The 57,671-nt window shown below is 44.9% G+C and carries 53 protein-coding genes (1 of these 53 running past the window's edge); 23 read left to right on the top strand and 30 right to left on the bottom strand.

What is annotated here, in order from left to right:
- Positions 1–28 precede the first annotated feature (28 nt).
- Both guaA and guaB read right to left on the bottom strand, forming a co-directional pair.
- Positions 29–1,606, bottom strand: a complete 1,578-nt coding sequence (gene guaA / locus C1X04_RS02395; protein ID WP_110575080.1) for a glutamine-hydrolyzing GMP synthase — start codon at positions 1,604–1,606, stop codon at positions 29–31.
- A gap of 128 nt (positions 1,607–1,734) precedes the next feature.
- Positions 1,735–3,201 carry an IMP dehydrogenase gene (gene guaB / locus C1X04_RS02390; protein WP_110575078.1) on the bottom strand — a complete coding sequence of 489 codons (1,467 nt, stop codon included), beginning with the start codon at positions 3,199–3,201 and terminating at the stop codon, positions 1,735–1,737.
- 93 nt (positions 3,202–3,294) lie between these two features.
- Between guaB and xseA the strand changes: the two genes are divergently transcribed.
- Entirely contained in the window at positions 3,295–4,635 is a 1,341-nt protein-coding gene (xseA, locus tag C1X04_RS02385) for an exodeoxyribonuclease VII large subunit (protein ID WP_137169089.1), read from the top strand.
- Between the two features lie 271 nt (positions 4,636–4,906).
- Entirely contained in the window at positions 4,907–6,205 is a 1,299-nt protein-coding gene (locus C1X04_RS02380; RefSeq protein WP_137169088.1) for an MFS transporter, read from the top strand.
- Positions 6,206–6,347: 142 nt separating this feature from the next.
- On the opposite strand, the gene C1X04_RS02375 is transcribed toward C1X04_RS02380, so the two are convergent.
- The gene (locus C1X04_RS02375) at positions 6,348–7,751 is read right to left on the bottom strand and encodes a M20 family metallopeptidase (RefSeq protein WP_137169087.1); all 1,404 of its coding nucleotides are present in this window, start codon (positions 7,749–7,751) and stop codon (positions 6,348–6,350) included.
- Positions 7,752–7,857: 106 nt separating this feature from the next.
- On the opposite strand from C1X04_RS02375, the gene C1X04_RS02370 reads away from it, so the two are divergent.
- Positions 7,858–8,769, top strand: coding sequence for a LysR family transcriptional regulator (locus C1X04_RS02370; RefSeq protein WP_110575070.1), 912 nt, complete (start codon positions 7,858–7,860; stop codon positions 8,767–8,769).
- A 48-nt stretch (positions 8,770–8,817) separates the two neighbouring features.
- On the opposite strand, the gene C1X04_RS02365 is transcribed toward C1X04_RS02370, so the two are convergent.
- The 3 genes from C1X04_RS02365 to C1X04_RS02355 form a co-directional block, all read right to left on the bottom strand.
- Entirely contained in the window at positions 8,818–10,746 is a 1,929-nt protein-coding gene (locus C1X04_RS02365; protein ID WP_110575068.1) for a methyl-accepting chemotaxis protein, read from the bottom strand.
- Positions 10,747–10,918: 172 nt separating this feature from the next.
- Positions 10,919–12,283: a sigma-54 dependent transcriptional regulator gene (locus C1X04_RS02360; RefSeq protein WP_110575066.1), complete on the bottom strand. Its 1,365-nt coding sequence runs from the start codon at positions 12,281–12,283 to the stop codon at positions 10,919–10,921.
- Positions 12,270–14,186, bottom strand: coding sequence for a sensor histidine kinase (locus C1X04_RS02355; protein WP_254682318.1), 1,917 nt, complete (start codon positions 14,184–14,186; stop codon positions 12,270–12,272). Before C1X04_RS02355 ends, C1X04_RS02360 begins: the two co-directional genes overlap by 14 nt.
- Positions 14,187–14,536: 350 nt before the next feature.
- On the opposite strand from C1X04_RS02355, the gene C1X04_RS02350 reads away from it, so the two are divergent.
- From C1X04_RS02350 to C1X04_RS18395, 3 genes are read left to right on the top strand one after another with little or no spacing between them, the layout of a single operon-like run.
- Positions 14,537–15,961, top strand: coding sequence for a cytochrome ubiquinol oxidase subunit I (locus C1X04_RS02350; protein WP_137169086.1), 1,425 nt, complete (start codon positions 14,537–14,539; stop codon positions 15,959–15,961).
- Positions 15,961–16,971, top strand: a complete 1,011-nt coding sequence (gene cydB, locus C1X04_RS02345; RefSeq protein ID WP_137169085.1) for a cytochrome d ubiquinol oxidase subunit II — start codon at positions 15,961–15,963, stop codon at positions 16,969–16,971. The genes C1X04_RS02350 and cydB overlap by 1 nt, the downstream gene beginning before the upstream one ends.
- On the top strand, positions 16,971–17,108 hold the full coding sequence (locus tag C1X04_RS18395) for a hypothetical protein (protein WP_175404881.1): 138 nt from the start codon (positions 16,971–16,973) through the stop codon (positions 17,106–17,108). The genes cydB and C1X04_RS18395 overlap by 1 nt, the downstream gene beginning before the upstream one ends.
- Before the next feature lie 92 nt (positions 17,109–17,200).
- On the opposite strand, the gene C1X04_RS02340 is transcribed toward C1X04_RS18395, so the two are convergent.
- The 5 genes from C1X04_RS02340 to C1X04_RS02320 all read right to left on the bottom strand — a co-directional run bounded on the left by C1X04_RS02340 (position 17,201) and on the right by C1X04_RS02320 (position 23,398).
- Positions 17,201–19,156: a TRAP transporter fused permease subunit gene (locus C1X04_RS02340; RefSeq protein ID WP_137169084.1), complete on the bottom strand. Its 1,956-nt coding sequence runs from the start codon at positions 19,154–19,156 to the stop codon at positions 17,201–17,203.
- A 10-nt stretch (positions 19,157–19,166) separates the two neighbouring features.
- Positions 19,167–20,105, bottom strand: coding sequence for a TAXI family TRAP transporter solute-binding subunit (locus C1X04_RS02335; RefSeq protein WP_110575055.1), 939 nt, complete (start codon positions 20,103–20,105; stop codon positions 19,167–19,169).
- A 105-nt stretch (positions 20,106–20,210) separates the two neighbouring features.
- A complete protein-coding gene (locus C1X04_RS02330) occupies positions 20,211–21,314 on the bottom strand; it encodes an ABC transporter substrate-binding protein (protein WP_110575053.1) in 1,104 nt (367 codons plus the stop codon).
- Positions 21,304–22,734 (bottom strand): sensor histidine kinase, encoded by a 1,431-nt coding sequence (locus C1X04_RS02325; RefSeq protein WP_110575050.1) that lies wholly within the window; start codon positions 22,732–22,734, stop codon positions 21,304–21,306. The genes C1X04_RS02330 and C1X04_RS02325 overlap by 11 nt, the downstream gene beginning before the upstream one ends.
- Complete coding sequence (locus C1X04_RS02320; RefSeq protein ID WP_110575048.1) at positions 22,727–23,398, bottom strand: response regulator transcription factor; 672 nt, start codon at positions 23,396–23,398, stop codon at positions 22,727–22,729. The genes C1X04_RS02325 and C1X04_RS02320 overlap by 8 nt, the downstream gene beginning before the upstream one ends.
- Before the next feature lie 291 nt (positions 23,399–23,689).
- On the opposite strand from C1X04_RS02320, the gene C1X04_RS02315 reads away from it, so the two are divergent.
- Positions 23,690–24,586 carry an EamA family transporter gene (locus C1X04_RS02315; protein WP_137169083.1) on the top strand — a complete coding sequence of 299 codons (897 nt, stop codon included), beginning with the start codon at positions 23,690–23,692 and terminating at the stop codon, positions 24,584–24,586.
- Positions 24,587–24,597: 11 nt separating this feature from the next.
- On the opposite strand, the gene C1X04_RS02310 is transcribed toward C1X04_RS02315, so the two are convergent.
- From C1X04_RS02310 to C1X04_RS02265, 10 genes are all read right to left on the bottom strand, one after another.
- Positions 24,598–25,428 (bottom strand): ion transporter, encoded by an 831-nt coding sequence (locus C1X04_RS02310; protein ID WP_137169082.1) that lies wholly within the window; start codon positions 25,426–25,428, stop codon positions 24,598–24,600.
- 117 nt (positions 25,429–25,545) lie between these two features.
- Positions 25,546–25,821: a hypothetical protein gene (locus tag C1X04_RS02305; protein WP_110575042.1), complete on the bottom strand. Its 276-nt coding sequence runs from the start codon at positions 25,819–25,821 to the stop codon at positions 25,546–25,548.
- An 87-nt stretch (positions 25,822–25,908) separates the two neighbouring features.
- Entirely contained in the window at positions 25,909–26,475 is a 567-nt protein-coding gene (locus C1X04_RS02300) for a mechanosensitive ion channel domain-containing protein (protein WP_137169081.1), read from the bottom strand.
- A gap of 21 nt (positions 26,476–26,496) precedes the next feature.
- On the bottom strand, positions 26,497–27,384 hold the full coding sequence (locus C1X04_RS02295) for an AEC family transporter (protein WP_110575037.1): 888 nt from the start codon (positions 27,382–27,384) through the stop codon (positions 26,497–26,499).
- 78 nt (positions 27,385–27,462) lie between these two features.
- Positions 27,463–28,440 (bottom strand): substrate-binding domain-containing protein, encoded by a 978-nt coding sequence (locus C1X04_RS02290; RefSeq protein ID WP_254682317.1) that lies wholly within the window; start codon positions 28,438–28,440, stop codon positions 27,463–27,465.
- A 67-nt stretch (positions 28,441–28,507) separates the two neighbouring features.
- Positions 28,508–29,305, bottom strand: a complete 798-nt coding sequence (locus C1X04_RS02285; protein WP_110575035.1) for an ATP-binding cassette domain-containing protein — start codon at positions 29,303–29,305, stop codon at positions 28,508–28,510.
- A complete protein-coding gene (locus C1X04_RS02280) occupies positions 29,305–30,387 on the bottom strand; it encodes an ABC transporter permease (protein WP_110575033.1) in 1,083 nt (360 codons plus the stop codon). Before C1X04_RS02280 ends, C1X04_RS02285 begins: the two co-directional genes overlap by 1 nt.
- A gap of 111 nt (positions 30,388–30,498) precedes the next feature.
- Entirely contained in the window at positions 30,499–31,521 is a 1,023-nt protein-coding gene (locus C1X04_RS02275) for a sugar ABC transporter substrate-binding protein (protein WP_110575030.1), read from the bottom strand.
- A 155-nt stretch (positions 31,522–31,676) separates the two neighbouring features.
- Positions 31,677–34,205, bottom strand: coding sequence for a PAS-domain containing protein (locus C1X04_RS02270; protein WP_137169080.1), 2,529 nt, complete (start codon positions 34,203–34,205; stop codon positions 31,677–31,679).
- Positions 34,206–34,940, bottom strand: coding sequence for a response regulator (locus tag C1X04_RS02265; protein WP_137169079.1), 735 nt, complete (start codon positions 34,938–34,940; stop codon positions 34,206–34,208).
- A 122-nt stretch (positions 34,941–35,062) separates the two neighbouring features.
- Here C1X04_RS02265 and C1X04_RS02260 point away from each other — a divergent pair, with 122 nt between their 5' ends.
- Together C1X04_RS02260 and hrpB are read left to right on the top strand one after the other, a co-directional pair.
- Entirely contained in the window at positions 35,063–35,377 is a 315-nt protein-coding gene (locus C1X04_RS02260; protein ID WP_254682316.1) for a 2Fe-2S iron-sulfur cluster-binding protein, read from the top strand.
- A gap of 47 nt (positions 35,378–35,424) precedes the next feature.
- The gene (hrpB, locus tag C1X04_RS02255; RefSeq protein WP_137169078.1) at positions 35,425–37,953 is read left to right on the top strand and encodes an ATP-dependent helicase HrpB; all 2,529 of its coding nucleotides are present in this window, start codon (positions 35,425–35,427) and stop codon (positions 37,951–37,953) included.
- Here hrpB and C1X04_RS02250 read toward each other — a convergent pair.
- Positions 37,945–38,946: an ecdysteroid 22-kinase family protein gene (locus tag C1X04_RS02250; RefSeq protein ID WP_254682315.1), complete on the bottom strand. Its 1,002-nt coding sequence runs from the start codon at positions 38,944–38,946 to the stop codon at positions 37,945–37,947. The genes hrpB and C1X04_RS02250 overlap by 9 nt on opposite strands.
- A gap of 134 nt (positions 38,947–39,080) precedes the next feature.
- Between C1X04_RS02250 and C1X04_RS02245 the strand changes: the two genes are divergently transcribed.
- Complete coding sequence (locus C1X04_RS02245; protein WP_254682314.1) at positions 39,081–39,773, top strand: ElyC/SanA/YdcF family protein; 693 nt, start codon at positions 39,081–39,083, stop codon at positions 39,771–39,773.
- A gap of 3 nt (positions 39,774–39,776) precedes the next feature.
- Positions 39,777–39,971: a hypothetical protein gene (locus C1X04_RS02240; protein WP_137169076.1), complete on the top strand. Its 195-nt coding sequence runs from the start codon at positions 39,777–39,779 to the stop codon at positions 39,969–39,971.
- A gap of 10 nt (positions 39,972–39,981) precedes the next feature.
- Here C1X04_RS02240 and C1X04_RS02235 read toward each other — a convergent pair whose 3' ends face one another.
- From C1X04_RS02235 to C1X04_RS02220, 4 genes are all read right to left on the bottom strand, one after another.
- Positions 39,982–40,284, bottom strand: a complete 303-nt coding sequence (locus C1X04_RS02235) for a helix-turn-helix domain-containing protein (RefSeq protein ID WP_137169075.1) — start codon at positions 40,282–40,284, stop codon at positions 39,982–39,984.
- 135 nt (positions 40,285–40,419) lie between these two features.
- Positions 40,420–41,082 (bottom strand): aminodeoxychorismate/anthranilate synthase component II, encoded by a 663-nt coding sequence (locus tag C1X04_RS02230; RefSeq protein ID WP_137169074.1) that lies wholly within the window; start codon positions 41,080–41,082, stop codon positions 40,420–40,422.
- Positions 41,083–41,089: 7 nt separating this feature from the next.
- The gene (locus C1X04_RS02225; RefSeq protein ID WP_137169073.1) at positions 41,090–42,508 is read right to left on the bottom strand and encodes an anthranilate synthase component I family protein; all 1,419 of its coding nucleotides are present in this window, start codon (positions 42,506–42,508) and stop codon (positions 41,090–41,092) included.
- Positions 42,505–42,735: a Trp family transcriptional regulator gene (locus C1X04_RS02220; protein WP_110574998.1), complete on the bottom strand. Its 231-nt coding sequence runs from the start codon at positions 42,733–42,735 to the stop codon at positions 42,505–42,507. The genes C1X04_RS02225 and C1X04_RS02220 overlap by 4 nt, the downstream gene beginning before the upstream one ends.
- Positions 42,736–43,036: 301 nt before the next feature.
- On the opposite strand from C1X04_RS02220, the gene C1X04_RS02215 reads away from it, so the two are divergent.
- From C1X04_RS02215 to C1X04_RS02205, 3 genes are all read left to right on the top strand, one after another.
- Positions 43,037–43,324, top strand: coding sequence for an antibiotic biosynthesis monooxygenase (locus C1X04_RS02215; protein ID WP_110574997.1), 288 nt, complete (start codon positions 43,037–43,039; stop codon positions 43,322–43,324).
- 141 nt (positions 43,325–43,465) lie between these two features.
- Entirely contained in the window at positions 43,466–43,648 is a 183-nt protein-coding gene (locus C1X04_RS02210; RefSeq protein ID WP_110574996.1) for a YhfG family protein, read from the top strand.
- Positions 43,649–43,652: 4 nt separating this feature from the next.
- Entirely contained in the window at positions 43,653–44,249 is a 597-nt protein-coding gene (locus C1X04_RS02205; RefSeq protein ID WP_110574995.1) for a putative adenosine monophosphate-protein transferase Fic, read from the top strand.
- 368 nt (positions 44,250–44,617) lie between these two features.
- Here the strand turns inward: C1X04_RS02205 and C1X04_RS02195 are convergent, their stop codons facing one another.
- Genes C1X04_RS02195 through dctP form a run of 3 tightly spaced genes read right to left on the bottom strand, consistent with a single transcriptional unit; the run spans position 44,618 to position 47,425 of the window.
- Positions 44,618–45,895: a TRAP transporter large permease gene (locus C1X04_RS02195; protein ID WP_137169072.1), complete on the bottom strand. Its 1,278-nt coding sequence runs from the start codon at positions 45,893–45,895 to the stop codon at positions 44,618–44,620.
- Positions 45,895–46,404: a TRAP transporter small permease subunit gene (locus C1X04_RS02190; RefSeq protein WP_175404880.1), complete on the bottom strand. Its 510-nt coding sequence runs from the start codon at positions 46,402–46,404 to the stop codon at positions 45,895–45,897. Before C1X04_RS02190 ends, C1X04_RS02195 begins: the two co-directional genes overlap by 1 nt.
- A gap of 28 nt (positions 46,405–46,432) precedes the next feature.
- Positions 46,433–47,425, bottom strand: a complete 993-nt coding sequence (dctP, locus tag C1X04_RS02185; RefSeq protein ID WP_110574992.1) for a TRAP transporter substrate-binding protein DctP — start codon at positions 47,423–47,425, stop codon at positions 46,433–46,435.
- A 618-nt stretch (positions 47,426–48,043) separates the two neighbouring features.
- On the opposite strand from dctP, the gene cysP reads away from it, so the two are divergent.
- The 8 genes from cysP to C1X04_RS02145 all read left to right on the top strand — a co-directional run bounded on the left by cysP (position 48,044) and on the right by C1X04_RS02145 (position 56,181).
- On the top strand, positions 48,044–49,057 hold the full coding sequence (gene cysP, locus C1X04_RS02180; protein WP_110574990.1) for a thiosulfate ABC transporter substrate-binding protein CysP: 1,014 nt from the start codon (positions 48,044–48,046) through the stop codon (positions 49,055–49,057).
- A gap of 112 nt (positions 49,058–49,169) precedes the next feature.
- Complete coding sequence (gene cysT, locus C1X04_RS02175; RefSeq protein ID WP_110574988.1) at positions 49,170–50,030, top strand: sulfate/thiosulfate ABC transporter permease CysT; 861 nt, start codon at positions 49,170–49,172, stop codon at positions 50,028–50,030.
- Positions 50,031–50,042: 12 nt separating this feature from the next.
- Positions 50,043–50,930, top strand: coding sequence for a sulfate ABC transporter permease subunit CysW (cysW, locus tag C1X04_RS02170; RefSeq protein WP_110574986.1), 888 nt, complete (start codon positions 50,043–50,045; stop codon positions 50,928–50,930).
- Positions 50,927–52,021 carry a sulfate/molybdate ABC transporter ATP-binding protein gene (locus tag C1X04_RS02165; RefSeq protein ID WP_137169071.1) on the top strand — a complete coding sequence of 365 codons (1,095 nt, stop codon included), beginning with the start codon at positions 50,927–50,929 and terminating at the stop codon, positions 52,019–52,021. Before cysW ends, C1X04_RS02165 begins: the two co-directional genes overlap by 4 nt.
- Positions 52,022–52,169: 148 nt before the next feature.
- Positions 52,170–53,231, top strand: coding sequence for a GlxA family transcriptional regulator (locus C1X04_RS02160; RefSeq protein ID WP_137169070.1), 1,062 nt, complete (start codon positions 52,170–52,172; stop codon positions 53,229–53,231).
- A 157-nt stretch (positions 53,232–53,388) separates the two neighbouring features.
- A complete protein-coding gene (locus C1X04_RS02155; RefSeq protein ID WP_110574980.1) occupies positions 53,389–54,366 on the top strand; it encodes a TRAP transporter substrate-binding protein in 978 nt (325 codons plus the stop codon).
- A complete protein-coding gene (locus C1X04_RS02150) occupies positions 54,363–54,875 on the top strand; it encodes a TRAP transporter small permease subunit (RefSeq protein WP_137169069.1) in 513 nt (170 codons plus the stop codon). Before C1X04_RS02155 ends, C1X04_RS02150 begins: the two co-directional genes overlap by 4 nt.
- Position 54,876: 1 nt before the next feature.
- Positions 54,877–56,181, top strand: a complete 1,305-nt coding sequence (locus tag C1X04_RS02145) for a TRAP transporter large permease (RefSeq protein WP_110574975.1) — start codon at positions 54,877–54,879, stop codon at positions 56,179–56,181.
- Positions 56,182–56,232: 51 nt separating this feature from the next.
- On the opposite strand, the gene C1X04_RS02140 is transcribed toward C1X04_RS02145, so the two are convergent.
- A complete protein-coding gene (locus C1X04_RS02140; RefSeq protein ID WP_137169068.1) occupies positions 56,233–57,156 on the bottom strand; it encodes a histone deacetylase family protein in 924 nt (307 codons plus the stop codon).
- 202 nt (positions 57,157–57,358) lie between these two features.
- Here C1X04_RS02140 and C1X04_RS02135 point away from each other — a divergent pair, with 202 nt between their 5' ends.
- A protein-coding gene (locus C1X04_RS02135; protein ID WP_137169067.1) for a GNAT family N-acetyltransferase crosses the window boundary here: on the top strand, positions 57,359–57,671 show its 5' portion. It continues 2,081 nt past the right edge of the window; only the first 313 of its 2,394 coding nucleotides appear in the window; it begins with the start codon at positions 57,359–57,361; the stop codon falls past the right edge of the window.

Genomic DNA, 57,671 nt, shown 5'->3' with positions numbered 1-57,671 from the left:
TGATTCAGTCAGATGTTACTTAACTAAATTATTCCCACTCGATGGTAGCCGGTGGTTTAGATGATACGTCGTAAGTCACGCGGGAGATGTGTTCGATCTCGTTGATAATGCGACCAGACACTTTTTCTAGCAGTTCGTACGGTAGGTGTGCCCAACGCGCTGTCATGAAGTCGATGGTTTCTACGGCACGTAGCGCAACCACGTATTCGTAACGGCGGCCATCGCCTACTACGCCAACAGATTTAACTGGTAGGAATACAGCGAAAGCCTGGCTTGTTTTTTCGTACCAGCCCGCGTTGCGTAGCTCTTCGATGAAAATAGCGTCTGCACGACGTAGGATGTCGGCATACTCTTTCTTCACTTCGCCAAGGATACGAACACCTAGACCTGGTCCTGGGAATGGGTGACGGTAAACCATGTCGTAAGGAAGACCTAGCTCTAGACCCAGTTTACGCACTTCGTCTTTGAACAGTTCGCGAAGTGGTTCAACCAGCTGCATCTTCATGTCTTCTGGAAGACCGCCCACGTTGTGGTGAGATTTGATAACGTGCGCTTTACCTGTCTTAGAGGCAGCAGATTCGATAACGTCTGGGTAGATCGTACCTTGTGCAAGGAATTCAACTTCTGTCAGTGTCGCCGCTTCTTGGTCGAACACTTCGATGAAGGTGTTACCGATGATCTTACGTTTCTTTTCTGGGTCCGATTCACCGTGTAGCTTACCTAGGAATAGGTCTTCAGCATCAACACGGATGACATTAACGCCCATGTTGTCAGCGAACATTTTCATCACTTGGTCGCCTTCGTTCAGACGAAGCAAGCCGTTGTCTACGAATACGCAAGTCAGTTGGTCGCCGATGGCTTTGTGAAGCAATGCCGCCACAACAGAGGAATCTACACCACCGGAAAGAGCAAGAAGGACTTTCTTGTTGCCCACTTGTTCTTGCATACGCTCAATAGCGTCTTGCGCGATGTTGGCAGGAGTCCACAAGGTATCACAACCACAAATATCAACAATAAAGCGAGACAGAATACGGCCACCTTGTAACGTATGCGTTACTTCTGGGTGAAATTGTACACCGTAAAATTTCTTCGCTTCGTTCGCCATCGCCGCAATTGGGCAGCTGTCAGTTGACGCCATCAAGGTAAAATCTTCTGGCATTTCAATAACTTTGTCGCCGTGACTCATCCAAACGTCAAGCAAAGCAACGCCATTGTTTGCAATGTGATCTTGAATCTCATCGAACAAGGCTGGGCCTTCATGCTTACGAATTTGAGCATAACCAAACTCACGAATTTCAGAACCTTGAACTTTACCGCCCAACTGCTCTGCCATGGTTTGCATACCGTAACAAATACCAAATACCGGCACGCCCAATGTAAATACAGCTTCTGGCGCACGAGGAGATCCAGGCTCTGGAACGGATTCAGGACCACCAGCAAGGATGATGCCTTTTGGATCGAAGTCGATAACTTCTTGATCTTCCATATCGAAAGCACGAACTTCACAGTAAACACCGATTTCACGAACGCGACGTGCAATCAGCTGAGTGTACTGAGAACCGAAATCAAGAATAAGAATTTTATGAGCGTGGATATCTTGCGACATTATTAGCCATTCCTTTCACTCTACTCAAAGAACCAGGCTTATCGTAGAAGTAATCAATAAAATAGTAAGAGCAGTAAATAAAGATGGGGCGTCTTAAACGCCCCATCTCGGTTTCAACTTATCCCGCCTTAACCGACGTGATAATTTGGTGCCTCTTGAGTGATAGTCACATCATGGACGTGGCTTTCACGCATACCTGCACCGGTAATTTTAGAAAACTGCGTTTTGGTACGCATGGTTTCAATATCAGCCGAGCCTGTGTAACCCATGGAAGAGCGAACCCCACCCATAAGTTGATGAACCACTGCCACCATTGGGCCTTTAGAAGGTACACGGCCTTCAATGCCTTCTGGAACCAATTTCTCAACACTGCTTGAGTCTTGGAAGTAACGGTCACTAGAGCCTTGCGCTTGGGACATTGCACCCAATGAACCCATGCCTCGGTAGGCTTTATAAGCACGACCTTGAAACAAGACAACTTCACCTGGTGCTTCATCAGTACCAGCAAGCAAACCACCAACCATGATAACGCTCGCGCCAGCTGCAATCGCTTTACTGATATCACCAGAAAAACGTACGCCGCCATCAGCGATAACAGGAATACCACGTGGATTCATTACTTCAGCAACATTCGCCACCGCACTGATTTGAGGAACACCCACACCAGAAACGATACGCGTTGTACAGATAGAACCAGGGCCAATACCCACTTTCACACCATCCGCACCGGCATCAGCTAGCGCAATTGCCGCTTCAGCTGTTGCGATATTACCGCCAATAACTTGGATGTGAGGGAAGTTTTCTTTTACCCAACGAACGCGATCAATAACGCCTTTGGAATGGCCATGCGCCGTATCAACAACAATGATATCAACGCCAGCATCAGACAAAGCTTTCACTCGATCGCCTGTATCTGCACCAGTACCAACAGCCGCACCAACACGCAAACGACCATGCTCATCTTTACATGCATTTGGGAACGTCGTGGCTTTATTAAAGTCAGTCACTGTGACCATACCGCGCAATTCAAACTGCTCATTAACAATCAGCACTTTCTCAATGCGATTTTCATGTAGCAATTTGCGGATAGAACCAGATGAAGCACCTTCAAGCGCCGTCACAAGACGATCTTTTGGTGTCATAATGTCAGAGACTTTTTTATCGAAGTCTTTTACAAAGCGCACATCACGGCTTGTTACAATACCAACCAAGTCAGTACCTTCAACAACAGGCACACTTGAGATGCTATTCGCCGCAGTCAAATCCATAAGGTCTTGAACGCTAGCGTCAGGGTTAATAGTAACAAGATCACGAACGATGCCACTTTCGAACTTTTTCACACGGCGCACTTCACGTGCTTGCTCTTCAATGGTCAAGTTTTTGTGCACAATGCCAATGCCACCTTCTTGAGCCAAAGCAATCGCCATGCGATGTTCGGTAACCGTATCCATCGCTGAAGACGTAAGCGGAATATTTAGCTCAATGTCTTTAGTGATTTTCGTTTTGAGGCTAACATCCTTAGGAAGAACTTCGGAATAGCCGGGGACAAGCAGTACGTCGTCAAACGTTAAAGCTTCTTGAATAATTCGTAACATAATGGGGAGTTTCCAATGCCAACAAGGGTGTTAAGATGGCAAGTAATTCTACTCCTTTAGTTGCATTGGGTAAATCAAAACCACGAGAGATTGATGAAAAATTTTACAACTTCTGCGTCACAAGAAACTGCTTTTACCGTATCGCAGCTAAATAGACAGATACAACAACTACTTGAAGCCAGCTTGCCGTGGATTTTAGTCGAAGGCGAAATCTCTAATTTGGCCAAACCTGGCTCGGGTCATTGGTACTTTTCTCTCAAAGACGACAGAGCCCAAATTCGCTGCGCCATGTTTAAAGGTAAGAATGCGGCGGTTCGCTTCAAACCCAAAGATGGCGACATGGTTCGTCTGCGTGCCCGCGTCACTTTTTATGGCCCAAGGGGCGATTGTCAGCTTAGTGTCGAAAGCATGGAATCAGCAGGCGAAGGTGCGCTGCAACAAGCATTTGAGCGACTAAAAAACAATTTACAAGCTCAAGGCCTGTTTGCTGCAGAACACAAAAAACCACTACCGACCAAACCAGAACGTGTTGCGATCATCACCTCACCGGTCGGTGCCGCGGTTCGCGATATGATCATCGCCTTTCGCAGGCGTTTCCCGTTAACCGAACTCACCATTCTGCCCTCTCTAGTGCAAGGTCAAGACGCGTCTAAAAACATTTTAAGACAACTACAGCGGGCCGATGGAAGCGGGCACTTTGATGCCATTATTCTAGGTCGCGGTGGTGGTTCACTGGAAGATTTATGGAGCTTCAATGACGAAGCCTTGGCACACGCTATTTTTGCCGCCCAAACGCCGATTGTGTCAGCGGTGGGCCATGAGACAGATTTCACCATTGCGGACTTTGTCGCTGATGTTCGCGCCGCCACACCAACGGCGGCCGCGGAGCTTTTGAGCCCTGATCGCAATCAGCTGATTCGTCAAATCGAGCAGCAAGAAAAGCAACTGGTTCGACGCATGTCGCGCATTCTCGAGCAAAGCCAGCAACAGCTCGACTTTATGATCAAGCGCATTCGTCACCCAAAAGAACGCATTGAGCAACAACAAAACCAGCTTGATCAACTAAAACGCCGTTTGCAACACAGCATGCAACGCAAAGTATTAGAGCAACAAACCCAAACTGCGAATTTGGCGCATCGACTGGAACGAAACAGCCCCATTCGTCGCATTGATCAAGACAGACAAAAGCTCAAAGACATAGACGCTCGACTTGCTCGCGCATTAAGCAACACCCTCACCAACAAACAAACCGCCTTTGCTCGTATTATCGACAAGCTCAACCTCGTTAGCCCGCTCAACACCTTAGCCAGAGGCTACGCCATTGCTTCTAAAGACGAACAAGTAATTCGTTCCGTTAAGGATGTTAAAAAAGGAGACGCTATTTCCGTCAGGGTTCAAGACGGCACCATTGCCTGCGATGTAACAGAGCATTAGAGCCGCACTATTAAGCGAGCGTACGTTTTCTAGTGCGCTCGCTTATCGTACCGCTGCTATCTTTGGCAAAATACACAATGAAAATAAACATCCGAAATAGGCAGATAAAGACGCTTACCGCCTTTTCTAATGCCCCAAAATGGACACTCTAGGTTTCTAATAAAAGCAAAGAAGTTTTAATAAATGAATAATTGTGCAAACACTTTTCATTCCCTAGTATCGATTGAAGACTAACTAGCAATATATAAAATATTATAATGGAGTGACATAAATGTCGGACACTTACCACGTCGGGAGCGGACAGGCCTCAACCACCCACAAGCCAACAGACAAAAAATTATTAAAACTCATTGTTGCCTCTTCCGTTGGCAACGCATTGGAATGGTTCGATCTAATCGTCTACGCATTTTTTGCTCGTACTATTTCAAAGCTATTCTTTCCTACTGACAACGAAACCTTGTCACTCATGCTGGCGCTTTTCACTTTCGCCATGTCTTACCTTATTCGCCCAATTGGCGCGATCGTTATTGGTAGCTACGCGGACAAGATAGGTCGTAAAGCAGCCATGTTACTAACAATCTGGCTAATGATGGCCGGAACCTTTTTAATTGCAGTAATGCCAACCTATGAAACTATTGGACTACTTGCACCATTAGGCATTTTGTTTGCTCGACTTCTACAAGGCTTCTCGGCGGGGGGAGAGTTTGGTAGTGCAACAGCCATGCTGGTCGAACATTACCCTGAACGCAAAGGCTTTATATCCAGCTTTATGTTTGCCAGCCAAGGGCTTAGCGGCTTATTAGGTGCAGGATTTGGTCTACTACTAACGACTACGTTAACCACTGATCAACTGGAAAGCTGGGGCTGGCGCATTCCCTTCTTCTTTGGCCTACTAATCGGCCCGGTTGGTTTATACATTCGTCGACATATTGAAGAAGCGGGTGAATTCACCACATCAAAAGAAGAGAAAGTGCCATTAATAGAATTGTTTGCGAATAACAAATTGGGCATTCTATTTAATATCGGTGCCATGATACTGTCGACCTCAGTCACTTACTCCATTATTTTCATGCCGACTTATGCCACAAAATACCTTGGCTTAAGCAACTCCATCGGTTACGGCGGCACCCTTATTAGCTACACCGTGCTTATGTTCCTCACACCTTTCGTTGGCATTTTATCCGATCGTATTGGACGCACTCGCCTTATGATTGCGGCAGGCATACTCTTCTTCATAACAGTTTGGCCAGCATTTTTCATACTGTCTAATCACCCAACATTAATCATGCTTGCCTGCGTTCTTTTTTGGCTAAGTGTGCTGAAATCCATGTATTTTGGTGGCCTACCAGCCTTGATGTCGGAAATGTTCCCTACACGAGTCAGAGCAACAGGCATGGCGTTGAGCTACAACATCAGTACGACTCTTTTTGGCAGCTTCACGCCTTTCTTACTTGTCTGGTCTATCAGCGCAACAGGTGACCAACTGGCACCAAGCTATTACTTATTATTAACCAGTTTCGTCAGCCTACTTGCTCTGTATGGCATACGTAAACACTTCAAGATCAACTAGAGATCTGACGCACATTGCTTTTTAACGCCACGTTAACGTGGCGTTTTTTTTGCCTTACATTTGGATTTTGCGACAAATAAAAACGGTGGCCCATTTGGGCCACCGTTTTAAATACACATTATCTAAATACACACCGAGACGTTTACTCTGGCCACTGTTCACCCAGATCCCAGAACAAACCTGCCGCAGCGGCTAAACCTTGCTCAACAACACTTTCCAACAAATGCTCATCGGGCGCGTGCTGCTTACAAGACGGATAAGAGTGCGGCATCCATACCGTCGGCAAGGCCAACACATCTGCAAAACAATGATTGGGAATCGTACCGCCTAAATTAGGTAAAACCGTTACTTTCTGTTCCAGAGACGCTTCCATCGAGCTCTTAACAAACCCAACCCAAGGGTGAGCTGGATCTAAGCGAGTTGCGTTATAGCCACCTTCGTAAACGACTTTCACGTCTCCCAAGCCTTGCTCCTCTAAGAAAGAAGACAAATTAGCGACTAGGTTTTGCCAATCTGTACCCGGCACGATACGCAAATGACACACCGCTTCCGCCACATCGGGAATGGCACCAATGGGCTTTTTGATATCGCCAGCGCCAATAGCAATCACCTCTAACGTGTTGCAACCAAACAATCGCTCACCGACAGTCAGTTCTTTCTCCCCCCATTGATCATTCAATGTTGGGTCGCCAGCATAACCACCAACGGGTAACGCTTGCATCATCTCGGCAGTGACGCCACTTGGTAACGGGGCTCTGAGGCACTCAGCGGTGACTCGTCCATCCGCTGTCGTTAAACTAGCTAGCGCGTGCTGCAAACGTGTCACAGGATTGGTAATAACGCCGCCCCAGTTGCCAGAGTGGCGCGCCCCATTCCCTGTTTCACAACGTAATCGAAACTGACAAACACCGCGTGAGCCCAAGAAAATAGTCGGTGTTTGAGCATTTAATCTTGGTCCATCAGACGCCAAAAACAAATCCGCTTTTAGCGATTCTTTTTGCTCGCCACAAAAACGCTCTAACCCTTTAGAGCCAACCTCTTCACTCATCTCAAAAAGTATTTTAACGTTGTAACCCAGCTTCCCTTTACGAGCATCTAATACTGATTCGAGCGCAAGTAGGTTAATCGTATGCTGCCCTTTGTTATCGGCTGTACCACGCCCAAAGATCTTTTCTCCGATTTGTGATAATTCCCAAGGATGAGTGCCCGTCTGCCATAATTCGGCCTGCCCATTAGTTACATCGCCATGGCCATACGTTAACAATGTCGGCAACGATTCATCTTCAATACGCTTAGCAATTAATAACGGCGGACAAGATTCGATAGGATTTGGAAAAATTTCACACTCAAAGCCTAATTTCGCAAGAGTCGGCTGAATTTCATCCGTTAAATATTTCATGAGTTCAGCACTGGCGTCCGGATTTTGGCTTTCTGAAGCAAACGCCACACGACGCGTTAACGTTTCAATAAACCGACCATTTTTAAGGGTCGAAGTAGCCTGTTGTAAGGCGGTTTGACGGCCATTTTGACTCATTGCTTGAGGCATAATTTCTCCAAATACACAGATTTATTATGGCATTTAGCTTAAGATGTAATAAGCTTTACAACAATTATCAATTACACAACAAAACCTTCTATAAAATAGAAAGCTTATGAATGACATCTCGTTAAAATACTTTCATGCTGTTGCGAAAACAGGCTCCTTATCCGCAGCGTCTGAAGAACTCCATGTCGCAGTTTCGGCTATCAGTAGACAAATCACCCAACTAGAAGAAAAGCTTCAGTTGTCTTTGTTCGAACGTAAAGCCAGAGGTATGTCTTTAACGCCTGCTGGCGATATTCTGTACACTTACTCATTGCGAAATACGTTGGAATTTAAAAACGTGATGTCGGAAATGAGGGGCATAAGTAATATCCAACAACAATCTATTGCGCTGGCTTGCCCAGAAGGTATGGCTTGGGACTTTATCCCTCACATCATGGCGGAATTTCGCTTGAAATACCCAAGTGCACGCTTTTCCTTACAAGTTGTGGATTCGGGCAGAGCAACACAACTAGTAAGAGAAGGCAGCGTCGACGCGGCTTTTACTTTTAATTTGCAACCAGAGCAAGGCGTTGAGGTTTCATTGCAAGTGCCTTCTCCAATCGTCGCGTTGTTATCCAAAGATCATCCTCTTGCCAGTCAGCAAGACATCAGTATTCGGGAATTAACCGAATACCCTATTGCCATATCCGGATCAGGGACAACGCTCAGTTACTTATTCGATATCGCTTGTCATATTGAAGGTGTGCAAATCATCCCAGCACTGTCTAGCGACTCAGCAGGTTCCATTTACACTTTTGCGAGCGAAAGCCAAGATGCCATTGCGCTCTGTGGGGAGTTAACGGTTGCAAGACGGGCAAAGCGAGATGGCATGGTTATACGACCAATGCGAGAAGCCGCGTTAGCTCAGCGCAGTTTACAAGTACAAATTATGTCGAGAAGAAAGCTGCCTGTTATCGTGAGGTATTTCCTTACTCACCTCACTGAGTCACTTAAAAAGCAAAACGAGCACCAAGCATAAGCAATCTTGAACCAAGCCAATTAACTTGGCTTGGTTCAACTGATTGCATTACGTCACTTTGAACCGCTCAACTTTATCTTTCAGGTGTCTCATTTCATCGCCAATAGCATTGGTTGCCGCTCGGCTTTGATGGAAGAGTTCTACTGTCTGCTCACTTTGTGCCGCCAACATTGACAGGTGCTGGTTGATATCCTCAACGGAAGCATTCTGGATTCCTGCACGCTCTGCCACTTGCTCGTTCATATCAAACAATTGCTGTAAAAACGTATCAAGCGCCATCACTTTTTCAGAAACCAGTTTTTGGCTATCCAAAGTCTGAATGCTTTTCTCACACGCTACGTCCATTTGTGAAGTCACTTGTGTGGATGCAGATCGCAGCTGGGTAATAATGCTTTGAATTTCATTGGTTGATTCACTGGTACGCTGGGACAACATACGCACCTCATCAGACACCACTGCGAAGCCTCGGCCATGCTCGCCTGCACGGGCGGCTTCAATTGCTGCATTTAACGCTAATAAGTTCGTTTGCTCGGAAATAGAGCTAATAACATTCAGCACAGAAACTATTTTTTCAATGTTGTCATTCAATTCCGTTAAGCTGGTTTTACTTTGCAGCATATCGACTTCTAAAGCTTCCAAGAAAACCAAACTGCTTTGCACTTCTTTGCTCGCTTGCTGAAGTTCAGCGTTGCTCTGATCAGACAACTCACCTGCTTTTGTTGCCAAATCCTTCACCTGAGCACTTTGTTCAGTGATGTCTTGAGTGGAAATGAAAATCTGTTCTACCGATTGCTTCTCCGCTTCCGAAGCCTGCGAAAGCTCATCGACCTGATGGTGCAATCCTTCGATTGCACCGTCTGTCGTCTTAACGGCATCATTCACCGTAAGCAATGATCCTTTTAGCGTCAGCAACAGAGAGTTTACCGTCTCCGCTAAGGCACCGATTTCAGCCTTATCAGAGCTCTTAATTTGATAACTCAGATCTAAATTATCGGACACATAGCGCACTTCCTTGCCGATAGCGACAATTGGACGTGTTAAAGAGCCAATCACAAAATGAAGAATGAGCAGAGAAATTAAAATAAAAACGATAGAGTAGAGAAACGCATTCTGTAACTGAGAATAAATCGGCGCCATAATTTGCTGTTTCGGCACAGCAAGCATGATAAATCTATCTAACAGAGGCACCCACAGAGAGCCAAGGTAATAAACCTGCCCATCAATGGTCACATCATTAATGACCATGTCATTTTTATTGTTTAACAGGCTAGAAATTTGGCTTTTATCGACTATTTCCATAAAGGCTGAATCGCCCTTAGCTTGGATAACCCCATCACTTGTCACCAACATAGCACGCCCTTGCAGGCCTACGTTTAGCTTCTTAACCATATCAATCAGCTTATCAGCTTTAATCCCTAAACCTGCGACAGAATAAGGCTTATTCGTGTTCGGGTCCGTGGTATCGCTTCGATAGTTAATAAACAGCATTTCGTTTTCATACTGTAAGTTCAGTTCATAATCATGGCCTGTGGCCAAAAAATTTGGGTAGAACTCTTTGTAAGGATAGTCTTCTAACGGTGTTTTAAAAAACGCTTTGTCATAACCATAATAATCCAACCCGTTTGGACCCTTTACAACATAGAAGGTGGAATCACTGCCCAAGATGTCTTTTACAGACTTCAGCTTATGCTCAATAAAAGGAAGCTTATCGGGGCTCGCTCCGTTACGTACCCAATCTTCAACAAAATTATCGTTTGTCATTAGATGGGAAGCGGTAATTAACGGGGTAATTTCGGTACTGATTTGCGAGGCGAGGTTACTAAGGTGTGTCGGTAACACTTCTTTTTTTAACTGTTCTAACTCTATGTCTAGTGTTGAAATGGCTTGAGTACTGACCGAAACGACAGAACTCACAACAAGCAATACAGCAAGAACAGAGAACATACGACTTCTGATGGATAAACTTTGCCACTTCATAATAACGTCCTTATTATTTACCCTTATTGTAAAGTTATCGTCAAATACTACACCGCAAATCATGACAAAAACAAAACAATTTTCTTATCGCAAATAACAAAGTTATTAATAATCGATAACATTGACTCCTATCAATAAAAAAACAGACCCTTCTGCCCCATCGATAAAATCATCACACCCCATATCGCTCAATTTTTTTAATCAGCCCTTGTCGTGAAATGCCCAATTGCTTAGCGGCTTGGGTGCGGTTGCCTTGGTTTTTTTCTAAGGCTTGGTTAATCAATCGAATTTCAAGGTCCCGAACTTGTTCGTCTAATGAGGCGTCGTTCGTTGGTGTGCTTATTGGAGTTTGACGAATAGCCTCACCACTGGGATACAGCAGCTGAATGTCTTCCATGGTAATTTGCCCTTGTGGGCAAATAGACGCGACGCTTTCTAAGGCGTTTTTCAATTCCCGAACATTTCCAGGCCAAGTTTGATCGCGGAACCATTGCACAGCTTCAGGACTGAGCTGTAGCTGCTTATTTTGCTGGTTTTGCAAACGCTGTAAAAATGATTGCAGCAATACTGGGACATCTTCTAGCCGTTCAGCAAGCGCTTGAGTCTCGATGTTTACGCCTTTTATTCGGTAATACAGATCCTCTCGAAAGCTGCCTTCTTGCACCTTGCTCAGTAAGTCGGCGTTGGTCGCGGAGACCACTCGAATATCGATGTGTTTTTGCTCTCGTCCGCCTACAGGGAAAAAGGTACCTTCTTGCAACACGCGCAGCAGTTTCACCTGCATCGCCAACGGCATTTCACCAATTTCATCTAAGAATAAGGTGCCACCATCGGCCAAACTCAATAAACCGACTTTGTCTTTTTCCGCTCCGGTAAAGGCGCCTTTCACATAACCGAACAGCTCACTTTCTAATAAATCCGCTGGAATAGCACCGCAATGTACCGAGATAAATGGTTTGGCTGCACGATGACTTAAATCATGTAAAGTACGCGAGATAACCTCCTTTCCTGTACCTGATGGCCCTGTCACCAAGACGCGCACATCCGTCGGGGCGATTCGCTCTACGAGCGCTCTGACCTTTTGCGAACTGATTGAATGACCGATATACGCTGACGCACCCTTTGCAGAATTACCCGTTTGCTTTAGCTGAGTTAACTCTCGCTCTAAGGTGGTTTTAGTGATTGCTCGACGCACCACAACCGCCAACATATCTGGATCAATCGGCTTGGCAATAAAATCCCATGCGCCAAGCTCAATGGCTTTAAGTGCCAAATCCCGATCCGCATGGCCTGTAATAATGATCACCGGACGACCATCAAATTCGCCTATCGCATCCAAGGTGACTTGTGGATCAAAACTTGGCGGCATGGAAAGATCCAAGAGCACCAGATCCGCATCAAACGATGCCAACGCACCACGGGCTTCATCTAAGCTGCCTGCCGTTTTCACATGATAATCTTGCTTTGCCAACCAGCGACTGGCTAATTCACGAAATGCGGGCTCGTCGTCGACCAGTAATATTTTATTTTGAGTCATGGAATTCTCTATTTGAAATGTCAGTACCAGAAAAGTGGCGAGGTAAAATAAGCTCGAAGGTTACAGGCCATATCGAATCAGAACGATGCTGAATCTTCCCGCCATGAGCATCGACAATACGACGCACAATGGCTAAACCAAGACCACTGCCGCCAGCTCGCTTGGTCACAAAGGGCTGAAATAAGTTATCGCCTTGTAAACTTGGATCAATCTCAGGTCCATTGTTATTTACTTGGATAACGATCTGTTGATCTCGTTCTTCCGCTTCAATGGATAACTTGCCATCTGGCATATTGCGCAAAAAAGACACGGCGTTATCGATCAGGTTAATGAACACCTGCTGAAGCCGTTGCGGGTCAGCATCCAACTCAATCGTTTCATCAATATCCAGCTCAAACGTGACACCTTCTAGCTGAGCTTGCGCCAAAATACTCGCCACTAAAGATCGCAACGGCGTGGCAACTATTTGTAATGACAAGCCACCTGAATACACCAACATATCACTCACCAAACGATCGGCGCGTTTAAGCTGAGTCTGAATATGCTGACGCGTCTCGGCGGGTGCGTCATAAGCCGCCATAGAAATTATATTCAAAGGATTACGCAGTTCATGTGCCATTGCCGCAGACAAACTCCCCAACTCGACAAGATGCTGTTCGTCCATGCGTTTTCGCTCGGCCACGGCCAAGGCCAAAGAGCGCTCAAGCAAGCCGCAACTGGTTGAAAACAAGGATGCAAACACTTCCGCCGTCAAACGCATACCAGGGCTAGCGTCTTCCCAGCCTATTAAAGTGAAGTGCCAATCAGTACCTAACCGAGAGACTCGTATCGCTAAGACGTCATTTTTTTCTTGAACAAGATAAGCGGAGCTTTGTAACTGAATCGCCACATTGCGTCTTATCTGCAAAGAAAGTAAACGCTCACCAATGGCAATTAATTGTGGCCAATCTTGCGCCTCTTTTAATTGCGTTGACCAGGTGTCCAACACAGCTTCATTTAATAACGCGCCGGGGTAAATCAGCCGAGAAACCAAACGGCTTAAAGGCTGATAAATCACCGCCGCAACCACCAAAATCAGCAAGGAATACAACCAGAGTTGCCAACTGGGTACATTGGCCAGCGCCTGCAAACCTATACGACCAGACACCACACTGATCACGGCAATCACACAGAGAATCACCAACATCATGGCAACCCAAAGCAAGGCCCGATTGGCAAAGGCATTGACCGACAAAATTTGATAGCGAACTACCGCATAAACCAACAATAGCAAATAGGTTGGCAGTAAGAGCATGGGATAGGGAAACCAGCTAATGCCAAAGGAAGGAAACACAAAACTGGTCGCTAACAACAAGCCCCAAGCGCCAACGCCAAACATGGCGAGAATGGAGCGTTTCTTATTACCAGAATGTCGATACCAACCAAACAACAACACCCCATGAGCCAAGATACCGATCAACACCGTATAGGCAAGATTCCATGTCCCCGCCTCGGTAAAGATAAAAAAGGAACGCGTGTCTAGCGTACTGATCGCATCTCCAGCGCCAATCCACCAGCTTTGTAATACCACAGCAAAACTGGTCAGATAAAACCAAGGCACTACTTGATATAAGCGTTCCAGCATAGGCTCTTTAACCGAGCCAGAGTTCACAAAACGAATCGCAAAATGTAAGAAGAAGGTCGGCATCAACGGGTTGGCCAGAATGATATGAATACCAATTTGCTCGTAGCCTTGGAACAAGACCACATGCCCAAAGCACCAAATCGCCATCATAATGGCAAAACCTGCCAGAGCTTGTAGATCACTTTGTTTTCTAGCTCGCCACAATAACCAGACCGCGACCAATACGCCGCACACACTGGTCACCAACATGGCCACTTCAAACATCAGGGAAAGTGTCAAAATCGTAAACCTCGTTTACACCTAAAAGTGAGAAAATCGTAAACCTTTTTTACACTTCACGCAAAGACGAAAATTTTTCCTTTAAAATCAACAGTATAAATTTAACTAATAGTTGGCCTGTCCCTTGCTATAGGTAAAGCAACCTTGATCTAAATCAAACAATTTTCAAATGACAGGACAAACATCATGAATGCTGGCTTTTTAATGACCGAAATCATCGCGCTTTTTAGCATTGTGGGCTTAGCCCTATTGCCTCTAGCGTTGCAACAAATGCGTACGCTAAGAATTAAGAGAAATGCCTAGTTTTAACTTCAATCTCTTAACGCTTACTGACACCCAAGGGAGCCATTATGGACCTCGACGTCGCCATTTTATCTCGTATACAGTTCGCCTTTACGGTGAGTTTTCACATTATTTTTCCCAGTATCACCATTGGTTTGGCAACGCTGATTGCCATTTGGGAAGGGCTGTGGCTTAAAACACACAACCCTTACTATTTGCAGCTTGCCAAATTTTGGATCAAGCCGTTTGCCATTACCTTTGGTATGGGCGTGGTATCTGGCATTGTTTTGTCCTACGAATTTGGTACGAACTTTTCCAAGTTCTCCGAAATCACCGGTGCCATTCTTGGTCCTTTGATGGCGTACGAAGTGCTGACTGCCTTTTTTATGGAAGCAGGCTTTCTTGGCGTCATGCTATTTGGTTGGCAGCGCGTTGGCCGCAAGTTGCATTTCTTTGCAACCGTCACCGTAATGATAGGTACTTGGATTTCTGCATTTTGGATCATTGTGGCGAACTCATGGATGCAAACACCAACAGGCTACAAGATCGTCAATGGTAAATTCGAAGTCTCGAGTTGGATGGAAGTCATCTTCAATCCGTCTATGCCCTACCGCCTTACTCACATGCTGGTTGCGTCATTGATTACCGCGACTTTTGTCGTGGCGGGCATCAGTGCTTACTACTTGCTGAAAAAGCAAAACATTCCCTTTGCGAAAAAAGGACTGTCCATGTGCATGTGGTTTGCCTTGGTACTAACGCCACTGCAAGCATGGATTGGCGATATGCACGGCTTGAACGTCAAAGAACATCAGCCAACTAAACTCGCTGCAATGGAAGGTATTTGGCCTGCGGAAGAAGAAAACGTGCCGCTGTTACTGTTCGCTATGCCAAACATGAAAACGGAATCAAACGATTATCAAGTCGGCATTCCAAATCTCGGCAGTTTGATACTCACTCATTCTTGGGATGGTGCAGTACAAGGTCTAAAAGCCGTACCGCCAGAAGACAGACCCAATGTGCCGTTAGTGTTTTGGTCTTTCCGTGTCATGGTGGGTATTGGTTTTGGCATGATGGGCATCGCGGCGCTAGCACTTTTATTACGTCGTAAAGGCCGCTTGTATGAAAACAAAGCCTTCTTGTCTATCGTGACATTTTTTACGCCTATGGGTGTCATTGCAGTACTAGCAGGTTGGTATGTGGTGGAAATCGGCCGCCAACCTTGGATTGTCTACAACCTCGTTAGAACATCGGAGATCGTATCACCACTTCCTCCAGAGCGCGTGCTGTTTACCTTAACCATGTTTGTGATCATTTACAGTTTGCTGATTGGTGTTTACCTCTACTTCATGCGCAAACTGATCAAGAAGGGGCCGCCGTCAATGAAAGCTCTCGAACAACAATTGATTGGTATGAAAGCACCAGGCTACGCATTGGCTTGGGTAAAATCCCTAAACACTGAAAACCAAAGTTTAAAAGCACAAGGAGATAAATAATGGATTTAGCACTTTTCTACTTCCTTGTCTTAGGCTTTGCCATCTTCATGTACGTGTTACTCGATGGCTTCGATCTAGGGATTGGCATTCTCTACCCTTGGTTTAACCAAGAAGGCGAGCGAGATCATTTAATGCGTTCTATTTCACACGTCTGGGATGGTAACGAAACTTGGTTAGTATTTGGTGGTGTGGTGTTGTTTGCAGCGTTTCCCGCTGCTTATGCAGGCATTACCTCGACCTTTTATTTGCCCATTATGCTGATGTTATTTGCACTGATTTTTCGCGGGGTGGCGTTCGAGTATCGGTTTAAATCCGATACATCTCGACCTTATTGGGACCTTGCATTTAGCGCGGGGTCAGCCATAGCAGCATTTTGCCAAGGCATGTTGCTCGGCTCCATCGTTCAAGGCGTGCCAGTCGGTGTCGACAGTTTGTCTAGCTTACATTGGCTAACACCTTTTTCTATATTAACTGGCTTTGCCGTAATGGCAGGCTATGCGCTGTTGGCTGCTTGTTATTTGTTTATGAAAAGTCGTGGGCGTATCCAAGATCACGCAGCCAAATTAGGCAAGCGACTCTTGCTGATCACTATTTTAGCCATGGTTATTGTCAGCGTGTGGACAGTAGTGAGCCAAGTAGACATTCGTCAACGCTGGTTCTCCGGCTTAAATTTTTTATGGCTATCGCCCTTGCCTATTATTACCTTAGTCGTTGCGGCATTGGCTTGGAAAGATTTAAACAGTCACTCCGCTGGTATCACTCATCATGAAGGTCGACCATTCTGGTATGCTGCAACCCTCTTCTTATTAGGCTTCGCTGGTCTTGTTGTTGGTTTGTTTCCATATCTGATACCAAGACAACTAACCTTTATGGAAGCCGCTTCGCCAGACAGCAGCTTGCTTTTCTTGCTGCCTGGTATCTGCATCTTTGTGCCCTTGATTTGTGCTTACACCTTATGGGGTTATCGCGTCTTTGCCGGTAAGGTGGAAGATTATCAGGAGGGTTACTAATGTCGCTCAAAAGCCTGAAAGAAAAAGCCGCCAAACTCAAATCGTGGCAATGGTTTTTACTGCTCTACGGCATTGGCTTTATTGCCATATTCACCGCATCTTATGGTATTAAACTGCTGATGACAGGATTGCCTTAAGCAATGCTATTCGCATAAAAAAGCCCCACACTTTACAACTTTAAGTGTGGGGTTTTTTAGCATTATTCAGTAAAAGATTATGACAATGATGGTTACACTTTAGCCGCTTTAAGCATATCAACCAGTTTCGCGCCCATGCTGGCTTTCACTAGCAAAACGGCAAACACTATCACACCCAATACTCGCGCACAGACTACAAATAAGGAAGTGTCCGTAGCAGCCGCAGGCCAAGCAATAAGTATCGCGGCAACAACATATAGTATACGAGTCACCCAAGATAAATTCTCACGTAACCAGCCAGAAAAGCCGATGCTCATCGATGCGGTTGCCAAGGTAGCGAACGAGATTGCCGCGATCACACTCGTCGTTGTCCCAATCAATAAAATACCCGGCATGGTCACGAATAAGAACGGAACCAACAGCTTAACAAAACCTAACCGCATGGATTCAACGGCCGTTTCATTCGGTTCGGCACCAGAAATTGTCGCCGCCGCGTAAGCTGCTAATGCAACAGGTGGAGTAATGGCAGACACTAAACCAAAGTAGAAAATGAACATGTGCGCCGACAGGGTTTCCATACCAAGTTGTGTCATCGCAGGCGCAACCAATACTGCGAGCAACAAATACGCCGCTGATGTTGGTAATCCCATACCCAAAACAAAAGACGCCAATGCAGTGAGTAATAAAACGGCCCATAAATTGCCATCACCCAGTTCAATGATCAAACCAGACAACATCAAGCCCATACCAGTCAAATTCAGAATACCGATAATCACGCCAGCGGCTGCAACAGCCGCCACTATCGGTAGCGTCGAAGACAAGGTTTCCTTACAAGCCGCTATCAAATCGACCACATTTATACGAGTGGCTTTTTTCCAAGGACAAACAAGCAAACCAGCCAAAATCCCCATAACGGCCGCTTGGGTTGGTGATTTACCTGAAATCATCAGACCGATTAAAACCACCAGCGGAAGCAAAAGATAGCTCTTTGTTCTCAGTGTATTTAATAACAATTGTAAGCCAGCTTCGGTATCCCTTTCTAAACTAAGGCGTCCAGCTTCTAGCCGCACTGAAATCATCAGCGCTAAAATATACAAAAGTGCAGGAACCAAAGCGGCCATTGCAACTTCCGCATAAGGAATCCCAATCATTTCTGCCATCAAGAAAGCAGCAGCCCCCATGACCGGTGGCATAATTTGCCCCGCCGAAGATGCAGCGGCTTCGATCGCTCCAGCCAGTTTTGCACTGTAGCCTACGCGTTTCATCAACGGAATAGTAAAAGTGCCTGTAGTCACTACGTTGGCCACAGCGCTGCCGTTAAGGGAGCCAAGCAATGCGCTAGACAAAGCCGCAGATAAGCCAGGGCCACCTTGCACACGTCCAGTCAAACCACGGGCCAAATCAACAAAAACTTCACCCGTACCAATTTTAGTTAAAATGGCACCAAACAAACCGAAGAGGAAAATATACTCAACGGCGACCCCCATTGGTACACCATAAACCCCTTCAGTCGATAACATCAGAGTTGAGGTGAAACGGCTAATGTCATAGCCACCATGACCATATTTACCAGGGATCAAATAGCCAAAATACGCATAAAGAAAAGCAAGGGCCATCAAAATAATCAATGCCCTACCTACAGCAATACGAACAAAGACAAACACCACCGCAATCAGAGCAATAAAGATCAACCTATCTTGCTCAACCGACATAGCGCCGCGCATGACAATATCAATGTAGTAATGCCACAAGTAAGGCCCCGGAATTAAAGCCAATAGGGCCAATAGATAAAACACGCCACGGCCCATGATATTCTTGTACCTTAGCGCGTAAAACAGCATGGCAGCAGCCGCAACTAGGGAGAAAAACGAAGACCTCAATAGCAACGCGGTAATGCCGCCATAATACGCACCATACAGCACAAGACTGGCGATTCCAGCGGCGATCACACTAAACAATAAAGAGACTGCTAGACGTTCCTTGCCACCAGCGAATTTTGATTCAAGGAGCAAACTTTGAAAGCCATTGCTGGAATCTGATTTCAACATAATAGCTCTCCTAGTTTTCGCTTACTTCGTCATAATATTTTTTCGCACCTGGGTGCAATGTAACAGGAGTGCGTTTTGCGGTTTCTAACGAAATTGCTTTTGCTTGTGGGTGAATTTGACCAAGCTCATCTAAATGAGAAAAAATTGCTTTGGTGATATTATAAATTTTGCTCTGATCTTCTTTACCGCTGGTGAACAAAATAGCAGGATCATTAATCATCAAAATCTGTTTGGTTTGATCTGGGTAGGTTTCAGCAGGCAGAGAGTAAGCTTGATAGAAAGGGTATTTTTGGATCAAACTATCGAGTTTATCAATATCAGCTGACAACAATTTCATGTCAGTTTGTGAGTCGAGATCAATCAAAGAGGAAGTCGGTGCACCTGCCAAAACCACTGTCGCATCAACTTGGCCGTTTACCAAGGCTTTTACCCCTTCGTTATAAGAAAGAAAACGTGGTGTGATATCGTCAAAGACACCATATTCCTGTAACAAACGAGTTGCTAAAACCGCGGCATTACTTCCTGGAGGCCCCATGCTAACACGCTTGCCTTTTAAGCCTTCAAAGGAGTCGACTCCTTTTCCGGAAATCGTTGCGACCTGCAACACTGCTGGATATAAATAGGCAATACCAGCCACGTCCAAAGGTCCGCTAACTTTAAATGGGCCTTGGCCATTTTTTGCTTCAAACAAAGTTGAAGAAGAAGATAATCCCATTGTCATTTGGCCTGCTGCAACGCGGTGATTGTTTTCCACAGACGCACCAGTTACTTCGGCCCGTGCCGTCGTATTGTCCATGTGTTTGTTGAGAGTTTCAGAAATCCCTGCACCAATTACATAAAACAAGCCGCCCGTTCCGCCAGTTCCAATGGATACACGTTCTGCCGCTTGAACAGGACTATTGACTAAAGTCGTACACAAGGCACTCGCTATAAGCAGTTTTTTAAACATAATATTCTCCAACTTATTTTTGTTTTGTTATTGCTTAGAACACTCTAGCGAAGAAACCTTTCATGAACCTTTCATGGATCTTGAATACATCATAAAAAATAAAAGCTATTGAGAAAGATTGTTAGGCTCAGCAAACATAGCATTATCCCATTCATGATAAATAAGTTGTTTTTTGGCATCGTCTGTTTGAATAAGCAGTTCTAAGCCAAGAGGAATTGGACGAAAAATCCCATGTGGCAATTTACTCAATTCATCTCGACTATATGGGCCTTTAACCTTTGTGCTTATTGGCGTAATACCTGATTGATTTGCAAGTACATGCTGCCCTTCTGAAGACAATAAGAGATCAATAAAACGCTTCGCCAATATCGGCTGCTTAGCATCACGAGGAATAAATGCGGTGCGCATTATGATCGTCGTATAATCTGTCGGCATGATGGTTTTGATCCATTCATACTGTTGCGACCATTTATAGGAATAGGCACCAACAAGATTATAAGCGATGAATATCTGGCCTTTTAAAAGCGCATTTAGCATAGAGGATGTATCCGTATAAAGCCGAGCTTGATGCCTCCCAAACGCTTCCAATAACCGACCATAACTACGGGATTGCTGACCGTCATAGGCCCATGTTAAGTAACCCAATCCAGATTGCTCAATATTAAACAAGCCCATTTTATCGTCTAAGAGATGATTTTTATTCCGGATCAAATTCAATAGCTGCTCACGGCTTTGCGGCAACTCGTCCCCCGTCAGAATATCGCTGTTTATCGCCGTTACGATGGGTTCGTAGGTAAAACCAAACAACTCATTTCGCCAATGTGACCCCTTGGGAACATTAACAAGCTCTGGCGAGTTATAAGCTAATGCGTAACCATCATTTGCCAACTTAAATTGAAGATCCATCGCCGGGCTAAGCATCACGTCCGGTCTAATATTAGGCTGAGAGATAAATTGCTCGTATAAATGACGAGTATTCGACTCTGTGTAGTGAATGGCTACATTCGGGTACTTTTCTTGATATGCCCTAAACAATGGTTCAATGGCCTGATGATTTACGGCACCATAAATAGCGAGTACATCCCCCTGATACTTGGGTTGTTTATTCAAACTTGGAAAAGCGATATAAGAATCTTGTGGTACGGCATCAGCAAACACCATACGACTGACCAAAAATAAACCAAGCCCTAAAAGACAACTAACCTTCATACGACAGTCCTTTTCGTTGAGGGAAAATGACTTCTACAATTAATCCGGTTGGCTGATTATCTTTTAAGTGAAATCTAGCATCATGGTGTTCTGCTACGTCTTTAGCAATCGATAAACCGATTCCGGAACCTGATGCAAAATTGTCAGGACTACGATAAAAGTACTCGAAAATATGTTCCTTATCCTGATCCGATACACCTACTCCTTGGTCTCGAATTTGTAGCACAATTAAGGGTACGGATTGCTCAAAAACAATCATTAACTCAACTTCAACCACACCGCTTTTTGGGCTGTATTTAATGGCATTTTCGATGATATTTTGCAGCATTTGTTTGAGAGCAAACTCATCTCCGTTAATTGTTGCCTTTATATCTCCAACGTATTCAATCTCCACTTCCCGCTCTAAAGCCCAAACCACTAGATCACGACAAGTCTCTTTGATCACATAGTCCAAAGACACAGGGCTAAAAGGATGACTCTGATAACGATGTGTCAACGTAGCGCGGCTAAGAAGCTGATTGACCGTATTGGTCAATAGGTTACTACTTTCTAAAATATGCTGTAGCTGCTTTTGTCGTAACATTTCATCGGTTTCATCTATTGCGTTTTGCGCCTGTGAATTTAGGCCAGCCAAAGGCGTACGGATCTGATGAGCCGCTTCTGCTGTAAAACGTTTTAGTCGATTTAACGTACTATCCAGCTGAGCCATAAAATAATTAATACTTTTTAGTAAAGGTGCTATCTCACTGGGAACATTTGCATCTAAAGGAGACAGCTCTTGAGACGAGCGCTCTGTAATGGCTTGCTTGATCGTTTGCAATGGTTGCAATACTCGCCAAATAACGAAAAGCAATAAAAGTAACGTGATAAAGAAAAACAAAGTAACAAATTGCAGTGCCATTTGGCTGATTTCCGTCGCCGCTGCGCGCCGAGCATCTAATGTTTGGCCAACAATAATAAAAACATCGTTAACACTATCTCCCTCTAACAGGCGTTTCCCTAACGCAACAAAACGAACCATCTCATCGCGATACATAGCTTCATAATAAATAGGAATAAATTTTTCTTTCTCGCTGGATTGCTGAAGCAACTGGGTAAACGGGATATTAGGAAGATCTTTGTAACCTGTCAGCACTTGATATTGTCCATTCATAATGGAATAAAAAGCACGATCTGAGGCAGATAAGGCTAAAGTTTCAAATGCAGAAACGGGCAAATCGATAAAGTATTGCGAATCCAATATGTTGATATTTTCGGCCATCTGTAAAGCAGAGCCATAAAGAAGCCGATCATAAGACTCTTTTGCCGCTCTATTTGCATAAATATGCACACTCCAAAGAGCCACTGCATTAATCACAATCAACACGGTCGCCACCATTAGAATCAATTGCCGACGAATCGAGGTAGTTGCCTTAGCCATGATGTTTTTCCAGCAAATAGCCAAGACCTCGAATAGTTCTAATGTTGATGTCACTGCTTTGCAAAGATTTCCTCAAACGTGCTACGTAAATCTCAATGACACTAGGGTTCGGGTTTTCATTGAAATTATAAATATGCTCTATTAAAACTTCCTTGCTTAGAACTCTTCCGGTATGACTGATAAACACTTCTAATAAACGAAACTCTCGTTGCTTTAGCTCGATTAGGTGATCGCTAATAGTCACAGTGCATGCTTGCAAGTCTAAACTGACATTTCCGTATTCTATTGTATTTTGCGCTTGCCCTTGGCTGCGACGGAGCAAAGCACGACAACGAGCTTCAAGCTCACCAAAGTCCACCGGTTTGGTCATATAATCGTCTGCGCCCAGATCCAAAAGCTCTATACGATCTTTTACTTCATCACGGGCAGTTAGAACAATCACCGGCGTATTAGAGTGTTTTTTTCGAAGCGTTTGTAATATTTGAGTACCCGTCATATCTGGCAAATTTAGATCCAGCAACATGAGATCGTATTCTTGCAATGCCAACATTTGATTTGCCTGTAAACCAGTCTGCGCAAGATCAAGGCCATGCCCCATTCGACTGATTCTTTGGCTAATGGCTTCGCCTAAAATACGATCATCTTCTACTACTAAAATACGCATGATACTGATGCTCTTGTGACTTCTTTGTTGTTATAAGGCAGATTAAATGTGTGATAATCAGTTTTTACTCGGGAATTTGTCAATTTAGCCTATATTCCAATATGAATGAATGGGCTATCACTTCTATTAATGGATTTGCTGAAAAATGAATACCGTGTATTCCTCAACAATAAAGGATTCTCTTGATCTGCGTCCTCAATTCTTCCTTTATCTGTCCATGTGCAAACTCAGCGAAACAACGTAAAGTAGTTAGCTTATTTTGCCTCACGATTACCAAGTTAAGGACTCAACATGATTCGCAAAGATATGTTTTTGGCGCTCTTTATTATTGTCGCGTGGGGCTTTAACTTTATTGTGATGCGCTGGGGCTTAGATGAGCTTACGCCGATGATGTTAGGCGGGTTGCGTTTCCTCGTTATCGGCATGATTGGCTGCTTCTTTTTCTCTCGACCTAATACGCCATTACTTTGGTGTATTGGTTATGCCTTATCATTGAACTTCGGGCAATTTGCGTTTTTATTCAGCGCCATGTCATTTGGCATGCCAGCAGGCCTTGCTTCGTTAGTACTGCAATCTCAGGCGATTTTCACTTTGTTGTTCGCTATTTTGTTATTAAAAGAAGCCGTTCGACCTTATCAAGTACTCGCCATTGGCATTGCCATTGGTGGCTTAGCAGTCATCGGCTTAGATAATGAAGATACCACCATGACAGCGCTTGGATTTGGCTTAACTTTGGCGGCGGGTTCTAGCTGGGCGTTGGGAAATATTTTCACAAAAATCATCAGCCGCAAAGGTTACGATGCCAACCTAAACCTAATCGTTTGGTCGAGCTGGATTCCACCTATTCCTTTCTTCCTTTGCGCATACCTCATTGACGGTGGTGATGTCATGTGGAGCAACATCACTGAAATAAGCTTTAAGTCGATTGCTTCACTTGCTTACCTGTCACTCTTTGCTACCTTGGCTGGCTATGGTTTGTGGAGCTATTTGCTATCACGCTATCCAGCGGCGACCGTGGCACCACTTACATTAGGCGTTCCAGTTGTGGGCTTAACGTCAGCGGAAATCTTCCTCTCTGAAACAGTAAGCGCTATGCAATGGGTGGGGATTTTTATCGTGTTACTTGGTTTGATGCTGAATACATTCGGTGGCCGCTGGCTAAAGAAAGTTAGCCAGCAGGCCGTTTGAACCACTAAGGGTTAGTCTTTTTTATCTTGTTGCGCGTCGATTTTATCCACAAGGCGTGCGACTTGAGCTTGTAACTCAGAAATTTGTGTTACTAAGGCTTGGTGATTACTTTCTTGATTCTCGTGTTCTTCTTGCGCGGTTTCGCGGGTCATCACGTCCAACACCACACCGACCATCATGTTCAAAAACACAAATGCCGTTAGGAATATAAAGATGAGGTAAAAAATCCAACTGAACGGATAAACATCCATGGTTTCATACATGACATCTGTCCAATCTTCGAACGTTGCAATGCGAAATAGCGTCAGCATAGAAATGGCAATATCGCCCCAAAGTTCCTCATTGACGTGATGGAAAAAAATGGAACCAACCGCAGCGAAAATGTAAAAAATGATAAACATCAACAAAGCGATGTAACCCATTTGGGGAATAGCTTTTAGCAAAGCATTAATCAAAAAACGCAGCTCAGGAATAATTGAGACCAGACGCAAGACACGGAACACGCGCAGCAAGCGTGCCACAAGAATCATTTCTGTTTCTGAAATAGGTATTAAACTGCCGACAACAATAATCGTATCGAATAGGTTCCAAGGGTCTTTAAAGAAATGACGTTTATCATCACAGGCAAGAAAGCGCAGGCTAAGCTCGACCAAGAAGAAAACGGTGATGAAATTGTCTAAGTAGTTTATGCCTCTCTCAATACCATAAGGTAAAGCATAAGTTTTAGCGCCCACGGTAAGTGCCGCGACCACAATGATACTAATGATAAAGCCCTGAAACCACGCACTGCGCTCGATGCGCTTCATTATGGCAAACAAACTTCCGGAATGATCTATTTCCATTTTTACCTACACCTAATATGCAATCTTTATAGCCCGAATAAAAGACAGGCCACGCCATATTAAGTTCATATCCGGCAGAAGAAAAGCAGAAGTAGATTTAGAGGCCAGACTTGCAAGTTATGTACGTTTTACTCGCACAACTTTCATAATCTCAACAGGAATACCCGCCACCATTTCTTGCGTTGGGTAATAAGTCAGGTTCACACGAGCGCCGCGCAAGGTGCGATATTTGCCTTGGCGTTTGAAACGAAACGGCACATCGTAACCTTCAATCATTAAGGTATGCAGCACCCAATCTTCTTGCGGTCGTTGGGCGTGGGATTTGACTTTCAGCGCATCCGAATGAATGAGCTCATCATTGTTTTTTAATAAGGACTCAGGATCAGATTTCACTAGAGGCTTCTCTTCTTATCGATGAAAGCCTCTTAGTATGACACAAATATCTCAAATCTTAAAAAAACTGATTATTTTTGTTCAACACTAAGGAGAAGGGCTTTCGCCTTCCACTTTATCGACTGATGTTTTAGAGGGTTGAAATTGACTCATTGCCAGTGCGGCCTCTCGATTATCAAAACGTACAACGGCTTTTTGTAGAATCAAACTATTAGGATACGTCACGACATCATTAGACAAGCGCTGAATAATCACATGGAAGGTCGATATCTCTAAAATTTGCCCCAAAATCTCGTCGTCTTTATCAACAACCTTGACCCAATCTCCTACTCGATAGGGAAAGCTAAAGAAGATAATAAGGCTTGCTGTGATATTGCTTAAAATCGACCATTGGGCAAATAGCGCCACACCAACAACCGCAAAAACAGAGGAGAAAAAGATAGCTAACTGACCATAGCCAATACCAAGAACCAAACAAATCAATAAAACAAAAATAGCAGTGAAGCCAAGGTGTAGCGTTTTAGAGACATAGGTTATTCGTACTTCATTCGCGTATTTTTTCTGTCCTAACAAAGTGATGCTCGACTTTAAAATCCGCGAGACAATGACATACGCCACCACTAATAGAGCGATTAAGCCAACCTGCACCATCATGCTTTTTCTCCTAATACGGATTTATAAAACATAGAACAACACACCAGGAATGATGCCTATGCTCATCAAATTACTAATCAATACAATCGACGCTACTTTATGGGGCTCCTGTTGGTACAACTCGGCGACCATGTAATTCAACACCGCAGGCGGTAGACAAGCAAAGATCAGTAAGTAGGCAAAGTTTTCTGGTGACATACCAACAGCATAGTACCAAATAACAGCAATAATCAGACCACTTAATGGACACAAAAGGCCGCTAATCACACCAAGCTTCCATTCACTAAAGTCGACATTCGTCATACGCACACCAAGCGCAAATAGCATCAGAGGAATGGCAATTTGTCCCAGCATATCCACAGACACCTTCACAGCGGGCATAACCGTCCAACCTTGTAGACTCCAAATTAACCCCAAGATGGTTGCGATGATCATTGGCATTTTTAGAACATTAAGAAGGTTGGTTTTTGGGTTAAGCAAATACATGCCAACGGTAAAATGCAGTAAGTTTTCGGTAAGAAATAACACCACAGCAATAGGCAAAGCTGACTCGCCAAATGCCAGCACAATCAAGGGAATCCCCAAGTTGCCGCTGTTGTTAAACATCATTGGGGGAACCAAGGTTTTAGGTGAGATTTTTAACCACTTACACAGTGGCCAAACCAGTAAGCCAGAACCCAACACAACCACAGTAGCAGCAATAATCAAATCGACATATAAAGCGATATGAAACTCTTTCGAGGCCATGACAGAAAAGATAAGTGCGGGGCAAAAAACACTGATGTTTAAACGATTCGCCACCGTCATATCAGTCGGTCGCACTCGCGCATAAAAAAATGCGACGAGCACAATACTTGCTAGGGGGAAAACCGTATTAAATATTTGTGTGAATAACGTAGAAGTGTCCATTAATAGCCTCTATAACGAAGGCCGTTAGCTTAACGTCCTAGCCAAAAAAGACCAAGAGCAATTACATACCAAATGGGCTTAGGGTTTCTCAACCAATACGGATGGAATCAAGATAAATCGCTGAGCCACCTCTTTGCCTTTCAGCAAATCCATACCAATTTCTATGGCTTTTTCCGCCATCGGCACAGGTCTCTGAACTGCCGTTGCTATCCAAAGATTGTCTTTTTGCTTGATAATATCTTTTGCAAACGGAGCACCATCAACTGAGGCCATTAAAAACTCACTCCGGCCTGCTTGTTGTGCGGCACGCAATGCTCCAAATGCGGTTGGGTCATTAATGGTAAAAATGGCATCGATATGATCGTACTCTTCCATTAAATACGTCATGGCTTCCATACCGCCCTCAACACTGCCCGTGCCATTCATTCGGTCACTTAACAAGGTGATGTTTGGGTATTTATTCAACGCAGACTTACAACCAGCGACTCGCTCTATAACCGACGACACCAATACGCCATTAATAATGACGAAATTGCCTTTATAATCGGTTTTCTCTGCCAGTTTTTCACAAGCAATAGCACCAGCTTGAACATTATCTGTCGTAATAGTGGCATCCGCACCTTGTGCATTGACATCCACAGCAATGACTTTAATGCCCGCTCGCTGAGCCTTTGCCACCACCGCTGCGACCTTGTATTCATCGGCCGCAGTTAGCACAATCAAATCAACCTTTTGTTCGATAAAATCATTGATTTGACCAATTTGTCGCTGCCAATCATACGCATCTGAACGGATCAGCATTTTTACTGGCTCACCAGCTAGCTCATTTGCTTTTGTCGTTGCCGATTCAACCAACTGCACAAAATAAGGATTGCCTAAATCAGCAACACTGATACCAATGGATTTGAGGGGTTGAGGTTCTGAGGATTGCGAGGCCAATGGCGACAGCGAAACAGCGACAATCGAAACGGCCAATAAACTTGGCATTAAGCGATAAGCCTTCCAAAGCTGTCGGGCTTGTTTCGAACTCGACATTAACTGTTTCATTAAACTCATTCTACTTCCCTCGGTGCAATGCCGCTATTTTGCCCTACTTAATGACAGATAAAAATAGCGGCCTAGCTTAGGCCGCTTCTCCCTCTGACTCACCAACCTCCATTGCCCCCGTCATGATGGCAACGGCGTCAGACATAGTATGAGACTGAGGCGTAACAATCGCCGCGCGCTTACCCAAACGATGGATATGGATACGATCCGCCACTTCGAACACATGCGGCATGTTGTGACTAATCAAAATAATAGGCAATCCGCGATCACGCACCTCTTTGATCAAGTTCAACACACGGCGGGATTCTTTAACGCCAAGCGCCGCAGTTGGCTCATCCATAATGACCACTTTACTACCAAACAAAGCCGAGCGCGCAACCGCCACACCTTGACGCTGACCACCGGAAAGAGACTCAACCGCTTGGCTGATATTTTGAATTGTCATTAATCCCAGCTCGGTCATTTTATCCTTCGCGCGACGCTCCATCTCTTTTTTGTCGAGCATGCGGAAAACTTTCCCCAAGATACCAGGCTTCAATAACTCTCGTCCTAAGTATAAGTTGTCAGCGATATTTAACGCTGGAGACACAGCTAAGTTCTGATAAACCGTTTCAATGCCTAATGCTCGCGCTTCCATTGGAGAAGAGAAATGCACAGGTTTGCCGTCCAATAATATTTCCCCCTCATCCGGAATAAGTGCACCAGACAAGGCTTTAATCAATGAGGATTTACCTGCACCGTTATCACCAATCACCGCTAATATTTCACCGGGATACAGTTCAAAGTCGGCGTGGTCAATCGCGGTCACACTGCCATAACGTTTTACCAAATTCTTTGTTTGTAACACGGGTGTTTTATCGTATTGTGCCGTCATTATGCTGTTCCTCTTCGAATCCACTGATCAATGGCCACAGCCGAAATAATCAAAATACCGACGGTAAACTCTTGCCATAACACATCAACACCAGCAAGCGCTAAACCATTTCGGAAGACCCCAACAACCAAGGCGCCAATTAGCGTCCCGTAAATAGAACCTCGCCCACCAAACAAGCTACAGCCACCAATCACCACCGCCGTAATACTGTCGAGGTTAGTCATAGTGCCTGCTTGTGGGCTTACTGAGCCGATACGACCGATCAGTACCCAAGCGCCAATAGCACACACCACGCCAGCCAATACATACACAGACATCAAAATGCGTGTGGTTCGAATACCAGCCAATTTCGCGGCTTCCGGATCATCACCTGTTGCGTACACATGACGGCCCCAGGCAGTCCAATTTAAGGCGTACCAAATTAGAAAGAATATCCCCAGCATCAACAAGGAACCGTAGGTCAGCCTTGCACCAAAAAAATCAATTGTTTGACCTGTCCATTGCAACAATGGCGCAATATTGCTGATGTCTTGCGAGCGAATGGTTTCGCTCTTTGAGTACCAAAGGTTCAACGCAAAGAACACATTCCAAGAACCTAAAGTTGCAATAAAAGGCGGGATTTTTAAGCGTGTTATCAACAAGCCATTGATGAACCCCGCTAACGCACCAACACCGATACCGATCAAAATAGACAAACTTGGATCGATACCATGATTCACCGCCATCCGCCCCATCACAACGGAAGTCAAAACCATAATGGCACCAACCGACAGATCAATGCCTGCGGTTAAAATAATCAATGTCTGCGCCACACCAATTACACCGATAATCGTTACTTGCTGTAACACCAATGACAAATTGAATGGGTGCAAAAAACGGTCACCGACAATGACGCTAAAACTCACAATCGCTAACAGCAACACAATCAAAGGCGCAGCAATTGGATAATGATGAAGAAACTTTTTGAAACGCTGCAAAGGGGTTTCTTTACGCTCGAACTTGGCGACATAGGTACTAGCTTGATCCGCTACTTTGTCGTGATCAAGAACCGCTGTAGACGGTTTTGTGTTGTTAGAACTCATAGGCTACTCCAGAGAAGAAACAGTGCGCTGGATAGAAAAAGTGCCGCTAGCCAAAAGCTCGACTAACGGCAATTAAAGGCGCCTTCACACCCATCTATCACAAAAGATTAATTAGCCCCAACACATGCTCAAGCCAGTTTTAGACGAAACAGATTGAACGCCTTTTACGGGTTCATCAGTAATTAACTGAACGCCTGTATCGAAGAAATCTAGACCATTCGATGCTGAAGGACGTGAGCCAGATTTGGCAAACTCAACAATCGCAGTGACCCCTTCAGAGGCCATTTTAAGAGGGAATTGCATAGAGGTAGCGCCAATCACGCCATCTTTAATATTTCGAACACCTGGACAGCCGCCATCAACAGAAACGATCAATACGTCTTTTTCAAGTCCAAAGGATTTCAATGCTTCATACGCACCCGCAGCAGCAGGTTCGTTAATGGTGTACACCAAGTTAATTTCTGGGTCTTTTTGCAGTAGGTTTTCCATCGCGCGACGGCCACCTTCTTCAGAGCCTTGCGTCACATCATTACCAACAATGCGAGGATCTGTTTCATCACCCATACGTTTTGGGTCTTTAAGATCAATGCCAAAGCCTTTTAAGAAACCTTGATCACGCGCTACGTCTACCGTGATTTGGCTTGTGCTCAAATCCAGTAAACCAATTTTCGCGTCTTTTGCTTTGTCGCCCATTTTGGCTTTTGCCCACATGCCAATCATTTCACCGGCTTTGAAGTTGTCTGTTGCAAAAGTCATGTCTGCGGCACTAGCAGGGCTTAGAGGTGTGTCTAACGCGATGACAAGCAAGCCAGCATCACGTGCTTTTTGAATCGTCGGAACAATACCTGCGGTGTCACTTGGCGTAATAAGAATGCCTTTCGCACCCGCGGCAATTAAGTTTTCTACTGCTTGAACTTGAGTTTCATTATCGCCATCGTAACGACCAGCGAAAGTGCGCAACTCAACACCAAGCTCTTCCGCTTTTTGCTGAGCGCCTTCTTTCATTTTTACGAAGAATGGATTGGTGTTGGTTTTGGTGATTAGACCAATAATTGGGGTTTCAGCCATAGCCACGGTAGACAATGTGCCAGCAGCAACAAGACAAGCCAGTTTCTTATAAGGGATGAATTTCATTGTTTTATAACTCCGATTTTTTGTTTTTATTATTGGCAGCGATGCCATGTAAAAACAGATCCTGTCCCGACTCTGTTTCTAACAAAACACTATGGAGATCAAAAACTAATGAATAATTTCATACTTAAATCTTTTTTTGTAATATTTGTAATATTTCATTTTTCAAGCTGAAATATCTGACTTAACTCCTTGATAGTAAAAGGTTTCGAGATAAATAAATCGTCGTCCTTTAATTGGTATTTTTGTTTTAATTCATCTTTTGGTAAGCCTGACATCAACAATATTGGCCCTGAAAAACCAGATCCATCAGACTGCAAATTGTGAGCTAACTCCACACCACTCATGGTGCCTGATAGGTTTACATCCGACACAATAGCATCGGGTTCAATCGCTTTGTTTAAGGCGCGCATAACCGCTTCGGCACAGTCAAAGGTTTGCACCATAAAGCCCATTTTTTCCAATTGCTCGCGCATAACCCGACACACTTCATCATCGTCTTCCACAAGCCACACCAAGCTGGACTCTGGCAAAAGAATCACACCTTGCTTGCCAGCTTGTTCTTCTGATGCAGGTTTTTTCTCAGCTAAAAGGCCATGCGCTGTCACTTGTTGAGGCAAAAACAAGCAAACACGTGTCCACTTGCCTTTTTCAGAGGTTACTTTGATTTCGCCACCGCTTTGTTTTACAAAGCCATAAATCATACTCAGGCCCAAACCACTGCCCTTACCGACAGGCTTAGTCGTGAAAAATGGCTCAAATATGCGGCCAATGACGTCCTCATCAATGCCTTCACCCGAGTCTTCCACTCGAATGCGAATGGCGGGAACGTCGCTGTCTGGTAAGGTACAAACCTTAGTTGAAAAGGCCAAACGTCCGCCATCCGGCATGGCACTGGCGCTGTTCAAGGACAAATTCAACAAGGCATTTTCTAGTTGCGAGGGATCAATCAGGCTCACCACATCTGGGCATTGCAGATCGCTTTCAACCACAATATGCGAACCAACACTGTATTCGACCAAATCCAACATGCCTTCGATTAAATCGTCTATCGCAATAGGCACAGGGAAAAGTTGCTGACGACGACTAAAGGCCAATAAGCGCTGCACCAAATTACTGCTTTTTTCTGAAACCACCAGCGCGCGCTCTATGTATCGAGCTTGATCTTCTGTCTGAGGATAAGAGTCAGACAGCATTTGCAGGTTGCCCATTATCGCCGCCAAAAGATTATTGAAGTCGTGGGCTACACCACCTGTCAGTTGCCCTAACATCTCCATTTTTTGCGCCTGACGAAGCTGGCTTTCGACGCTTTTACGCTCAGTTAAATCCGTATACAAGGTAACAAAACCACCTTCAGGCATTGGCTTAGAGCGAAACTCGATAATTTTTCCAGAATCAAAGTGACGCTCAAAACTCTGCACTCTCAAATGGCGCGAAACATTCACTTCTTCCATGTGAACTTGCTGATTTTCCAAGTTGAGATTTTTATGTTGCCCTTGGTTAATTAAGTTCTGAACGTCATCAATCGCCATACCGATATGCAAGTCGTCGTCAGACAAATCAAACAATTTCTGGTAGCCAGAGTTCCAAGCAAGTAAGGTTCCTTTAGAGGAAAACACACTTAAACCATCGTTCATGTTGTCGAAAATGGTTTCCAGCAAACGCTTTTGTTCCGATAGCTCTGCTGTCACTTCCAAGCGCCTTAACGCATCACGACGAAAAACCTCAAAAGTATCCGCCAAGGTACCGATTTCATCGTTACGACGTATTCCCGTATGTTTTGAATCCACACGACCTAAAGAAAGCTGTTCCATATCGTTGGTCACAACGCCCAAGTCTTTCGTCATGCGCTGGCTATACCAATACAAACGCGTCAGCCCCAACAGAAGAAACACAGAAATGCCGATAATCCAGTTCTGACCACGGGCCACAAAAGTCGACACTTCCTGACGCTGTCGGCTCACTTTCTTCTGCAGTCCGCCTACAAAGTCACTCACTTGTTTACTCAACTGTTCCGACTTAGCTCGAATAGCAATCAGCAAATAGTTTTTGCGTTCTTGAATTTGATTCAAACGACGATGTGCCATCAATAGGTCTTCAGCAATGCTTGCCACTTGCTCGTTTTGTTGAGAAAACTTCAAGTTCTCCAAGAGACTCTCGGGCACCAAGCTTGGCGATTCTAACAATTGCAGCAACCACACCAAGCCTTGCTGATTCGTCACACTGGCGGCGCCATCATCCGAGGGTAACTGTCGAATTCGAAACTGTTGGGCCAAGCTGTCTTCACGTAGATACAACTCTTCTCGCACCAAGGCGACAAGCTCCTCAAGCGTGGTTTGTAGATCGTCTAATCGCTCGTCGATATCACGTTGGAAAACAGAATCTGCCAAACTGTCCGCCACACCACGAAGCTCGAGAATTCGTCGATGAATGCGTTCTGATTCGGTTTGTAACTGGAAAGGTCGCCCAGATCCTGCGGTATAAGGCGCAATGGCAGCCAGTTGCGCAACGCCTTCCGCTAACGTTAAAGAAGTGCTTATTTCTGGTAAGGTTTCGGATTCGAATTCGGATAAAGAAGCTTCACTCACACGCATGGATTGCCAGCCAATCCCCACCATAAAAAACGCCACTAAGCTAATTGCCAGAATAGACAAAGAGGCTTTTTGACGAATACTGGTAAAGCGCATCTAATTCATCCGCACTGGGCCTTGGAAAAAATAACCAAGTCCACGTTGGGTTTTTATAAATTCTGGTGTTTTCGGATTTGCTTCTATTTTACGTCTTAGACGAAGAATCAAGACATCCACAGTTCGATCAAACACTTCGGTTTCCAAGCCCCGACTTTGCTCTATCAGCTGCTCACGAGAAAAAATACGATCTGGATGACGCGCTAACACTTCTAATAGGGAAAACTCTCCTAACGTCAGGGTCACTAATTTTCCCTCTGGATCATGCAAAAGACGCGCAGTGAGATCCAAGGTCCAATTCCCAAAGAGTAAACGTTCATGATCTTGGTTTATGGTATTTCCCACTGTTGGCGGAACTTGATAAGAACGACGTAACAAAGCATGAATTCGCGCTGTCAGTTCTCGCAAATTAAACGGCTTCATCATGTAATCGTCCGCGGCGAGCTCTAGCCCCAAGATCCGATCGGTTTCATCGCCTTTCCCCGTCAGCATCATAATCGGCATGACAAAACGCTCACGAATTTCACGAGCAAGGCTCAGCCCATCTTCTTCTCTGAGGTACAAATCCATCAATACCAAATCAACGGGCTCGGCATCTAAATGAAGCCACATCTGAGTACCATTTTCCGCTTCCAGAACTCTGTAACCTTTTTGCGACAAGGCATCACAAAGCAATTGACGAATATCATGATCGTCATCCACTACTAATAAAGTCTTTTTATGTTGTTCTGTCATTGTCTGGGTTGGAATCCATTATCGTTGTTATTAGACGCACGCCAAGCTAGGGTAGCAGCTATCATTACGCTATTTATATCATGTTAAAGTTAATAGCAGATTAACAAAAGGAAAAGCTTCTCGTGCAGACGAAAATCCAACCTCAGAAGAAAAACATCCTGCTCACTTTTTTAGATCCTGAGCAATTCATCCACATAGATCAAGATGAAACCGTCTTGGCCGCGTTAGTATCTGCCGAGATCCCGATCAAACAAGCGTGTACGAATGGTGTTTGCGGTGTTTGTCTGACACAACTACTATGCGGTGAAATTGATTATGCGGATCGCCACCCTCACGGCTTAAACAACAAAGAAAAGCAAAATGGCTTTTTCCTTCCCTGCATCGCGACGTGCAAAACCGATATCTCTATTGCTCGCCCCAAAGTGAGACTGCGTTAACGGTCTAAAAGCGTTATCATGAACGCAGCGTATTAATGAGCCATCTTATGTCCAGCGAACTCCCCATTTACCAACTAATTCCACAGCTAAAAAGTCAGTTATTGCATCACCATGAAGCGATATTAGAAGCCGCGCCCGGTGCGGGTAAAACCACGGTGGTGCCAATCGCCTTGATGGATGAAGCTTGGCTCAAAGGTCGAAAAATCATCATGCTGGAACCAAGGCGCTTAGCAGCCAAAGCGGCCGCAAAACGTCTTGCCGATACCTTGCAAGAACCGCTTGGAAAACGGGTTGGCTATCGTATTCGCCATGAAGGAAAAGAAAGCGCTCAGACACAAATTTTAGTCGTCACAGAAGGCGTGCTAACGCGCATGCTGCACGATGATCCCAGTTTAGATAACATTGCTTTAGTGATCTTTGACGAATTTCACGAACGTAATTTGCACTCAGATTTAGCCTTTGCTTTATGCTTGCAAGCACGCGAACTGTATCGCGATGAAGACCCGCTTAAGCTGTTAGTCATGTCCGCCACACTCGATACAGAAACGCTTGAAACACGACTCGGCTGCCCGACACTAACCAGTCAAGGCCGCAGTTTTCCGATTACCGTTCGTTATAGCAACAAGGCACTCAAGACCTTTCAGGTCACCGATGAAGTCGTTCGACTCACCTGCCAAGCCTTTAATGAAGAAACGGGCAGTTTGTTGGTTTTCCTCCCAGGTCAAAAAGAAATTCGCCAAGCGGCAAGCCAATTACAGCAACGTTTAGGCCATGAGCCACATTTAAGCATCTTACCTTTGTATGGCGAGCTCAGCCTCAAAGACCAAGAAGCCGTCATTGAGCCAACCACAGCACCTAACCGAAAAATCGTACTGGCGACCGCCATCGCTCAGACCAGTTTGACCATTGATGGCATCCGAGTCGTGATCGACAGCGGCTTAAGCCGAGAAGCGCGCTTTGATGCCAGCACTGCGACAACACGATTGCATACTCGTCGCGCAACCCAAGCGGAAACAACCCAACGCATGGGGCGCGCAGGACGAACAGAAGAAGGGATTTGTTACCGATGGTGGAGCGAAGGCCAACAACATCAGCTTGCCCCTCAGGCTCAGCCACAAATAGAGATTAGCGACCTCAGCAGTTTGGTGATGGATTTGGCAAAATGGGGCGTGCAGGAACGCCTTGAATTAGATTGGATTACACCGCCACCAAATAGTCACTGGCAACAATCGATCGACTTGCTAACCAACCTACAAGCTCTTAAACAGAATCAAACGTCACAGCCATCCTTAGTATTAACCCAACTGGGTGAGCAAATGAGTCATCTCGGTATCGAGCCTCGCCTCGCCAGACTGTTATTAGATGGCAAGCTTACCAATAACAGTGACGCCGCCAGCGCCATCTGTACTATTTTGTCGGAAGGCGATCCCTTTGCGAATCATCATAGCGATTTGTCAGATAGACTGAGTTGGTTAGCAGGCCATCATCAAGCCCAGAGCAAGCGCCCAAGACAACATTATGTGAAGGCTCAACAGCAATGGCAAAGACGTAGCCAAGACATCAGCACACAACCGGCTTTTAGCAAGCATAAAGGAGACACAGCCTTTCTATTGATCCGAGCGTTTGCAGATCGCATTGCTCAGCGTTCAGGACAAGACCACGACAAGACCCGTTACAAACTTGCCAATGGAAGAATGGCGAGCCTATCGTCACTCGATCCTTGTGCGCAAAGCGAGTGGCTTATCGTGCTGGATATCGGCGGGCATCATGGCCAAGAAGAGGATCGTATTTTTCTCGCCTATCCGATCGAACTGTCCATGCTGACAGACAATTTCGCGGATTTATTCCTCATCAAAAACCACCTCGCTTGGTCAAAAAAAGACGCTCGCCTGTTAAGTGAATCACAGCGTTGGATCGGCAAACTTTGTATTGATAAACAAAAACTTAACAAACCGTCAGAAACAGACATCAGCCAAGCCGTTTGTCATTATATTCGCCAAGAAGGTCTGTCCGTTTTGCCTTGGAACGAATCCAGTGAACAACTCCGAGCGCGCCTACAATTTGCCTTCGTGCACGACAAACAAAACCTCTGGTCAGACTGTTCTGATAAGGCATTATTGGCCGACCTAGAAGAATGGCTCGGGCCATACCTTGGTAAAGTAACCAATCAACAAGCGATGAATAAGCTCCCGTTAAACGATATATTGTTATCTCGGTTAGATTGGAACCAACAGCAATTTCTTAATCAAAAAGTCCCCGCGAGAATCACGGTGCCATCTGGGGCGAGTCATGCCATTGATTATTGTGAGCAGCAACCAACCCTAAGGGTTAAACTGCAAGAGATGTTTGGCTACACAAACAGCCCAACCGTTCTCAACCAAATCGTACGTATCGAACTGCTTTCGCCGGGACAGCGCCCCCTTGCCGTAACCCAAGATTTGGCATTCTTTTGGCGTGAAGCCTACCCAGAAGTACGCAAAGAAATGCGTGGAAGATACCCAAAACACCCATGGCCTGAAGACCCTCTCAGCGCCCAAGCCACCGCCAAAACCAACCGCGCACTAAGATCATCTTAAGTGTCTTAGTGCCTGCTCGGTAAGCTGTTGACTAAAAGGCGTGTTCTTCGGATGAGTCGGAGACCAGCCCATAATAAAGCGATGAAAGTCTGCCCAAGCGATAGGGAATAAATATTGCCACTCTTCAACAACCTCTTGGGCAAAGGCTTGAGACTCTCCTTGCGCCATCAGCTCACGCCCCAACTCAGAGAAATAGTACTCCAATAAATAGTCTATATTTTTCGCTAACTCAGACTCAGATAATGCGCTCCCTAAAAGATACGCAAAATCTTGAACACCAATGCCACCACCAACATACTGAAAGTCCACAGCGGCCACCTGATTATCGAGTGGAGAAAAACAAAAATTCGCCACCTTGGCATCACCATGAACAAGGGTTTTAAAACGTGCGTTATCCAAACATGCAGCCAATTCAGATGCAGCAGATTTCAACTCTCCCTCCGCCATAACAGACCACTCATCCTGTCGAGTATCAAGGTGCCAGTAGGTTCCCTTGCGCCATAAATCATTCGGCCAATCAGCAGGCGGCGTTTGATGGATAAAGCCCGCATGAAATGCCGCCAGCCAATGGATGCAAGACATGACATACTCGAGATTATGAGCGCTATATCGGTCCGCATAACCAGCAGCGTCTAAATCTTCTAATAAGGTTAATCGCTGCCCTGTGCTCTCGTCATGAAAGTTCCCATAACACCGCGCAACACGCGCCGATAGATTGCAACGGGGCGCCCAATGTCGATACCAATTCTGCTCTACTTCATAGGAACGCACTTTACGTAGATGCGCGTGATCCGAATGCCAGCCCCTAGGATGACTCACTTCTGAAGGAAACGAGCAATGCTTGGCAATAATAGAAGACGATGGCGCTTCTTTTCCTGTGAGTGAATAACGCACTACCTCGCCATAACCGCTCCACAGCGACTGAATCAATGACGTTCGTTCTACTGTGTCGGCTTTGCATTGGCGCTTAATAAAGATCTCGGGCGTCATCATTTTTCTAAAATCCACGTAAAAGACGCGACTATTTTACCTATAAAGCGTTATTCTAAAACGCCTTTTACAATGATTACTGATCTATCATGAGCCTTATTCTTTTTTACCTTAAGAAATTCATAGGCTATATGCTGATGCCAATTCCTCTCACTTTGCTGGCCATGTGTCTCGCGCTTTTGCTGATGAATAAATGGCCCAAACTCGCCAAACTCATTCTATTCTGCGCCATACTTTTATTAGGCTCAACCAGTTGGAATCCTGTAGCGAATTCACTCATTGCAACGGTCGAACACGATTATCCTGTGTTTAATATTGAACAGCCAGTGGATGCCGTTATCGTCCTCGGCAGTGGCCACAAAGATTTAAGCAATACACCGGCAATCATGGCACTAGGCAACAGCGCACTGTTCAGACTTGAGGAAGGTTTGCGCATTTTAAAGGCCAACCCAAACGCACAATTATTTGTGTCTGGTTACTCTGGTGAAATGACAGAACCTCACGCAGAAGTCATGCGCCGAGCAGCCATAGAATTAGGCGTACAACCCAACCGAATTAAAGCCTTTCCTCTCGCCAAAGACACCGAAGAGGAAGCCAACATGATGAAACCGTATTTAGAAGGGAAACTCGCAGCCTTGGTAACAGAAGCCTCACACCTAAAACGTGCGTCTATTTTCTTCGAAAAAGCAGGGATAAACATCATCCCGGCGCCTGCTATGTATTTAGGATCTGAAAAGAGCGACTGGCAAATCGACGCCAACGCAGCCTACAAAAGCCAACGCGCCTTTTACGAATGGCTTGGACGCACTTGGCAATGGATTAAGGAGTAAGCAATGACATCTAAAATGGCATTTGAAACGAATAAAAAAGATGACCCAATATCTCACGATACTTGGTTAACACAACAAGTTAACGCCGCTTTCGATCGCATGGAAAACGGCCTTGCTGTATTTGTGTCAAACGAAGAAGCCAACGCTCAGATGGATGATTTTAAGGCAAAAATTCGCGTTAGAAATAAGAATTTATAGTTACACTGCCTTATAAATTAAACCCATAATGGCTGCCATCTGGCAATTCAACATCTAAGGTTAGTTTGCCACCAGCCCCTTCTACATATCGCTTTAAAGTAGATAGCTTTACATCTCGGCCTTTGCGTTCCATTCCAGCAATCGTCGGTTGCTTCACGCCCAGCGTTTTTGCCATATCTTCTTGAGTGATTTGCATGCGTTCACGTAACTGGGACAGATGAATGCCAAGTACCATATCCTCTGCTTTTTTACGGGCATTTTTTACTATTTCAGGCTTCTGATCTGAAATTAATTTATCAAGTGTTCTAGCCATTACTCACCTCGACTTTTATACGTTAGCTATTTTAATAAATTATAGTCTTGAGACTATATTTTAAACACAAAAAAAGCAGCGACCACTATTGGACACTGCTTTCTACTATTTCAAAGGTACTGAATTTCTAATGAATCAAACCTGAAATAAGAAGTTTTTGATCAGGTCTTTGCCACCTTCAGTGGCGAAGGATTCTGGATGAAACTGAATGCCTTGGATCGGGTATTCTTTGTGACGCACGCCCATCAATTCAAACTTACCGCCTTTGTGAATCGTCGCGATGTCCTTAAAGTCCGCTTCTTTTAACTCACCAACAGAAGCGGTCACCTCCAACACATCTGGGAAACTTTCCGCTTCGGCGATGAGCGAGTGATAACGCATGACTTCTAGTTGGTCTGGAATGTCATGAAAAATACCTTCGCCATTGTGAGTAATCGGGCTGGTTTTACCGTGCATTGGCAATGGCGCTTTGACCACTTTGCCGCCAAATACATGACAAATACCCTGCATACCAAGACAAACACCCATTAATGGAATGGTTTTACCGAACTCTAAAATCACGTCCGCGCAGACACCAAAGTAGGCTTTATCATCTGGCGAACCTGGCCCTGGGGAAATAATAATACGATCTGGCGCAGCGGCACGAATGTCGTCTAATGTCACTTCATCGTTACGCTTAACAATCACCTCAAACGCGTCGATTTCGCCACGGCTTTTCTCGGTTTCTAATACTTCACCAATAAACTGATACAGGTTGTAAGTGAAGGAATCGTAGTTGTCGATAATATAAACTTTCATGCTTCCCTTACTCCTGATTCGCGTTTGGCGCGAAACTGTCTAATACGCGCTTGGTGCCAGCAAATTTGCGTTGAATTTCTTCGTATTCGTCTTCGGCATTGGAGTCATACACATTGCCGCCACAGGTTTGCACATAAGCTTTGTTACCCTTGGCAAACACGGTTCGAATTGGAATCGCAAACATACAATCGCCATTGAAAGAGAATTGACCAACCGCGCCACCGTAAGGGCCACGGCCATCGTTTTCCAAATCATCGATGATCTTCATCGCTTCGATTTTCGGTGCGCCCGTCAAAGTTCCCGCAGGGAAGTTGCTTGCCAACGCTGAAAACATGTCGTGATCTTCGGCCATGATGCCGACAATCTCGCTGGAAATGTGCTGAACATGACTAAAACGTTTAATATCCATCAAGCTGCGCACTTTCACTGTACCAAATCGCGCCACTCGGCCAATGTCGTTGCGATGCAAATCGACAATCATATTGTGCTCGGCGATTTCTTTTGGATCGTTCAACAAAGCGCGCGCAAAGGCGGTGTCTTCAGCCGCGTCTTTACCACGCTTCGCCGTACCCGCTAGCGGGAAGGTTTCCATTTCCCCTTGACGCACACGGAACAACAACTCTGGGCTGGCACCAATCACCTTTTGCTCACCAAACTTGATGTAGTACATTTGCGGCGAAGGGTTCACTTCACGCAATTGCTCGTACAAATTGATGGTGTCACCTTCCATATCGAACCATTTTTTAAAGCCCACTTCACACTGGAAGATCTTACCGTCGATAATGTCTTGCTTCACCTTAGCAACCGCATCCGCGTGATCGCTCTTACTCATGGACTCGCCTGCAGGCGTGACCAAAAATGGACCGTTTTCTGGCGTTTCTTCCGCCATCATGCTATTCACTAATTCCACACGGTTTCCATCACCAGACTCGTCTTCATAATAGAAATAGAAAACTTCGCCCGTCATCTTGTCCAGAATCAGACCATCTTTGTACAGGCCAAAACGAAACGCATCGAACATCTCGCTCGATTGCAGATCCAAGCTTGGCTCGAAATAGTTCATGCTGTCGTAACCGATATAACCCGTTAAACCACCAGCAAAACCGCGCGACAAAATATTCTGCGGCACAATGTCACGTAGCAAGTAATATGGATTGTCGGATTCAAACGATTCCGTGCTGCCATCACGCTCTTGGATAAACAGCTTCTTGCCTTCGGCCCAAATCAATTTCTCAGGATCAAAACCGATAATCGAATGGCGGGAAATAAAGCTCTCTTCACCAAGAGATTCCAACATAAAACAGTTGTCAAAACGCTTCTCAACCTTCTTAAACAGGTCAAAAAAATCGCAGGCAGAACTGATGGTAATGTACTTAGGTTTGCGCGGCAGCGTGATGCGCTGCGGCTTTTTGTTATATGAACTCATATCTCTTTTAATTCCTTCAATGCTCTGGAACCACGGGTCACAGTGGCAATACCCACACCCAATTGTTTCGCAATGTCTCGCTGCGGAACACCCTGCTCCAACAGAGATAAAATTTGTAACCTGTGTTGCATTTCGTTGATTTCCTTCGGTGTTAGCAAAGCTTTCAAGCGCTTCTCCAACACCACATCGTCACCGGCTTCGGTTAAAAACTGGACCAAATCTTTCATAGGATTCGACTCTCACAAGGAGGCTTTGTATTCGCGTACTAGTACAATATAGATTTCGAGGAAGGGAAGCAAGGACATAAGCATGAAAAATGCGCTAAAATAACAACAGCCTAATCTAAGCTAAATAGGCTGTTGAAATGGGCTTTTACGAAGATTTAAAATAACCATTAGAATAAGCTGTCGCCATCCAGAATGAATTTCAACTTGTTGAGGAAGTCAGAAGCTGTTTGCCGAAGGCATAAAGTACTAGCAACCATTCAAGACAATCCAGATTTCAATCAGGTGTTATCGATACATTAAAATGATTATAAGATTTTTTCGTGTTGAGATTTACCCTGAATATCGAGAAGAGTTTGAAACTAAGTTCCGCAGCTTATCTGTCGGCGCCCTTGAGACTCAAGAAGGTTGTGAGTCTATCGAAATTGGTTTTCCTGTTGAGTCAAATCCCAATGAGTACTCAATGATTTCCAAGTGGCAGAGTAAAGACAAGCTAATCGAGTTTTTAGGAGAAGACTGGCATAAAGCCTTTATTCCAGATGGCATGGAACATTACGCCAAGCAATATTCTGTGCATCATTATGATATCTGAAAAGGTCTCACGGTATTATTTTTCCGCAGTTTAGGCTTCTGAACATGACAAAAATGTGCTCCCTTTTTAACCAAGATTAGGAATAGAAGCCTGTAATAGACTAGGTTATACTGGATAAACTTACTCGCTAAGGGAATCAAAATGAGACACAAACCAACGCTATCTCTGACTTCTAAACAGCAAGCTTACACAAGCAAAAAAGGCGATAACTTCGTCGAAAGCATGCGTTTAGAAGGTTATTCTGTAGACAAATCCTTACTTTCTCTCAGCGCATCAGAAAGAAAGGTAAAAAAAGAACAACTTTTAAAGAAATACTTAGGTTGATCCTGTGGTAGATAAATACGGTGTAGGCCAAGACCCGTATACCTATTCAAACTCCAGTACTTTAATCAATAAACTTGGTATTAAAGATTCCGTAGAGTTAAGCGATATAGAGAACCAGCTATCTACTCTTGCGCTTGCTGATATTGACTTTCAACCCGCACCCTACGACTTCCCCTATCTTTGCCTTCTGCACGAAAAACTCTTCGGAGATTTATATGAATGGGCAGGAAAAATACGAACCATTGCGATTTCAAAGCAAGACACCCGTTTTTGCCAGCCTGAATTTATACAAAAAGAAGCCAACAAGTTATTTGACCAATTAAGAAAAAAAGACTTTTTTGAACACTTAGGTTTCGATGATTTTTGCCAAGAAATGGCAGAATTTTATATTGAATTGAATATGGTTCACCCATTCCGAGAAGGGAACGGAAGAACACAGCGCCTATTGTTTGAACATCTGGCTATCCATTGCGGCTACAATTTAAGCTTTGAAGGCATATCAAAAGATCAATGGATTGAATCTAATATTCTTGGATGTTTAGAATGTAACTATGGACCAATGATAGAGATATTTACTAGAAGCCTCTCCCCAATTATCTAACATGCCAACACTTTGCCACATCCAGCCCGTATTTTGACTTTTATCACTGCCATTTTAGCCTAAGACATATCGACGCCTTGTCTTCACAGCCATGGCATTCTAACGTCGTGTTATCTCTATTATTTAGGAATCAAACAATGACATTCATCACAGCCAAAGACTTCACCGCAGATCGTGCTTGGGCTGCTTTGGACATTGCCAATATGAATGGTGTGACGACTAGTTTGCATTGGACGAATCAGCCTCATAAATGATATTTATAAGCATAACTAACAAGATCCATCGCTTACCGTTATATGTCTGAACCTCTTTATGCTTCCCTAGATGCCCACACCAAAATAATACTGGCATGGGCACCTTCTCCGCTGTTATCGAGCAAGATGGTAAGGCACATACAGAGCTAAGTCAGGCCAAAACCATAGCAATACCGCGGTGACAATCATAATGACGGCAAAAGGTAACGCTCCTTTGGAAACATCCTGCAGCGATGCTTTCGCCACCCCTTGAATGATAAACAGATTCATCCCTACTGGTGGTGTAATCAAGGCTGTCTCAATCAAGATCACAAAGAAAATACCAAACCAAATCGGGTCTATTCCCATATTCAGTACCGCTGGCAATAACACAGGGACCATGATTAGCAACATGGATAGACTTTCTAAAAAGAAGCCAATCAAAAACAAAACTAAGCCAACCGCAAGAATGAACAGACCTGGCGTTGATATATGTTGCGTCAATAGCATGCTGATAGTTTGCGGCAACATGTACAACGTAATCGCATAAGAGAATACTTTGGCACCCGCTACGATTAACATCACCATCACAGTTGTCTTTAACGTATGCTCAACACTCTCTTTAAGTAGTGCCCAGTTCATCCGTCCCATGGCAAACGTCATTAACAGCGCCAAGACAAAGCCAAGTCCAGCACTTTCTGATGGCGTTGCAATACCTGCATAAATAGAACCAATAATACATACTGCTAATAGTACAGTAGGCAATGCTTTTAATGAGGCCTGTAGGCGTTCCGGCCAATCAACCTTCGGCATAGCTTGGTACTGGCTAGAAAAGCGAGCAAACAATACACCGTAAATAATAAAGGCGACCGCCAAGAATAATCCCGGTGCAACGCCCGCTAAGAATAACGTTTTGATAGATGATTCAGAGACGATGCCATATATAATTAACGGAATAGAAGGCGGGATTAAGATCCCCAAAGTGCCGCCCGCCGCCAACATGCCAAAGACAAACCGACGATCGTAGCCACGCTGAATCATCTCCGGAATGGCTATCGTACCAATGGTCGCTGCCGTAGCAACAGATGAGCCAGAAATCGCGGAGAAAAGCGTACAAGATAAAATCGTCGCAACACCCAACCCTCCGGGAAAATGCCCGACCCAAGACTGAACACCTGCAAATAAATCTTTGCCAACTCCGCCTCGCAATAGCACATTCGACATCAGCAGAAACATAGGTACCGCAAGCAACTCAAAGCTATCCATTGCGCCATGAAGACGCGTTGGAACCCCAACCATGGGCAGGCCTTTCAGCGCCAATAAAATAATCCCTAGACCACCCAGAGCAAAAGCAACAGGCGTGCGTAGGACCAATAGAGCCAACAATGCCACTAGAATAAATAATGCTTCCATTAGTGTGTGGCTCCTGATACTTCTTCGTCATTGGGAACAGCAGTCCAGACGCGAATTAACTCAGCGATTCCTTGTAGCACCAGTAAACCGGAGCCCAACCAGACAGGTGCATGAGTAAACCATTTTGGCAATGCTAAGTAAGTATCCGTCGTATGGCCTGCTAAAGTAGACTTCATCCAAAGCTCAAAACCATAGAAGCAAGAAACAACCGCAAAGATAAACATAAACACCAAGGCAAAGCTGTCGCTAAGTTTGCGCCCAAGAGTCCCCGGCGTACGGAATACCAACTCAATCACCACCATTTCTTTATGCTTTAACGCAAACGCAGCCGCTAAATACACAGACCATACCATCAGCACACGGCTGACCTCATCCACCCAAATAGTGGGCGCATTAAACACATAACGCATGACCACTTCATAGGTTATGAAACATCCCACCGCGAATAGACTCCAAGCACATAACTTGCCCGTCCACTCAGATACGGTGTCAATACAGCGCAACAACATGTGTTACTCCTAACAAGAATAATGATATCTATTGAACTGAGCGGATTGCGGAGACCGCTGCCGCACCAGTTTCACCTGTTTCTTCTACAAAACGGTCCACAACAGACTGTGTCGCTTGCTGCCAAGATTGGCGCTGCTCAGGCGTCAGGGTGACAACATTCATGTATTGCTTCATTTCTTCGACTGTTTGCGCTTCTTCTGCGTAAACCTGATCACGTAGTTGCTGCTCTACTGTTCGAGCCGCTTCCTGAATGATCGCCTGCTCTTCGTCAGAAAGGCTCTCGTAGACGTCATTATTGATCACAGCGAGGAACTCAATCGCGCTATCAAATGTCAACGTCATATTATCCATCACCTCGTATAGCTTACGAGATTTCACTGCAGACGCGCCGGTCATACCCACGTCAACAGCACCCTGTTGATAAGCAAGAAACTGCTTAGAACCAGACAGCAACGTCGGCGCGCCATTCAATGCCTCGATAGTCCAACCATGAACCTTGCCGTAGGTACGTACTTTTTTGCCCTCAATATCGCCAGGCTCAGTAATCGCATCGCCATTACTCAAGTACACATTACGACCAAATGCCTGCCACCAAAGTACACGAGCACCGGTTTCTTCTAATATTTTACTGTCAATCGCTTTACGTAAATCAGAGCCCGGAGCAACGGCGGCACGAATATTATCTTCATCGTTAAAAATAAACGGAACAGCGACCACATCAACCGCAGGAACAGATCCTGCAAAACGCCCAATAAAGGTCGTGCCTGCATCAATAGCACCAGAACCTACCGCTTCAGGAACTTCTTTGTCTTTAAATAGTTGCGCTGATGGGAACAGTTGCACACTTAGCTCACCATCAGATTTTTCTTCAATAAGGTTGCCAAAATCGATCCAGTTTTTACTAACGGGATGAGTGGCGGGCAACTGAGATGTTACACGGATGGTTGTATCGGCTAGCGCATTGGCTGCAAACCCTGCAATTGACAAGGTTAAAATGGAACTGCTAATTAGTTTATTCATAAGTGCCTCATTATTATTTAAATACCCCATCGCACGGCCCACTCCGCGCATTGATTAAGAGCGTCTTGCTACACTAACTGTTGTGTTAGTTATGCTGGAGGGGGTTATTAACTCAATCAATCTAAAAATGCAAAAAAACGCATTAAAAAGGCCTTTGATATTCTTATTGCATGCACAATCATCCAATCCCCCTACATGGAGCAAAGCACTACAAGGTATACCGTCAACAAGCACATACTATTTTTAAGACTACTGACTCGGCTTGGAATGGGGCTAAATTCAAAATAAGATCAACATTAATTAGCAAAGATTCTGATTATGCTGCTCACCGTAAAAACAACTTTCCATGCGGATAATTGAGAGGAATTGGGGCACGCTGGATATTGCCGTGTCACCACGCGTTTGCATTGCACGGATCAGCCTTATAAACAGCACTGAACACGTTGCACACTCTGTTGGTAAAGCACGCATTTTAGTCATCGAAAAAGAAGGCAGTGTGTGATGTGAAAATCGCCTTATCTATATTCCAAAATAGTTTATTTAAAGACATTGTAATAACTAAATCTTTTAAGTAACCTCACTCTTAATGAAATATTAAGCTTCCCAGATGAGGTCACTATGAAATCTAAGCCACGCTTTTTAAAATCTATTATTGGTACATTATTGTTGAGCGGCGCCGTTCAAGCGTCGGCTGCAGATCAAACTATCCTTAACACGTCTTACGATATTGCACGTGAATTGTTTGCCACTTACAACCCAACCTTTGAAAAACATTGGCTAGAAAAAACCGGCAAAACGATCGAGATCAAACAGTCTCATGCGGGTTCTTCAAAACAAGCCAACGCCATTATGAATGGCTTGTCTGCCGATGTGGTTACTTTTAACCAAGTCACTGATGTTCAAGTGTTGCATGACAAAGGCAAAATGATCCCAGCAGATTGGAAAAACGAATTTCCAAATGCCAGCTCGCCTTATTATTCAACAATTGCCTTCCTAGTTCGTAAAGGTAATCCCAAGAACATTAAAAGCTGGGGCGATCTAGCAGGTAATGATGTGGCATTGGTGTTTCCAAACCCTAAAACATCGGGCAACGGTCGTTACACTTTCTTAGCGGCTTACGGTTACGCACAAAAAACGTTTGGCAAAGACAACGAAGCAAAAATTGATGATTTCTTAGGTACTTTCCTGAAAAACGTCTCTGTATTTGATACTGGCGGCCGTGGTGCAACAACGACGTTCGTTGAACGTGGCATCGGTGATGTATTGATTACGTTCGAATCTGAAGTAAACAACATTCGTAACCAATATGGCGCAGACAAATACGAAGTGGTTGTACCTAAAACCTCTATCTTGGCAGAATTCCCTGTCGCTGTTGTAGAGAAAAACGCGAAGAAAAATGGTACAGAAGACGTGTCTCGTGAATACCTAAGCTACTTGTACAGCGAAGAATCTCAGCGTCTATTGGCGGGTTTTAACTATCGTGTACACAACGATGTTGTTAAAGCTGAGTTTGCAGACAAGTTTCCAGAGGTTAGCTTACTAACCGTTGAAAACATTGCTGGCGGTTGGCCACAAGCCACTAAAGAATTATTCTCAAATGGTGGTAAACTAGACCAACTACAGCGTCGCTAATATCAGAATAGATAATGTCTAGCCGGATACGCTTGCGTGTTCGGCTTTTCTGTTTCTGACTTGTACGTTTTATTGTTGAAACTTTCTTACTAAGACCATAATAGGCAACCACATGGCAACACATCTAAGCGCGGCTGACACCAGACCTCGCCATAAGCGAGTCTTGCCCGGACTCAGTTTAAGCTTGGGCACGTCCCTGCTATTTATCAGTTTGATCCTTTTGCTTCCTATGACAGGTTTGGTTATGCAATCCGTCGACATGGGTTGGGACAGATATTGGCAAGTCATCAGCGATGAACGCGTGGTCGCCAGTTACAAAGTAACCTTGTGGGCAGCGTTGATTGCCTCTGTTTTCAATGGCTTTTTTGGCCTTCTACTCGCTTGGGTATTGGTGCGCTACGACTTTCCTGGACGCCGTATTCTAGACGCCTTGGTGGATTTGCCTTTTGCCTTGCCAACAGCCGTTGCCGGTATCACCTTAGCGACCTTGTACGCTCAAAACGGTTGGTACGGTGAAATACTCGAAAGCCTAGGTCTAAAAGTCGCTTATACGCCTTGGGGGATTGTCCTCGCTATGGCGTTTACCAGCATTCCCTTTGTGGTTAGAACGGTTCAGCCCGTCTTGGAAGAACTTTCTCCAGAAGAGGAAGAAGCCGGAATGACACTGGGCGCGTCTGATTGGTCCGTATTTCGTCGGGTTATTTTCCCCGCCTTATGGCCTGCTTTGATGACGGGCATTGCCTTGTCATTTACGCGTAGTCTAGGTGAATTTGGCGCGGTAATCTTTATCGCGGGCAACATGCCATACGTTAGCGAAATTACGTCTTTGATGATCTTCGTTAGCTTACAAGAGTTCGATTTCCCTGCCGCCAGCGCCATTGCCTCGGTTGTGCTGATGGCGTCACTGGTTCTCTTGTTCGCCATTAACATTTGGCAGGCGCGTTATTTACGTCGCCTTCACGGACGCAGTTAGGAACAGAATATTATGTCATCTTCTAAATCTTCATCTGGGCAACACCAGCTGCGAGTCGGCGATAGCCCTCTGGTAAAAGGTTTGCTTATTGGCATCACCTTATTGTTGACGGCAATCTTGCTGGTTGTTCCGCTCATTGCCATTTTCCAGCAAGCCTTTGTGGAAGGCGCTGCGCACTATTTCAACAGTTTGGTGGAAGCCGATACCTTGCACGCCATTGGTTTAACCTTGGTTGTTGCGGCGTTAACCGTACCTATTAACTTGGTCTTTGGCGTGATGCTCGCATGGGCGGTAACGCGCTTTGAGTTCCCTGGTCGCAAAATTTTGATGACCTTGATGGATATTCCCTTCGCGGTTTCGCCTGTGGTAGCTGGTTTATTGTATCTATTGTTGTACGGCAACAACGGCTGGATAGGCTCTTGGCTGTATGACCAAGACATCCAATTGATGTTTGCTTGGCCTGGCATCGTCATGGTGACGGTATTTGTGACTTGTCCATTTGTGGCCCGTGAATTGATTCCCTTGATGCAACAGCAAGGCCGAGAAGACGAAGAAGCTGCGGTGATTCTGGGCGCTTCTGGCTGGCAATTGTTCCGCCGAGTGACGTTACCAAATATCAAATGGGCGCTGATTTATGGCGTTATCCTGACCAACGCTCGTGCTGTGGGCGAATTTGGTGCCGTTTCCGTGGTGTCTGGCAATATTCGCGGAGAAACCAATACCTTGCCGCTGCACGTTCAGTTGCAATATGAGGATTACCAAGCCGCTGCAGCCTTTGCCAGCGCATCGCTACTAGCGATGATTGCCCTACTTACCTTGTTGTTGAAAGCCTTTATTGAATGGCGTCAGGAACGTAGTTTAAAAATTGAAGCTGAAAAAGAAAGACAGGTGACACAATGAGTATTTTGATTGAAAACATTTCCAAACACTTTGGGCAGTTTCAAGCCTTGTCACCTTTGTCATTAGATATCAACGAAGGCGAAATGATAGGCTTGCTCGGACCTTCAGGTTCAGGCAAAACCACCTTATTGCGCATTATCGCAGGGCTTGAAGGCGCCGACACTGGCCGTATTAAATTTGGCGACCGAGACGTGACCAACTTGCATGTTCGTGATCGTCGCGTCGGCTTTGTATTCCAAAACTACGCCTTGTTCCGCCACATGACAGTGGCAGACAATGTGGCTTTTGGTCTCGAAGTCTTGCCCCGTAAAGAGCGACCAAGCCCGACTGAAATAAAAACCCGCGTAATGCATTTGTTGGAAATGGTGCAACTTGAGCACCTTGCGAACCGTTTCCCGTCTCAGCTTTCTGGCGGTCAAAAGCAACGTATTGCCTTGGCGCGTGCATTGGCGACTCAGCCAGAAGTCTTGCTGCTAGACGAACCTTTTGGCGCATTAGATGCCAAGGTTCGTAAAGAGTTACGTCGCTGGCTGCGTGGATTGCACGATGAACTAGGTTTCACCAGCGTGTTTGTCACCCATGACCAAGAAGAAGCCTTGGAGTTGTCTGATCGTGTTGTGGTGATGAGCAACGGGCACATCGAGCAAATCGACCAGCCAGGTGCGCTTTATGCCTCACCAAACAGCCGATTTGTGTTCGACTTCCTTGGTAACGCCAATGTTTTTGATGGCAAAGTAGAAAATGGCAAATGGCACAACCAGCAAGCAAATATCGTCTTACCAGAGGGCGCTGAACAAAAAGACGGTCAGTTGTACATTCGCTCCCATGAATTCTTTGTCTCAAGAGAACCAACGGCGCAAGCCAACTTGCCGCTGCGCGTGATTGCGATCAACCCGATTGGTGCTGAAGTTCGCCTAGAACTGACTCCGATTGATTGGCAAAGCAACGACGTATGGGAAATCGATCTGCCTCACAAAGCCTTTGATAAGAACTGCTTTGAAAAAGGCCAAACTTTATACGTCACACCAAAAGCAGGTTACTTTTTTGCCAATGACGCACAAAAGCCCACATTGTTAAGCTGGGAAAAATAACAACATGCGTCGCCCTAAAATATAAAGCGCTTATCCCGCTGATTGTTACCAACAACCCAATTCTAAAGTCTATACTTTAGAATTGGCGGCATTTATTTTGCTTTGAAAATCGGATATTGTGTCTACAAAAAACTATAAAGGGTAAAGAATGTTGGAAGTCAGCGAAAAGCTCAATACCTCTTTGTTTCAGAGCCATCTGAAGCGCTCGAACCTTGCTTATTCTAGCTCGACGCCCACTAAAAACGCTTCTACACCGACAAGAAGAGCGAACTTTGTTTTACTCGATCACTTCTCTATGTCGTCCTTCTCTATCGCGCTCGACACACTTGTAACGCTTAATCTAGTGCACGACCACCCGATTTACGAATGCAAAACGTACGGCTTAAAAGATAAAAAAGCACTGTCTGATATTTCTATCGAAATAGCCACCGATGGCACCATTGAAGACATAGAGCTCGCTAAAGACTCTATCTTAATTATATGCGGAGGCTTCCGTAGCTCTCTCAAGCCAGAGCCTTCTCTTAATAAGAAAATAGTCAAAGCAGCACAGGCAAACGCCACCATCATGGGGCTGTGGAACGGCAGCTTCTACATTGCCGACAGCAAAATCAAACTCGGTGATTCTATTTCTATCCACCAAGATAATAAGGCCATTATGAGAGAGCGCTTCCCAGCGCTGAACCTTTCGACCTCTTCTTTTACCGAAGACAGCGGGCTTTTCACCTGTTGTGGCCCAAACACAGCGCTGGACATGATGCTTCACTTTATAAAAAGCTCTTATGGTACAGATTGCTCCCAAGCCGTAGCGGAAGTGATAGGTTCGGATCGAACAAACAATGCTGACACCAAAAGCACTAACCGTTTTTTACGATCCGAAACGCATACGCCTGATTGCATCAAAGAAGCCATCCAACTAATGGAAAATAACATTGAAGATCCATTAAGCATTGATGAACTCACTAAGTTAGTTGGTATTTCACGTCGACAAATAGAGAGATTGTTCAAAATTAATGTCGGCGTCACACCCGCTCGATATTACATGGAATACCGCTTAACCCGCGCACGTCAGCTAATACAACAATCGAACCTCAGCATTTTTGAAATATCTGTGGCTTGTGGCTTTGTCAGCTCGGCTCATTTCAGCCGTACTTACCATCGCTTCTTTGGCCAACCACCAACAGATACGCGACGCACTTTTCAAGACACGTAAAATCAGCATCAATCAAATAAGCCTGATTGCTGTCAGCTATTCCTCAACGGCTAAGACGGTGTCGCTTTCCATCAGTCTTTTGTCGTTATAGCGAACCCAACCAAGATAGAAGCGGCCTAGAGTGGAATGATCCCCACTCTTGAAGGAATAAAGTCATATGCGCCGCTCTAGCCTTTTGTTAGTTTCCATCGCCTTGTCCCAAGCTCCATTCGCCTTAGCCGCCAAATTTGACTTCTCAAACGAGTACAATGCGACATCAATTCACGCTGAAGGTGATAAATATTTCATTGATCAAGTCACCAAACTTAGCAAAGGTGACATTGATATCACGCTTCATACCGGTGGCTCTCTCGGGTTTAAATCCACTGATAACTTTTACGCTGTAGCCGACAATGCTATCCAAATTGCTGATACATTGGCTGGTAGCATGGCCGGAATTGACCCTATCTTTTTATTGTCTTCATTGCCTTTTATCGTTGAAAACGAAGATCAAGCAGAGAAGCTTTATCAAATTGCTAAACCGTATTACCAAAAGGTCTTTGCTCAAAATGGACAAATTCTTCTTTACGCTTCTCCTTGGCCTGCCAGCGGCATTTGGTCTCAAAAGCCAGTTACAACAAAAGAAGAACTCGCTAATTTAAAAATCCGCACTTATGACAAAAATGGCACATTAACCCTACGTGAAGCAGGCGCCGAACCTATTAAGTTATCCTGGGGGGACGTTGTTCCTCAGCTGTCCACAGGTGGTATTAAAGCGGTACTTACTTCTGCTGACGCAGGTGCTAGCGGTAAGTTTTGGGAGCACCTAGATAACTACAGCGCGATTCAATACGCCATTCCTCTAAACATGGTTCATATGAACAAAGATGTGTTTGATGATTTATCCAGTGATGAACAAAGTGCCATTTTGAAAGCGGCCGCGTTAACAGACGAGCATAACTGGAAAACAGTAAGAACCCGCGTAGCAGACAACTACAAAGAACTTTCTGCAAACAAGGTAACCATCCATCAAGATCTTTCAAAAGACTTTATTGGCTGGCTTCAAGAGTCCGCTAAACCATCATTGAAAGAATGGTTAGAGGACACGGGGAAATCTGGTAGCGATATCATGGCGGATTTTGAGAAAAACAAATGATCATCCGTTCTTTGGCTATATTTTCCAGACGGCTGAACCAGCTGTCTGGTGCATTGGCAATGTTGCTTATCGCGTACCTGCTATGTCACATCTTGTTAGAAATTGTCTTACGCTTTTTCGGAACATCAACGTATGTTCTTGATGAGTTCGTTGGTTACGCAATCGCAACGATTACCTTTCTAGGGTTAGGCTACAGTTTAGAAAGAAACGGACTCATTAAGGTTAATATTTTAAGCGACCGAATCCCTGAGAAGCACCATTGGGTATTAGATACGTTTATCTCTCTCGCTTCTTTTGCCATGTTTTTTTGGGTTTCATGTTATTGGTATATCAATGTATCCCGAAGCTTTAAGCGCAATATCACTAGTGAGTCTATTGCTGAAACTCCTTTGTGGATTCCGGAAGGCATGGTGTTAGTTGGCTTAACTCTTTTGTGCTTAACCCTATTTGTCAGAATACTTGTACTCGTATCTACACGCCAAGTCCCCCGAATCGAGATAAATAAATAAGATGGAAATTGTATTATCAGCCGTTGGCGTTATCGCCCTAATTCTCTTGGTTCTCGGGCTTGGTGTTTGGGTATTTTCAGGCCTAGCAATCGTTGCCTTGCTGTCTCTCATTGTGATTGGCGATGTCAGCATGGACCGAGCTGGCGCCATACTCAGTCGTATTCTTTTTCGATCTGCCAACTCGTGGGAATTATCAGCCATCCCGCTTTTTATTTTGATGGGCGAGCTAATTTTTCGCTCTGATATTTCGGATAGATTATTTCGCGGATTAGAACCTTGGACAAAAAAAATCCCAGGCGGAATACTTCACACAAATGTGTTTGGCTGCGCACTATTTGCAGCGGTAAGTGGATCAAGTGCGGCCACCACAGCAACCGTCGGTAAAATCACCACAACAGAACTGAAAAAGCGTGGTTATGACCGAAGCTTGTCCATCGGATCTTTAGCTGGCGCGGGTAGTTTAGGGTTGTTAATTCCACCGTCTCTTGTGATGATCGTTTACGGAATCCAGTCAGAAGTTTCAATCAGTAAGCTTTTTATGGCGGGAGTTTTACCCGGTATTTTAATTGCGGCGCTTTATTCTGGCTACATAGTGATCAGAGCCTTGTTAAACCCTTCGCTATGCCCGCCTGAAAAGTCTGACACAGCGGGAAAATTAGAAAGTATATTTCTCCTGCTGCCTGTTATTTCTCTGATCGTCATTGTTATGGGAGCCATTTACTCAGGCATAGCAACTCCATCAGAAGCTGCTGCCGTTGGTGTATTTGCAACACTTGTTATTCTAATTAAAGAGCGTCAGTTGTCTTTTAAAATGATACAAGAAGCCATGATTGCTACCTTGTTGAGCTCAACCATGGTCTGCAGCATATTGGTTTCTGCTGCGCTGTTATCCACCGCTATGGGATTTCTTCACCTACCGTCTGAACTTGCCAGCTATATCGCTAGTTTGGATCTTTCTCCTAGCTTATTGCTGTTAGCGTTGGCGGTATTTTACGTCATATTAGGTTTATTCTTAGATGGCATATCCATTACCGTAATGAGCTTACCTATCACTCTGCCGATTGTTATTCTGGCAGGGTTTGACCCAATCTGGTTTGGTATCTTTCTTGTCATTTTAATAGAGCTTGGGCAAATCACCCCACCAGTTGGTTTTAACCTGTTTGTATTACAAGGGCTTACCGGAGAAAAAATAGGGCAAGTCGCAAAATCCGCTTTCCCTTTCTTTATTTTGATGTGTGTTGCAGCCTTTATTCTCTGTCTATTCCCAGAAATCGCATTATGGCTGCCTAATGCCCTATCGCAGTAAGTTCGTCAGGCTTTAAATACCTAGCCCTAACATCATAGGGCTAGGTTAGTTTCAAATCTTCATCAAGCTACGAATATGGCAAAACGCAGCGCGACCAAGCGCGTCTATGTTGTAGCCGCCCTCTAGGACAGACACAATTTTCCCACCGCAATGGCGATCTGCCACATCCACCAAAAGATCGGTAATCCACGTAAAGTCTGACTCGCTTAATCTTAGTTGCCCCATTGGGTCTTCTTTGTGAGCATCAAAGCCAGCTGAAATCATAATCAGTTGTGGTTTGAAAGCTTCAAGTGCAGGCAAGAGTTGCTCGGAGATAATGGCTTGAAAGGCGTCACTGCCAGAACCTGCTTCTAGCGGCATATGTAAAATATTATCGTGTGAAGCCCCAGGATCGCTGTAAGGATAAAACGGATGCTGGTAGCTGGATGCATAAAGCACTTTAGGGTCGGTTTTAAAAATGTCTTCCGTGCCGTTGCCGTGGTGAACATCAAAATCCACAATCGCCACACGTTCTAAACCATATTGTTCAATGGCGTAGCGAGTACCAACGGCAATGTTATTGAACAGGCAAAAGCCCATGGCTTTGTCATATTCCGCATGATGTCCCGGTGGACGAATCGCGCAAAACGCGTTGTCCATCTCGCCTGTCATGACCAGATCCACCGCTTTAATCACCGAGCCTGCGGCATACAAAGCCGCGTCCAGCGTATGGGGCATCATCAAGGTTTCAGGCTCCAGCTCCACATGACCGTCTTCTGGCGCGCGTGCGAAAATAGAATTTACGTAGGCTTCATCATGGGCAAGAAGAACCTGCTCTCGCGTTGCCGGATCGGATTCCATTCGACGCAAAAAATCCATCAACTGCCCCATGATCAGACGATTTTGAATCGCCCCAAGACGCAACGGAGACTCAGGGTGATCAGCGCCCATGTCATGCTTGTCGCAATAAGTGTGTGTGATGTAAGCCGTTGTCATTTTTATTCCAGTGTTTTTTATTTTTAAAAACTGCCGAGGTCTTTTCAGGATTTCATGAACGCAGTAAGCATGACAAGATCTCATGAATGAAAAAGACAGTCCACCCTACCATGGTCTACAATTCGCACTACAGAAGACTGTGCTACAGTTTCAATACTGTACTACCAACTCAACACACACATTGAATTTTGGAGAAGGTTAAGTGAGCCAACACGCATTACAATCTCTACTCGCCCCAAAATCTATGGTGGTGCTTACCGGCGACGATCCCCACGACCCGCTTATGTTGGCTTTATTAAGCTCGTTAACAGCAGCGCAAAAGTCTTGCCCTGTGTATTTGTCAGGTGTTGAGCCTGCTGTAACAACTCCCTTTCCATTAGTAGCAAGCCTAGCAAAACTCACCACTAGCCCAGACATTGCTGTCTTGGTTGGCACTCACAATACTCAATCGATGGAAGACATTATCGCCGACTGTGGCACCGCAGGCATTGGCTCTTTGCTAATGTTATCCTGGA

This window comes from Marinomonas sp. FW-1, from assembly GCF_005222245.1.
In the GTDB taxonomy this organism is placed as follows: Bacteria; Pseudomonadota; Gammaproteobacteria; order Pseudomonadales; family Marinomonadaceae; genus Marinomonas; species Marinomonas alcarazii.
This window is presented reverse-complemented; position numbering and strand designations above follow the sequence as displayed.

Excerpts from the sequence above, each read along its gene's own strand:
- guaA (WP_110575080.1), bottom strand. The coding sequence starts at position 1,606 with ATGTCGCAAGATATCCACGCTCATAAAATTCTTATTCTTGATTTCGGT.
- guaB (WP_110575078.1), bottom strand. The coding sequence starts at position 3,201 with ATGTTACGAATTATTCAAGAAGCTTTAACGTTTGACGACGTACTGCTT.
- xseA (WP_137169089.1), top strand. The coding sequence starts at position 3,295 with ATGAAAAATTTTACAACTTCTGCGTCACAAGAAACTGCTTTTACCGTA.
- C1X04_RS02380 (WP_137169088.1), top strand. The coding sequence starts at position 4,907 with ATGTCGGACACTTACCACGTCGGGAGCGGACAGGCCTCAACCACCCAC.
- C1X04_RS02375 (WP_137169087.1), bottom strand. The coding sequence starts at position 7,751 with ATGCCTCAAGCAATGAGTCAAAATGGCCGTCAAACCGCCTTACAACAG.
- C1X04_RS02370 (WP_110575070.1), top strand. The coding sequence starts at position 7,858 with ATGAATGACATCTCGTTAAAATACTTTCATGCTGTTGCGAAAACAGGC.
- C1X04_RS02365 (WP_110575068.1), bottom strand. The coding sequence starts at position 10,746 with ATGAAGTGGCAAAGTTTATCCATCAGAAGTCGTATGTTCTCTGTTCTT.
- C1X04_RS02360 (WP_110575066.1), bottom strand. The coding sequence starts at position 12,283 with ATGACTCAAAATAAAATATTACTGGTCGACGACGAGCCCGCATTTCGT.
- C1X04_RS02350 (WP_137169086.1), top strand. The coding sequence starts at position 14,537 with ATGGACCTCGACGTCGCCATTTTATCTCGTATACAGTTCGCCTTTACG.
- cydB (WP_137169085.1), top strand. The coding sequence starts at position 15,961 with ATGGATTTAGCACTTTTCTACTTCCTTGTCTTAGGCTTTGCCATCTTC.
- C1X04_RS18395 (WP_175404881.1), top strand. The coding sequence starts at position 16,971 with ATGTCGCTCAAAAGCCTGAAAGAAAAAGCCGCCAAACTCAAATCGTGG.
- C1X04_RS02340 (WP_137169084.1), bottom strand. The coding sequence starts at position 19,156 with ATGTTGAAATCAGATTCCAGCAATGGCTTTCAAAGTTTGCTCCTTGAA.
- C1X04_RS02335 (WP_110575055.1), bottom strand. The coding sequence starts at position 20,105 with ATGTTTAAAAAACTGCTTATAGCGAGTGCCTTGTGTACGACTTTAGTC.
- C1X04_RS02330 (WP_110575053.1), bottom strand. The coding sequence starts at position 21,314 with ATGAAGGTTAGTTGTCTTTTAGGGCTTGGTTTATTTTTGGTCAGTCGT.
- C1X04_RS02325 (WP_110575050.1), bottom strand. The coding sequence starts at position 22,734 with ATGGCTAAGGCAACTACCTCGATTCGTCGGCAATTGATTCTAATGGTG.
- C1X04_RS02320 (WP_110575048.1), bottom strand. The coding sequence starts at position 23,398 with ATGCGTATTTTAGTAGTAGAAGATGATCGTATTTTAGGCGAAGCCATT.
- C1X04_RS02315 (WP_137169083.1), top strand. The coding sequence starts at position 23,690 with ATGATTCGCAAAGATATGTTTTTGGCGCTCTTTATTATTGTCGCGTGG.
- C1X04_RS02310 (WP_137169082.1), bottom strand. The coding sequence starts at position 25,428 with ATGGAAATAGATCATTCCGGAAGTTTGTTTGCCATAATGAAGCGCATC.
- C1X04_RS02300 (WP_137169081.1), bottom strand. The coding sequence starts at position 26,475 with ATGATGGTGCAGGTTGGCTTAATCGCTCTATTAGTGGTGGCGTATGTC.
- C1X04_RS02295 (WP_110575037.1), bottom strand. The coding sequence starts at position 27,384 with ATGGACACTTCTACGTTATTCACACAAATATTTAATACGGTTTTCCCC.
- C1X04_RS02290 (WP_254682317.1), bottom strand. The coding sequence starts at position 28,440 with ATGAGTTTAATGAAACAGTTAATGTCGAGTTCGAAACAAGCCCGACAG.
- C1X04_RS02285 (WP_110575035.1), bottom strand. The coding sequence starts at position 29,305 with ATGACGGCACAATACGATAAAACACCCGTGTTACAAACAAAGAATTTG.
- C1X04_RS02280 (WP_110575033.1), bottom strand. The coding sequence starts at position 30,387 with ATGAGTTCTAACAACACAAAACCGTCTACAGCGGTTCTTGATCACGAC.
- C1X04_RS02275 (WP_110575030.1), bottom strand. The coding sequence starts at position 31,521 with ATGAAATTCATCCCTTATAAGAAACTGGCTTGTCTTGTTGCTGCTGGC.
- C1X04_RS02270 (WP_137169080.1), bottom strand. The coding sequence starts at position 34,205 with ATGCGCTTTACCAGTATTCGTCAAAAAGCCTCTTTGTCTATTCTGGCA.
- C1X04_RS02265 (WP_137169079.1), bottom strand. The coding sequence starts at position 34,940 with ATGACAGAACAACATAAAAAGACTTTATTAGTAGTGGATGACGATCAT.
- hrpB (WP_137169078.1), top strand. The coding sequence starts at position 35,425 with ATGTCCAGCGAACTCCCCATTTACCAACTAATTCCACAGCTAAAAAGT.
- C1X04_RS02250 (WP_254682315.1), bottom strand. The coding sequence starts at position 38,946 with ATGATGACGCCCGAGATCTTTATTAAGCGCCAATGCAAAGCCGACACA.
- C1X04_RS02245 (WP_254682314.1), top strand. The coding sequence starts at position 39,081 with ATGCCAATTCCTCTCACTTTGCTGGCCATGTGTCTCGCGCTTTTGCTG.
- C1X04_RS02240 (WP_137169076.1), top strand. The coding sequence starts at position 39,777 with ATGACATCTAAAATGGCATTTGAAACGAATAAAAAAGATGACCCAATA.
- C1X04_RS02235 (WP_137169075.1), bottom strand. The coding sequence starts at position 40,284 with ATGGCTAGAACACTTGATAAATTAATTTCAGATCAGAAGCCTGAAATA.
- C1X04_RS02230 (WP_137169074.1), bottom strand. The coding sequence starts at position 41,082 with ATGAAAGTTTATATTATCGACAACTACGATTCCTTCACTTACAACCTG.
- C1X04_RS02225 (WP_137169073.1), bottom strand. The coding sequence starts at position 42,508 with ATGAGTTCATATAACAAAAAGCCGCAGCGCATCACGCTGCCGCGCAAA.
- C1X04_RS02220 (WP_110574998.1), bottom strand. The coding sequence starts at position 42,735 with ATGAAAGATTTGGTCCAGTTTTTAACCGAAGCCGGTGACGATGTGGTG.
- C1X04_RS02215 (WP_110574997.1), top strand. The coding sequence starts at position 43,037 with ATGATTATAAGATTTTTTCGTGTTGAGATTTACCCTGAATATCGAGAA.
- C1X04_RS02210 (WP_110574996.1), top strand. The coding sequence starts at position 43,466 with ATGAGACACAAACCAACGCTATCTCTGACTTCTAAACAGCAAGCTTAC.
- C1X04_RS02195 (WP_137169072.1), bottom strand. The coding sequence starts at position 45,895 with ATGGAAGCATTATTTATTCTAGTGGCATTGTTGGCTCTATTGGTCCTA.
- C1X04_RS02190 (WP_175404880.1), bottom strand. The coding sequence starts at position 46,404 with ATGTTGTTGCGCTGTATTGACACCGTATCTGAGTGGACGGGCAAGTTA.
- dctP (WP_110574992.1), bottom strand. The coding sequence starts at position 47,425 with ATGAATAAACTAATTAGCAGTTCCATTTTAACCTTGTCAATTGCAGGG.
- cysP (WP_110574990.1), top strand. The coding sequence starts at position 48,044 with ATGAAATCTAAGCCACGCTTTTTAAAATCTATTATTGGTACATTATTG.
- cysT (WP_110574988.1), top strand. The coding sequence starts at position 49,170 with ATGGCAACACATCTAAGCGCGGCTGACACCAGACCTCGCCATAAGCGA.
- cysW (WP_110574986.1), top strand. The coding sequence starts at position 50,043 with ATGTCATCTTCTAAATCTTCATCTGGGCAACACCAGCTGCGAGTCGGC.
- C1X04_RS02165 (WP_137169071.1), top strand. The coding sequence starts at position 50,927 with ATGAGTATTTTGATTGAAAACATTTCCAAACACTTTGGGCAGTTTCAA.
- C1X04_RS02160 (WP_137169070.1), top strand. The coding sequence starts at position 52,170 with ATGTTGGAAGTCAGCGAAAAGCTCAATACCTCTTTGTTTCAGAGCCAT.
- C1X04_RS02155 (WP_110574980.1), top strand. The coding sequence starts at position 53,389 with ATGCGCCGCTCTAGCCTTTTGTTAGTTTCCATCGCCTTGTCCCAAGCT.
- C1X04_RS02150 (WP_137169069.1), top strand. The coding sequence starts at position 54,363 with ATGATCATCCGTTCTTTGGCTATATTTTCCAGACGGCTGAACCAGCTG.
- C1X04_RS02145 (WP_110574975.1), top strand. The coding sequence starts at position 54,877 with ATGGAAATTGTATTATCAGCCGTTGGCGTTATCGCCCTAATTCTCTTG.
- C1X04_RS02140 (WP_137169068.1), bottom strand. The coding sequence starts at position 57,156 with ATGACAACGGCTTACATCACACACACTTATTGCGACAAGCATGACATG.